General features: G+C 65.7%; 62 protein-coding genes and 1 pseudogene (1 of these 63 only partly in view). 31 read left to right on the plus strand and 32 right to left on the minus strand.

Annotated features, from left to right (window positions below):
• Positions 1-301, plus strand: the 3' portion of a protein-coding gene (locus J2S32_RS09650) for a response regulator (protein ID WP_253520560.1). 68 nt of this gene lie to the left of the window's left edge; 301 of the gene's 369 nt are visible here — the last part of the coding sequence; the start codon falls outside the window, past its left edge; it ends in the stop codon at positions 299-301.
• On the opposite strand, the gene J2S32_RS09655 is transcribed toward J2S32_RS09650, so the two are convergent.
• On the minus strand, positions 298-891 hold the full coding sequence (locus tag J2S32_RS09655) for a Pycsar system effector family protein (protein ID WP_253520562.1): 594 nt from the start codon (positions 889-891) through the stop codon (positions 298-300). The genes J2S32_RS09650 and J2S32_RS09655 overlap by 4 nt on opposite strands.
• A 161-nt stretch (positions 892-1,052) precedes the next feature.
• Between J2S32_RS09655 and J2S32_RS09660 the strand changes: the two genes are divergently transcribed.
• Genes J2S32_RS09660 through J2S32_RS09670 form a run of 3 tightly spaced genes read left to right on the plus strand, consistent with a single transcriptional unit; the run spans position 1,053 to position 3,030 of the window.
• Positions 1,053-1,295 carry an acyl carrier protein gene (locus J2S32_RS09660; protein ID WP_253520564.1) on the plus strand — a complete coding sequence of 81 codons (243 nt, stop codon included), beginning with the start codon at positions 1,053-1,055 and terminating at the stop codon, positions 1,293-1,295.
• A complete protein-coding gene (gene spt, locus J2S32_RS09665) occupies positions 1,295-2,545 on the plus strand; it encodes a serine palmitoyltransferase (RefSeq protein ID WP_253520566.1) in 1,251 nt (416 codons plus the stop codon). Before J2S32_RS09660 ends, spt begins: the two co-directional genes overlap by 1 nt.
• A 53-nt stretch (positions 2,546-2,598) precedes the next feature.
• Positions 2,599-3,030 carry an OsmC family protein gene (locus J2S32_RS09670; protein WP_253520568.1) on the plus strand — a complete coding sequence of 144 codons (432 nt, stop codon included), beginning with the start codon at positions 2,599-2,601 and terminating at the stop codon, positions 3,028-3,030.
• A gap of 12 nt (positions 3,031-3,042) precedes the next feature.
• Here the strand turns inward: J2S32_RS09670 and J2S32_RS09675 are convergent, their stop codons facing one another.
• Positions 3,043-3,696: a YqaA family protein gene (locus tag J2S32_RS09675; protein ID WP_253520571.1), complete on the minus strand. Its 654-nt coding sequence runs from the start codon at positions 3,694-3,696 to the stop codon at positions 3,043-3,045.
• Between the two features lie 237 nt (positions 3,697-3,933).
• Here J2S32_RS09675 and J2S32_RS09680 point away from each other — a divergent pair, with 237 nt between their 5' ends.
• Both J2S32_RS09680 and J2S32_RS09685 read left to right on the plus strand, forming a co-directional pair.
• Positions 3,934-4,443: a hypothetical protein gene (locus J2S32_RS09680; RefSeq protein WP_253520573.1), complete on the plus strand. Its 510-nt coding sequence runs from the start codon at positions 3,934-3,936 to the stop codon at positions 4,441-4,443.
• Positions 4,433-5,764, plus strand: a complete 1,332-nt coding sequence (locus tag J2S32_RS09685; protein ID WP_437181936.1) for a DNA-packaging protein — start codon at positions 4,433-4,435, stop codon at positions 5,762-5,764. The genes J2S32_RS09680 and J2S32_RS09685 overlap by 11 nt, the downstream gene beginning before the upstream one ends.
• Positions 5,765-5,865: 101 nt before the next feature.
• On the opposite strand, the gene J2S32_RS09690 is transcribed toward J2S32_RS09685, so the two are convergent.
• Positions 5,866-6,165, minus strand: a complete 300-nt coding sequence (locus tag J2S32_RS09690) for a GIY-YIG nuclease family protein (RefSeq protein ID WP_253520577.1) — start codon at positions 6,163-6,165, stop codon at positions 5,866-5,868.
• Between the two features lie 138 nt (positions 6,166-6,303).
• Between J2S32_RS09690 and J2S32_RS09695 the strand changes: the two genes are divergently transcribed.
• The 18 genes and pseudogenes from J2S32_RS09695 (at position 6,304) to J2S32_RS09780 (ending at position 19,907) form a co-directional block, all read left to right on the plus strand.
• On the plus strand, positions 6,304-7,461 hold the full coding sequence (locus tag J2S32_RS09695) for a phage portal protein (protein WP_253520579.1): 1,158 nt from the start codon (positions 6,304-6,306) through the stop codon (positions 7,459-7,461).
• Positions 7,458-7,766 carry a DUF6127 family protein gene (locus J2S32_RS09700; RefSeq protein WP_253520581.1) on the plus strand — a complete coding sequence of 103 codons (309 nt, stop codon included), beginning with the start codon at positions 7,458-7,460 and terminating at the stop codon, positions 7,764-7,766. Before J2S32_RS09695 ends, J2S32_RS09700 begins: the two co-directional genes overlap by 4 nt.
• A gap of 2 nt (positions 7,767-7,768) precedes the next feature.
• Positions 7,769-8,158, plus strand: a complete 390-nt coding sequence (locus J2S32_RS09705) for an HK97 family phage prohead protease (RefSeq protein ID WP_253523042.1) — start codon at positions 7,769-7,771, stop codon at positions 8,156-8,158.
• A 79-nt stretch (positions 8,159-8,237) separates the two neighbouring features.
• A pseudogene (locus J2S32_RS09710) lies at positions 8,238-9,372 on the plus strand (phage major capsid protein).
• An 85-nt stretch (positions 9,373-9,457) separates the two neighbouring features.
• Complete coding sequence (locus J2S32_RS09715; RefSeq protein ID WP_253520583.1) at positions 9,458-9,748, plus strand: head-tail connector protein; 291 nt, start codon at positions 9,458-9,460, stop codon at positions 9,746-9,748.
• Positions 9,745-9,900: a hypothetical protein gene (locus J2S32_RS09720; protein ID WP_253520586.1), complete on the plus strand. Its 156-nt coding sequence runs from the start codon at positions 9,745-9,747 to the stop codon at positions 9,898-9,900. Before J2S32_RS09715 ends, J2S32_RS09720 begins: the two co-directional genes overlap by 4 nt.
• Positions 9,901-10,293: a tail completion protein gp17 gene (gene gp17, locus J2S32_RS09725; RefSeq protein ID WP_253520588.1), complete on the plus strand. Its 393-nt coding sequence runs from the start codon at positions 9,901-9,903 to the stop codon at positions 10,291-10,293.
• A 6-nt stretch (positions 10,294-10,299) separates the two neighbouring features.
• On the plus strand, positions 10,300-10,707 hold the full coding sequence (locus J2S32_RS09730; RefSeq protein WP_253520590.1) for a phage major tail protein, TP901-1 family: 408 nt from the start codon (positions 10,300-10,302) through the stop codon (positions 10,705-10,707).
• Entirely contained in the window at positions 10,704-11,009 is a 306-nt protein-coding gene (locus J2S32_RS09735; protein ID WP_253520592.1) for a gene transfer agent family protein, read from the plus strand. The genes J2S32_RS09730 and J2S32_RS09735 overlap by 4 nt, the downstream gene beginning before the upstream one ends.
• Entirely contained in the window at positions 11,006-11,200 is a 195-nt protein-coding gene (locus tag J2S32_RS09740; RefSeq protein WP_253520595.1) for a phage tail assembly chaperone, read from the plus strand. The genes J2S32_RS09735 and J2S32_RS09740 overlap by 4 nt, the downstream gene beginning before the upstream one ends.
• Entirely contained in the window at positions 11,193-11,768 is a 576-nt protein-coding gene (locus J2S32_RS09745) for a tail tape measure protein (protein ID WP_253520597.1), read from the plus strand. The genes J2S32_RS09740 and J2S32_RS09745 overlap by 8 nt, the downstream gene beginning before the upstream one ends.
• A gap of 10 nt (positions 11,769-11,778) precedes the next feature.
• Positions 11,779-14,091, plus strand: coding sequence for a DUF2460 domain-containing protein (locus J2S32_RS09750; RefSeq protein WP_253520600.1), 2,313 nt, complete (start codon positions 11,779-11,781; stop codon positions 14,089-14,091).
• A complete protein-coding gene (locus J2S32_RS09755) occupies positions 14,088-14,903 on the plus strand; it encodes a DUF2163 domain-containing protein (RefSeq protein ID WP_253520602.1) in 816 nt (271 codons plus the stop codon). Before J2S32_RS09750 ends, J2S32_RS09755 begins: the two co-directional genes overlap by 4 nt.
• Entirely contained in the window at positions 14,900-15,331 is a 432-nt protein-coding gene (locus tag J2S32_RS09760) for an NlpC/P60 family protein (protein ID WP_253520605.1), read from the plus strand. The genes J2S32_RS09755 and J2S32_RS09760 overlap by 4 nt, the downstream gene beginning before the upstream one ends.
• The gene (locus J2S32_RS09765) at positions 15,319-17,508 is read left to right on the plus strand and encodes a GTA baseplate fiber-binding domain-containing protein (RefSeq protein WP_253520607.1); all 2,190 of its coding nucleotides are present in this window, start codon (positions 15,319-15,321) and stop codon (positions 17,506-17,508) included. The genes J2S32_RS09760 and J2S32_RS09765 overlap by 13 nt, the downstream gene beginning before the upstream one ends.
• Before the next feature lie 12 nt (positions 17,509-17,520).
• Positions 17,521-17,979 (plus strand): DUF2793 domain-containing protein, encoded by a 459-nt coding sequence (locus J2S32_RS09770; RefSeq protein WP_253520609.1) that lies wholly within the window; start codon positions 17,521-17,523, stop codon positions 17,977-17,979.
• Positions 17,980-18,169: 190 nt separating this feature from the next.
• Positions 18,170-19,282: an OmpA family protein gene (locus tag J2S32_RS09775; protein WP_320181147.1), complete on the plus strand. Its 1,113-nt coding sequence runs from the start codon at positions 18,170-18,172 to the stop codon at positions 19,280-19,282.
• 97 nt (positions 19,283-19,379) lie between these two features.
• On the plus strand, positions 19,380-19,907 hold the full coding sequence (locus J2S32_RS09780; RefSeq protein WP_253520611.1) for a superoxide dismutase family protein: 528 nt from the start codon (positions 19,380-19,382) through the stop codon (positions 19,905-19,907).
• 1 nt (position 19,908) lies between these two features.
• Here J2S32_RS09780 and J2S32_RS09785 read toward each other — a convergent pair whose 3' ends face one another.
• The 7 genes from J2S32_RS09785 to J2S32_RS15730 all read right to left on the minus strand — a co-directional run bounded on the left by J2S32_RS09785 (position 19,909) and on the right by J2S32_RS15730 (position 26,794).
• On the minus strand, positions 19,909-21,498 hold the full coding sequence (locus J2S32_RS09785) for an MFS transporter (RefSeq protein ID WP_253520613.1): 1,590 nt from the start codon (positions 21,496-21,498) through the stop codon (positions 19,909-19,911).
• A gap of 4 nt (positions 21,499-21,502) precedes the next feature.
• Positions 21,503-22,216, minus strand: coding sequence for a 7-cyano-7-deazaguanine synthase QueC (queC, locus tag J2S32_RS09790; protein WP_253520615.1), 714 nt, complete (start codon positions 22,214-22,216; stop codon positions 21,503-21,505).
• A gap of 44 nt (positions 22,217-22,260) precedes the next feature.
• On the minus strand, positions 22,261-22,662 hold the full coding sequence (locus tag J2S32_RS09795; RefSeq protein ID WP_253520617.1) for a hypothetical protein: 402 nt from the start codon (positions 22,660-22,662) through the stop codon (positions 22,261-22,263).
• A gap of 113 nt (positions 22,663-22,775) precedes the next feature.
• Positions 22,776-23,681, minus strand: coding sequence for an Hsp33 family molecular chaperone HslO (locus J2S32_RS09800; protein ID WP_253520619.1), 906 nt, complete (start codon positions 23,679-23,681; stop codon positions 22,776-22,778).
• A gap of 51 nt (positions 23,682-23,732) precedes the next feature.
• Positions 23,733-24,656 (minus strand): ornithine carbamoyltransferase, encoded by a 924-nt coding sequence (gene argF / locus J2S32_RS09805; protein ID WP_253520621.1) that lies wholly within the window; start codon positions 24,654-24,656, stop codon positions 23,733-23,735.
• A 14-nt stretch (positions 24,657-24,670) separates the two neighbouring features.
• Complete coding sequence (locus tag J2S32_RS09810; protein WP_253520623.1) at positions 24,671-25,858, minus strand: aspartate aminotransferase family protein; 1,188 nt, start codon at positions 25,856-25,858, stop codon at positions 24,671-24,673.
• Between the two features lie 141 nt (positions 25,859-25,999).
• Positions 26,000-26,794, minus strand: coding sequence for a cold-shock protein (locus tag J2S32_RS15730; RefSeq protein ID WP_301298802.1), 795 nt, complete (start codon positions 26,792-26,794; stop codon positions 26,000-26,002).
• A gap of 245 nt (positions 26,795-27,039) precedes the next feature.
• On the opposite strand from J2S32_RS15730, the gene J2S32_RS09825 reads away from it, so the two are divergent.
• Together J2S32_RS09825 and J2S32_RS09830 are read left to right on the plus strand one after the other, a co-directional pair.
• Entirely contained in the window at positions 27,040-27,852 is an 813-nt protein-coding gene (locus tag J2S32_RS09825; RefSeq protein WP_253520625.1) for a TerC family protein, read from the plus strand.
• Entirely contained in the window at positions 27,852-28,292 is a 441-nt protein-coding gene (locus J2S32_RS09830; RefSeq protein WP_253520628.1) for a TIGR01244 family sulfur transferase, read from the plus strand. The genes J2S32_RS09825 and J2S32_RS09830 overlap by 1 nt, the downstream gene beginning before the upstream one ends.
• Here J2S32_RS09830 and J2S32_RS09835 read toward each other — a convergent pair whose 3' ends face one another.
• A complete protein-coding gene (locus tag J2S32_RS09835; RefSeq protein ID WP_253520630.1) occupies positions 28,293-29,714 on the minus strand; it encodes an amidohydrolase in 1,422 nt (473 codons plus the stop codon).
• A gap of 61 nt (positions 29,715-29,775) precedes the next feature.
• On the opposite strand from J2S32_RS09835, the gene J2S32_RS09840 reads away from it, so the two are divergent.
• The 3 genes from J2S32_RS09840 to J2S32_RS09850 are packed head-to-tail and all read left to right on the plus strand — an operon-like array spanning position 29,776 to position 32,735.
• A complete protein-coding gene (locus tag J2S32_RS09840; protein WP_253520633.1) occupies positions 29,776-30,180 on the plus strand; it encodes a hypothetical protein in 405 nt (134 codons plus the stop codon).
• Positions 30,181-30,185: 5 nt separating this feature from the next.
• Complete coding sequence (locus J2S32_RS09845) at positions 30,186-31,124, plus strand: sterol desaturase family protein (protein WP_253520635.1); 939 nt, start codon at positions 30,186-30,188, stop codon at positions 31,122-31,124.
• Positions 31,125-31,148: 24 nt separating this feature from the next.
• The gene (locus J2S32_RS09850) at positions 31,149-32,735 is read left to right on the plus strand and encodes a GMC family oxidoreductase (RefSeq protein WP_253520637.1); all 1,587 of its coding nucleotides are present in this window, start codon (positions 31,149-31,151) and stop codon (positions 32,733-32,735) included.
• A gap of 229 nt (positions 32,736-32,964) precedes the next feature.
• On the opposite strand, the gene J2S32_RS09855 is transcribed toward J2S32_RS09850, so the two are convergent.
• The 19 genes from J2S32_RS09855 to glpX form a co-directional block, all read right to left on the minus strand.
• Positions 32,965-34,302 carry an ammonium transporter gene (locus tag J2S32_RS09855; protein WP_253520640.1) on the minus strand — a complete coding sequence of 446 codons (1,338 nt, stop codon included), beginning with the start codon at positions 34,300-34,302 and terminating at the stop codon, positions 32,965-32,967.
• Between the two features lie 14 nt (positions 34,303-34,316).
• On the minus strand, positions 34,317-34,655 hold the full coding sequence (locus J2S32_RS09860; RefSeq protein WP_253520642.1) for a P-II family nitrogen regulator: 339 nt from the start codon (positions 34,653-34,655) through the stop codon (positions 34,317-34,319).
• 141 nt (positions 34,656-34,796) lie between these two features.
• Positions 34,797-35,498, minus strand: a complete 702-nt coding sequence (locus J2S32_RS09865) for an endonuclease/exonuclease/phosphatase family protein (protein WP_253520644.1) — start codon at positions 35,496-35,498, stop codon at positions 34,797-34,799.
• A gap of 6 nt (positions 35,499-35,504) precedes the next feature.
• Positions 35,505-36,062: a pyridoxamine 5'-phosphate oxidase family protein gene (locus J2S32_RS09870; RefSeq protein WP_253520647.1), complete on the minus strand. Its 558-nt coding sequence runs from the start codon at positions 36,060-36,062 to the stop codon at positions 35,505-35,507.
• Positions 36,062-36,934: an alpha/beta fold hydrolase gene (locus J2S32_RS09875; RefSeq protein WP_253520649.1), complete on the minus strand. Its 873-nt coding sequence runs from the start codon at positions 36,932-36,934 to the stop codon at positions 36,062-36,064. Before J2S32_RS09875 ends, J2S32_RS09870 begins: the two co-directional genes overlap by 1 nt.
• A gap of 37 nt (positions 36,935-36,971) precedes the next feature.
• Positions 36,972-38,492 (minus strand): peptide chain release factor 3, encoded by a 1,521-nt coding sequence (locus tag J2S32_RS09880; RefSeq protein ID WP_253520651.1) that lies wholly within the window; start codon positions 38,490-38,492, stop codon positions 36,972-36,974.
• A 97-nt stretch (positions 38,493-38,589) separates the two neighbouring features.
• The gene (locus J2S32_RS09885) at positions 38,590-39,342 is read right to left on the minus strand and encodes an SDR family NAD(P)-dependent oxidoreductase (protein ID WP_253520654.1); all 753 of its coding nucleotides are present in this window, start codon (positions 39,340-39,342) and stop codon (positions 38,590-38,592) included.
• Positions 39,339-41,729, minus strand: a complete 2,391-nt coding sequence (gene pheT, locus J2S32_RS09890; RefSeq protein WP_253520657.1) for a phenylalanine--tRNA ligase subunit beta — start codon at positions 41,727-41,729, stop codon at positions 39,339-39,341. The genes J2S32_RS09885 and pheT overlap by 4 nt, the downstream gene beginning before the upstream one ends.
• Positions 41,726-42,844 (minus strand): phenylalanine--tRNA ligase subunit alpha, encoded by a 1,119-nt coding sequence (pheS, locus tag J2S32_RS09895; protein ID WP_253523048.1) that lies wholly within the window; start codon positions 42,842-42,844, stop codon positions 41,726-41,728. Before pheS ends, pheT begins: the two co-directional genes overlap by 4 nt.
• 62 nt (positions 42,845-42,906) lie before the next feature.
• Positions 42,907-43,830, minus strand: coding sequence for a helix-turn-helix domain-containing protein (locus J2S32_RS09900; protein WP_253520659.1), 924 nt, complete (start codon positions 43,828-43,830; stop codon positions 42,907-42,909).
• Between the two features lie 114 nt (positions 43,831-43,944).
• Positions 43,945-44,745: a helix-turn-helix domain-containing protein gene (locus tag J2S32_RS09905; RefSeq protein ID WP_253520661.1), complete on the minus strand. Its 801-nt coding sequence runs from the start codon at positions 44,743-44,745 to the stop codon at positions 43,945-43,947.
• Between the two features lie 178 nt (positions 44,746-44,923).
• Positions 44,924-45,796: a helix-turn-helix domain-containing protein gene (locus J2S32_RS09910; protein WP_253520664.1), complete on the minus strand. Its 873-nt coding sequence runs from the start codon at positions 45,794-45,796 to the stop codon at positions 44,924-44,926.
• Positions 45,797-45,916: 120 nt separating this feature from the next.
• Positions 45,917-46,276 (minus strand): 50S ribosomal protein L20, encoded by a 360-nt coding sequence (rplT, locus tag J2S32_RS09915; protein ID WP_006834668.1) that lies wholly within the window; start codon positions 46,274-46,276, stop codon positions 45,917-45,919.
• A gap of 23 nt (positions 46,277-46,299) precedes the next feature.
• Positions 46,300-46,503 (minus strand): 50S ribosomal protein L35, encoded by a 204-nt coding sequence (rpmI, locus tag J2S32_RS09920; protein ID WP_253520667.1) that lies wholly within the window; start codon positions 46,501-46,503, stop codon positions 46,300-46,302.
• Positions 46,504-46,622: 119 nt separating this feature from the next.
• A complete protein-coding gene (locus J2S32_RS09925) occupies positions 46,623-47,369 on the minus strand; it encodes an SDR family oxidoreductase (RefSeq protein WP_253520669.1) in 747 nt (248 codons plus the stop codon).
• Between the two features lies 1 nt (position 47,370).
• Entirely contained in the window at positions 47,371-48,126 is a 756-nt protein-coding gene (locus J2S32_RS09930) for an SDR family NAD(P)-dependent oxidoreductase (RefSeq protein ID WP_253520672.1), read from the minus strand.
• Between the two features lie 26 nt (positions 48,127-48,152).
• A complete protein-coding gene (gene hisN / locus J2S32_RS09935; protein WP_253520674.1) occupies positions 48,153-48,953 on the minus strand; it encodes a histidinol-phosphatase in 801 nt (266 codons plus the stop codon).
• Between the two features lie 2 nt (positions 48,954-48,955).
• Positions 48,956-49,891 carry a ribose-phosphate pyrophosphokinase gene (locus J2S32_RS09940; RefSeq protein WP_253520676.1) on the minus strand — a complete coding sequence of 312 codons (936 nt, stop codon included), beginning with the start codon at positions 49,889-49,891 and terminating at the stop codon, positions 48,956-48,958.
• A 96-nt stretch (positions 49,892-49,987) separates the two neighbouring features.
• Positions 49,988-50,962: a class II fructose-bisphosphatase gene (gene glpX, locus J2S32_RS09945; protein WP_253520678.1), complete on the minus strand. Its 975-nt coding sequence runs from the start codon at positions 50,960-50,962 to the stop codon at positions 49,988-49,990.
• 86 nt (positions 50,963-51,048) lie between these two features.
• Here glpX and J2S32_RS09950 point away from each other — a divergent pair, with 86 nt between their 5' ends.
• Positions 51,049-51,573 (plus strand): hypothetical protein, encoded by a 525-nt coding sequence (locus J2S32_RS09950; RefSeq protein ID WP_253520681.1) that lies wholly within the window; start codon positions 51,049-51,051, stop codon positions 51,571-51,573.
• On the opposite strand, the gene J2S32_RS09955 is transcribed toward J2S32_RS09950, so the two are convergent.
• Together J2S32_RS09955 and J2S32_RS09960 are read right to left on the minus strand one after the other, a co-directional pair.
• On the minus strand, positions 51,527-52,834 hold the full coding sequence (locus J2S32_RS09955) for a homoserine dehydrogenase (protein ID WP_253520683.1): 1,308 nt from the start codon (positions 52,832-52,834) through the stop codon (positions 51,527-51,529). The genes J2S32_RS09950 and J2S32_RS09955 overlap by 47 nt on opposite strands.
• Positions 52,835-52,903: 69 nt before the next feature.
• Entirely contained in the window at positions 52,904-53,746 is an 843-nt protein-coding gene (locus tag J2S32_RS09960; protein ID WP_253520685.1) for a hypothetical protein, read from the minus strand.
• 362 nt (positions 53,747-54,108) lie between these two features.
• On the opposite strand from J2S32_RS09960, the gene J2S32_RS09965 reads away from it, so the two are divergent.
• Positions 54,109-54,765 (plus strand): energy transducer TonB, encoded by a 657-nt coding sequence (locus J2S32_RS09965; RefSeq protein WP_253520687.1) that lies wholly within the window; start codon positions 54,109-54,111, stop codon positions 54,763-54,765.
• Positions 54,766-54,823 lie beyond the last annotated feature (58 nt).

A 54,823-nucleotide genomic window follows, 5' to 3' on the forward strand; every position in this document is an offset into this window, starting at 1 on the left:
GGCCAACGGCTACGAGGTGGTGCCCGTGTCCGATGGACAGAACGTGCTCGCCACCGCCAAGCGCTTCGGGCCCGATCTGGTGATCATGGACATCCAGCTACCCAATATCAGCGGGATCGACCTGATCGCGCAGCTCAAGCGGGAAAGCACGCTCGCTGAAGTGCCGGTGCTCGCGGTGACAGCCTATGCCGGCAAGGGTGACGAGGAGCGGATCCGCGACGCGGGCGCGGCGGACTATCTCGCCAAGCCGGTGTCGATCGGCCCCTTCATGACCGCTGTCCGCGCGCTGCTGCCCGACTAGCTGATCGCCATTTCGATACCGAACACCGCCAGCGTCACGAACAGTCCGGTCATGAACACCTTGTAGGCCAGCGCGAGGAAGCGGTATTTCTTCCCCGCCAGCACCTGGCCGTTCTGGTACATGTCATGCGCCATCGTCTCGAACACGGTGCGGTCGGTTTCGAGCCGGGCGAGCAATTCCTCGGTCCATTCATCCTCGTCCATCCAGGTGTAGTGGCCGAAGAAGATCAGATTGCGGTTCTTCACGGGACCATCGGGCCGCCCGACCTTGGGCAGCACCGCCATCACCGCGCACAGCGAACTGGCAAAGCTGAAGCTGGCCAGGATCATCAGCGAGACCGGCATCTCCCCGGTCAGCGCGCGGCTCACCGAAAGCGAGAAGACGAGGAAGGTCGCGCCGAGCAGGATCGAGGCCTTCTGGTCGGCCATTTGCGACAGCTTGAGCGTGCTCATCTGCGCGGTGCGCATCAGGTGGATCGCATGGTTGGAATAGGTCGTCTCGCGCTTCGCCCGGACCGAATCCGGCGGGCGGCCATCTTCCACGGCGGGACCTTCCGCCGGTGCCGGTTTTGCGCTTGCTGTATCGCTCATCCGTTTTCCCCTGTTCGAACAGACGATTGCGACTTTTTCCCAAGCTTGCCATTGCGGCCTGCGCTTGACAAGGACCGCCACAAGCCGCTTTGCCCGCGGCAATCATTCGCGCGCTGCCCTGGTAGCGGGTGCGCGCACCACAAGGATTGGAAACCCCCGCCATGGACCGAGCCACAGTCGACGCCAAGATCCGCGAACTGGCCGAACCCTTCAACAAGAAGGGTGTGGAGATTACCGAAGCGACCACTTTCGCCACCGATCTGGAATTCGACAGCCTGACCGTGATGGATTTCGTCGCCGCCATTGAGGACGAGTTCGACATCATCATCTCGATGAACCAGCAGGCCGAGATCGAGACCTACGGCCAGCTGGTCGATACCGTCACCCGGTTGCAGGCCGACTGATGAGCGAGGGCATTTCGCAACCCGACAAGCCGCAGGCGCTCGAGGGAGAGGGCAAGGACCTCTTCTCCAAGTTCGACGACATCATCGCGCTGCGCGAGGGGCTGTTGGCGGCCGGACAGGAAGATCCGTTCAACCTGGTGATGGAGAAGGTGCTCTCGCCGACTCGCGCGATCTGCAACGGGCGCGAGACGATTCTGCTCGGCACGTACAACTACATGGGCATGACCTTCGACCCGGACGTGGTCGAGGCGGGCAAGCAGGCGCTCGCCGATTTCGGCAGCGGGACCACCGGCAGCCGCGTTCTGAATGGGACGTACCAAGGTCACAAGGAAGTCGAGCAAGCGCTCATGGACTTCTATGCCATGGATCACGCGATGGTCTTCTCGACCGGCTACCAGGCCAATCTCGGGATCATCTCGACGATCGCCGGCAAGGGCGATTACATCATCCTCGACATCGACAGCCACGCCAGCATCTGGGACGGCTGCGCGATGGGCAATGCCGAAGTGGTGCCGTTCAAGCACAACGATATCGAGGCGATGGAAAAGCGCCTGCGCCGCGTTCCCGAAGGCGCGGGCAAGCTGGTGGTGCTGGAAGGCGTCTATTCGATGCTTGGCGATATCGCCCCGCTCAAGGAAATGGTCGCGGTCGCCAAGAAGTACGGCGCCATGGTGCTGGTCGACGAGGCGCATTCGATGGGCTTCATCGGCGAGAACGGGCGCGGCGTGGTCGAACAGGCGGGCGTGCTCGACGATGTCGATTTCGTCATCGGCACGTTTTCCAAGAGCGTCGGCACGGTGGGCGGCTTCTGCGTTTCCAACCACCCCAAGTTCGAAATCATGCGGCTGGTCTGCCGGCCCTATGTCTTCACCGCTTCGCTCCCGCCGAGCGTGGTGGCGACCGCCTGCGTCTCGATCCGCAAGCTGATGCACGGATCGAACAAACGCGCGCATCTGTGGGAAAACTCCAAGACGCTGCACAAGGGGCTCAAGGATCTCGGTTTCCAACTCGGCACCGAGGAACCGCAAAGCGCGATCATCGCGGTGATCATGCCCGACCTCGAAAAGGGCGCGGCGATGTGGGAGGCGCTGATCAAGGGCGGTCTCTATGTCAATCTCGCCCGTCCCCCCGCAACCCCGGCGAACATGACCCTGCTGCGCTGCTCGCTGTGTGCCGAGCATAGCGAAGCCGAGGTCAGCGAGATCCTCTCGATCTTCGAAGCCGCGGGCAAGCAGGTCGGGATCATCTGATCCGGAACGAACTGACCCGATGAGGCGTCCCATGGTGGAAAGGAGATTCCACCATGAAGACGACCAATTCAGGCAGCGCGCGCTACGAGGGGCTGGGCAAGGACGGCAAGGGGCATGTCAGCACGCAATCGGGCGCGCTGAAGGACCAGCCCTATGGCTTCCAGACCCGGTTCGAGGATGCGGCGGGTACCAATCCCGAAGAGCTGATCGCGGCGGCGCATGCCAGCTGCTTTACCATGGCGCTGTCGTTCAAGCTGGCCGAGGCCGGCCATACTGACGGTTCGGTCGAAACCGAGGCCAAGGTGACGCTGGAAAAGGGCGATGATGGTTTCGCCGTCACCCGCTCCGCCCTGTCGACCAAGGCCAAGGTCCCCGGGCTCGACCAGGCGAAATTCGAGGAACTGGCGGCCGATGCCAAGGCCAACTGCCCGATCTCGAAGCTGCTCAAGGCAGACATTACGCTGGAAACCGCCTTCGAAGGCTGACCGGTAGAGTGCTCAGGCGGCCGGGACCACCTCGGTCGCCTGCGTGCACGGCCCGCCGTCTTCGCCTTCGCTGCCACCCAGCTGCGTCAGCGCGATGACCCCGCCGACCACCAGCAGCACGAAAACCGTCGTGACCGTGCCGAGATATTCGTCGATCACGCGCTTGATCGGCGCGCCGAACACGCGGAACAGAATGCCTACGGTCATGAAAATCAGCGCGCGGGCGAACAGGCTGGCGAGCACGAAGGTGACGAGGTTCATGCCGATGAAGCCGGCAGTGATCGTCAACAGCTTGAACGGTACGGGCGTCGCGCCCGCAATCAGGATCGCTTCGAAATCATATTCGCGCAAATGGCAGGCGGCGATCGGGAACGCCTCGGTCAGCCCCAGCGCGCCGATCAGCCAGACGCCCACCGTGTCGTACAGCCCCCAGCCGATCGCATAGCCGAGCAGCGCGCCCGCGACCGATGCCAGCGTGCAGACCAGCGCGAACTTCACCGCCTTTTTCGGTTCAGCGAGGCACATCAGCCCGAGCAGCGGGTGCGGCGGGATCGGGAAAAAGGACGATTCGACGAAGCTGAACAGCGCCAGCCACCACACCGCATGCGGGTGCGAGGCCTTGGCCATGGTCCAATTGTACAACCCGCGCAGCGGTTTCATGATCATGGTATTGGGGGAATCCCTGGCATCGCGTGATGCGGCGGGATTAGGCGAGCCCCGCAGCGTAGGCAAGCGCGACCGAATAACCTATTTGGTTATTTTCTATTGACATCGTCACGCTGTTTGGGTACATATAAGGAACATCGCGATAGTGTGATTCACCGGCCAGCGGGCCGGAACGGGGCGGCCTTCGACGGGCCGCCCCTTGTCGTTTTGCGCTGCGCCCAATCGGAGGAACTCATCATGCCGAAGGCGGCCAAGGCCCGCACCAAGCGGACCAAGATCGCCGCCGCCTATCGGCGCGGCGAAAAGGGCAAGCTCGACCGCCACTGGCGCGGTTTCTTTCTCGACCATCTGGCCGAGACGTCCAATGTGACCGCCGCCGCGCATTTTGCCGGGGTGAACCCCGCCCGCGCCTACAAGGTGCGTCGCGAGGATGCTGCATTCGCGCGCAAATGGTATGCCGCGCTGCTCGAAGGATATGAGCATCTCGAACTCGAAACGCTGCAGCGCCTGCGCGAGGGCGTGCCTGCCGACGGGCCCAAATTCGACATCGCCAATGCGCTGCGCCTGCTGACGCTGCACCGCGAGACGGTGGCGCGCGAGCGGACCCAGCTCGAAAATTCGGACGAGGCCAGCGTGCTCGCCTCGCTCAACGCCAAGCTGGAGGCCATGCGCCAGAACGAAATGGCGTTGCAGGCGGCGCTGGCCGAGGACGAAACCGATCCGGTTGATCCTGCCGATGCTGGGTGACGGGTTCCTCGACTGGCTGCGCAAACAGGACGACCGGACCAAGACCGGGCTGATCGCGCAGCTGGAGGAGCGCGAACGTGCGCTGATCCGGCACGACTGGCCGCTCTGGCGGCGCGAGGCGCAGTCCCCGCCGCGCGGCGCCTGGAATTGCTGGGTGATCTGCGCCGGGCGCGGCTTCGGCAAGACCCGCACCGGGGCCGAATGGGTGCGCGAATCCGCCATCCTCGATCCCGATGCGCGGATCGCGCTGGTTGCCGCCTCGCTTGGCGAAGCGCGCAGCGTGATGGTTGAAGGCGAAAGCGGGGTGCTGGCGATCTGTCCGCCGAACTACCGGCCGTTCTACGAGCCCTCGCTCAAGCGGCTGACCTGGCCGAACGGGGCGATGGCCTTTCTCTATTCGGCCGCCGAGCCCGAAAGCCTGCGCGGCCCGCAGCACAGCCATGCCTGGTGCGACGAGATCGGCAAATGGCCGGGGGTATCGGGCAAGGCCGAAGCGGCATGGGACAATCTGGCGATGGGGCTGCGGCTGGGGCTGCACCCCAAGGTGGTCGCCACCACCACCCCGCGCGCCACCGCTCTGGTACGGCGGCTGGTGGGCGAGGAAACCCGCGGGTTGGCGCATATCAGCCGCGGGACGACCTATGAAAACGCCGCCAATCTGCCGCCGCGTTTCGTCGCCACGATCCGTGAGCGATATGGCCAAACCGCGCTCGGGCGGCAGGAGCTCGATGGCGTGCTACTCGAGGAGATCGAGGGCGCGCTGTGGACGCGGTCGCTGCTGGAGAGCTGCCGGCACGAAGGGTCGACCGATCCGCTTCGCCGTGTGGTGGTCGGGGTCGATCCGCCCGCCAGCGACCGCGGCGACGAATGCGGCATTGTGGTCTGCGCACTTGGCGCAAGCGGCATCGCGCAAGTGCTGGCGGATTGCTCGGTCGCGAAGGCCAGCCCCGAACGCTGGGCGCGCGCGGTGGCCGAAGCCGCACGCGGTTGGAATGCCGACCGCGTGGTGGCCGAGGCCAACCAGGGCGGCCAGATGGTCGCCAGCGTGCTGCGCGCCGCCGATATCGCGCTACCGCTCAAGCTGGTCCACGCCTCCAGAGGCAAAGTTGCGCGCGCCGAACCCGTCGCCGCGCTCTACGAAGCGGGCCGCGTGCGCCATGCCGGGATGTTCGCGGAGCTCGAGGACCAGCTCTGCGGGTTGGTTGCCGGTGGACCGTACGAAGGACCCGGCAGGTCGCCTGACCGCGCCTATGCGCTGGTGTGGGCGCTGAGCGAATTGATGCTGGGTCGGCGTCAGGAGCCGCGGGTTTGGCAGATATGAGAAGCAGCACTCGCCCGGATCAAGTCCGGGCCGACGAGTGACGGGATGGGTACCCCCTCGCCGTCGCCCCGGACCTGACCCGGGGCTGGTGCTTCTCATCGTCAAAGAATGACGTCGTAGAGGTCGTCCCAACACGGATTCGCCTTTTCGATCAGGGCGAATTTCCATTCCCGGCGCCAGCGCTTCAGGCGCTTTTCATGCGCGATGCAGTCATCGATCGTGTCGCCGCGTTCGGCCCAGACCAGACGCGTCAGACCGCGCCGCGAGCAATAATCGGAACCTGTTCCTTCACGGTGCTGGGTGACGCGCGCGGCGAGTGAACTCGTCACGCCGACATAGAGTGCGCCGCGATAGCGGTTGGCCATGATGTAAACCCAGCCGCCAAGTCTTCCGCGATCCATGTAGCCATTCAAGAAGGCAGCACCGGCCCGGGTCAAGCCCGGGCCGACGAATAGAAGAACAGGTTCCTGAGTTGCCGTCGCCCCGGACCCGGATCCGGGGCTGGTGCTCGACTTAAAAAACCTAATCCGGAGACTTCCATGTCCTTCCTCACCAGTCTCGTCTCCGCCTTCAAGGGTGGGGGCGGATCGCGCGTGCCTGTTGCGCGCGGCTTCGTCAGCCCCTGGGCGTCCAGCTTCGACGGCGGGCCGCTGCAGCGCGCGCCCTTCGATTACAATCGCGAGGTGGCCGAGGCCTATCTTGCCAATCCGGTCGCGCAGCGATCCGTGCGGATCGTCGCCGAGGGGGTCGGCAGTGCGCCGGTCGCCTGCGATGATGCGCGGCTGGCGAAACTGCTTGCCAAATCCTGCGGGTCGCAGCCGCTGCTCGAAGTGCTCGCCGCGCAGCTGGCGCTGCATGGCAATGCCTATGTCCAGCTGATCCGCGATGGCGCGGGCGTGCCGGTCGAGCTGTATCCGCTACGGCCCGAACGCGTGCAGGTGGTCGCGGGCGAGGATGGCTGGCCGACCGCCTATCGCTATGTGCTCGCCGATCGCACGCTGACGATCGCGCTGGAGGACGAGCACGGCTGGCCCAACATCATCCACCTGCGCGGCTTCCACCCGACCGACGACCATTATGGCGCGGGCTGTCTGGCCGCTGCCGCCCCCGCGGTGGCGGTGCACAATGCGGCGAGCGAATGGAACCGCGCGCTGCTCGCCAATGCGGCGCGGCCCAGCGGCGCGCTGGTCTATGCCGGCGAGGACGGCGGCGCGCTGAGCGCCGAACAGTTCGAGCGGCTCAAGGCCGAATTGCAGGCGGCCTTCCAGGGGCATGGCAATGCGGGGCGGCCGATGCTGCTCGAGGGCGGGCTCGACTGGAAGGCGATGAGCCTCAGCCCCGCCGATATGGATTTCGCCACGCTGAAGGCGGCGGCCGCGCGCGACATCGCGCTGGCCTTTGGCGTACCGCCGATGCTGCTCGGCCTGCCGGGCGACAACACCTATGCCAATTACCGCGAGGCCAATCGCGCGCTGTGGCGCCTCACGCTGCTGCCGCTGGCGGGCAAGATCCTGGCCGGGCTGCACGCCGGGCTGACCGACTGGTTCGCCGAGGCACCGCAGATCGATGTCGACCGCGTCCCCGCGCTGGCCGAGGACCGCGAGAAGCTGTGGGCGCAGGTCAGCAGCGCCGATTTCCTGAGCGACGCGGAGAAACGCGCAATGCTCGGCCTGTCCCCAATGGAGATGTCCGCATGACCAGGGAAGACATGCTCGCGCGGCTGATCGCGCAGGCCCGCACCGAGGGGGGCGAGCTGATCACCCTGCGCGCGGTGGTCGAGGAAGCGAGCGAGCTGGGCGCGAGCCGCGTGCTCGACCGGCTCGGCCTCGCCGACCCCAGCGCGCAGGACGACCTGGACGAATTGCGCGAACTGCTCTCGGCCTGGCGCGATGCCAAGGCGAGCGCGTGGAAGGCGGCCATCGAGTGGCTGGTGCGCGGGGTGCTCGCGCTGCTGCTGGTCGGCATCGCGGTCCGGCTTGGCGCCGCGGACATGCTCTCGTGAGCCTGCGCATCGCGGGCTATGCCGCGCTGTTCGACCTACCCGATGGCGCGCGCGACACGATCCGCCGCGGTGCCTTCACGCGCACCCTCGATGAGCGCGATGACCCCTACCCGCTCTATTGGCAGCACCGCAGCGACCAGCGCATCGGCTGGGTCGAGACCGCGGCAGAGGATGCGCGCGGACTGCGGATCATCGCCCGGATCGACCAGCCGCAGGGCCGCGCCGCCACGCTGCTGCGAACGCATGCGGTGAGCGGACTCAGCTTCGGGTACCGTGCGCGCCGCTTTCGCCAGACGCCGGGTGGCCGCGAGCTGGCCGAGATCGACCTGTTCGAAGTCAGCGTGGTCACGCACCCGCTGCAGCCGCAGGCGAGGATCCACCTCACCGCCTGACCAGCCCCGACGCTCAAGCCCACACCCCTCGCCGCCTTCCGGGCGGCTTTTTTGTGCCCTGAAGAAAGAGGACCCTTCTATGGAAACGACCACCCCCACCGATCCCGCCGAAGCCAGCTTCGATATCGTCGCGCGACAGGACAAGACCGAGGCCGAGGTCGCCTCGGTGCGCAGCGATGTCGACGAGGTGAAAGCGCGCGTCGACAAGATCGGCCGCGCCGCGGCGCGCCCGGCGATCGGCTCCACCGATGAGCCCGCACCCGAGGTGAAAGGCTTTGTCGATGGCTATCTGCGGCGCGGAGCGACCACCGAGATCAAATCGCTCACGACCGGCGTCCCCGCCGACGGCGGCTATGCCGTGCCGCGCCAGATCGACGCAGCGATCGCCCGCGAACTGACCGCGATCAGCCCGATCCGCGCCATTGCGCAGGTCGTGCAGACGGGCAGCGCGCTATCGCAAGCTGGTGACCACCGGCGGCACCGCCAGCGGCTGGGTCAGCGAAACCGCCGCACGGCCCGAAACCGACACGCCCGAATTCGTCGAGATCGCGCCGCCGACGGGCGAACTCTATGCCAACCCGGCGGCCAGCCAGGCGATGCTCGACGATGCCGGCTTCGACCTCGAGAACTGGCTCGCCAGCGAAATCGCGCTGGAATTCGCCCGCGCCGAGGGGGCCGCCTTCATCGGCGGTTCGGGCACCAACCAGCCCCGGGGCTTCCTTGCCGCCCCCACCGCGACCACGGCGGATGGTGCGCGTGCCTTCGGGACGCTGCAATATCTGGGCTCGGGCGCACCCGACGGGCTGGGCAGCGCGGCGGATACGCGGCTGATCGACCTGGTCCATACGCTCAAGGCGGGCCACCGGCAGGGGGCGAGCTTCGTGATGAATTCGGCGACGCTGGCCGAAGTGCGCAAGCTCAAGACCTCCGACGGCGCCTTCGTCTGGCAGCCGGGGCTGGCCGCGGGCCAGCCCGACCGCCTGCTCGGCTATCCGGTGGTCGAGGCCGAAGACATGCCCGACATCGGCGCGGGCACTTTCCCGATCGCCTTCGGCAATTTCCGCCACGGCTATCTGATCGCCGAACGCAGCGCGACGCAGGTGCTGCGCGATCCCTTCACCAACAAGCCCTTCGTCCACTTCTACGCCACCAAGCGCGTCGGCGGCCAGGTGCTCGATGGCAATGCGATCAAGCTGCTGAAGATCGAAGACTAGCAGCTGGCAGGCGGGGCTTCCCCCTGGCCCCGCCTGCCTTTCGTTTCCCCCAAGGCTTCCGCCCGACGCCAGAGAAGGACCCCCCATGCCGACAGACCCGTCCGGCCAGCCGCTGGCCGAGCTCAAGCAGTGGCTGGCGATCAGCACCGCGGGCGAGGATGCGCTGCTGCTCCGCCTGCTCGAAAGCGCGTGGCAAGTGTGCATCCAGTTCACCGGCAGCGAGGCGGCGGATTGGGCCGAGCTCGACCCCGCGCTGCGCCATGGCATCGTGCGCTTCGCCGCGCATCAATATCGCGAGCGGGACGAAGGCCCTGCAGAGCGGTTGCCAAGCGCGATCGCCGCGCTGTGGCGCCCCTATCGCATGGTGCGGCTGTGAGCTTCGCCGCGCTGGCGCAGCGCCTGACCGAACGCGCCGCCCTGCTCGCCGCGGCCCACGCCGAAGCGCGTCTCCATGCCCGCCGCGGCATTGGCGGCCAATGGCACCGCGCGCATCTGCTGTGGCCGCTGTTCGGCCGGGGAGAGCGCTAGATGGAAATCGCCTTTCGCGCCGCGCTCGTCGCCTGGCTCCGCGCCGATCCCCTCCTTGCCGACATGCTCAATTCGATCGAGGAGGACGGCCCGGTCGCCGCCAGCCCGCCGCATCTCGCGCTGGTCGCCAGCGCCACCACCGACTGGTCGACCAAGACCGCGCGGGGCCGCGAAATCCGCCTCGCGCTCGAGCTGGTCGGACGCAGCGACGATCCCGCGCAGACCGCGGCCCTCGCGCTGCGGGTAGAACAGCGCATCGCCACGCTCGCCCCGCAGCAGGGGGGGTACCGGATCGTCGTCACCCAGTTCCTGCGCAGCCGCGTCGAACGCCGCCGCCGCGCCTTGCGCGCGGTGCTGCTCGAATATCGCTTCTCGCTTCTCGAAACGGAGTAACCCGACATGACCGCCCAAAAAGGTGCCGCCTTCCTCCTCAAGATCGGCGATGGCAATTCGCCCATCGCCTATGAAACCGTCGCCGGCCTGCGGACCACGCAGATGACCGTCAATGGCGATACGGTGGTGGTGACGCACAAGCAGAGCGGCGGCTGGCGTGACCTGCTGTCGGGCGCGGGAACGCGCTCGGTCTCGGTCTCGGCCTCGGGCATCTTCCTCGGATCCGATGCCGAGGGCAGCGTACGCGGCCATGCGCTTGCAGGCACGCTCGCCAATTACGAGCTGAGCTTCGAGGACGGCGCCAAGATGCGGGGCCAGTTTCTTGTCCAGCGGCTCGACTATGCCGGGGATTTCAATGGCGAGCGGACCTATGCGCTGCAGCTCGAAAGCTCGGGCGAGGTGGTCCCCGCATGAGCAATCCGGTTCGCGGCGAAGCCACGCTGACCATCGCCGGCGAGGCGCATTTGCTGCGCCCGAGCTTCGACGCGCTGGTGCGCGCCGAGGAGGAGCTGGGTTCGCTGTTCGCACTGGTCGACCGCGCGGGCGAAGGGCAGCTGCGGCTGGCCGAGATCGCCGGCCTGTTCTGGCATTGCCTTGCCGATCGCGGCGAGCTGACCCGCGCCGAAGTGGGGCAGGCAGTACTCGACCGGGGCCTCGCCGCTTCGGCCGCGCCGCTGCGCGCGCTCCTCGGCGAAATCCTCAAGGGGTCGGGATGAGCACGACATTCGCAGCGCAGGCCGTCCGGCTGGCAGCGCTGGCGGCGGCGCATATGCGCTGGACGCCGCCGGTGTTCTGGGCCGCGACGCCCTCCGAACTCGCCGCCAGCCTTGCCCCACCCCTTTCCGCCGACACCCCGCCCACGCGCGCCGAAATCGCGGCGCTGATCGAACGAGATGCCCATGGATGACGAAATCGACGAGCTGATCGTCGCAGTGCGCGCCGATACGCAGGGTTTTGCCGCCGACATGCGCGCGATGCGCAGCGAGTTCGACACCACTGTGCTGGGCGGGTTCGAACGCGCGGGCAAGGTACTCGAACGCGGGCTGCTTTCGGCAATCCGCCAAGGCAGTCTTGGCTTCGACGACCTGCAACGCGTCGCCGCCGGCGTGCTCGACCAGATCGCGGCGCAGGCGCTCCGCCTCGGGCTCGATTCGCTGTTCGGCGGAAGCGGCGGCGGCGACGGACTTGGCAATCTGGTCGGCGGGGCGCTGGGCGCCTTGTTCGGCCTGCCCGGCCGCGCCACCGGCGGGCTGGTCGCGCCCGAGCGGCCCTATCTCGTCGGCGAACGCGGCCCCGAACTGTTCGTCCCGACCAGCGCCGGCCGGGTGGAAGCCAGCGTTCCACACGGCCAGGCCCGGCCCGACGTTCGCGTCGCGATCAACCTGGCCGCCCCGCGTGGCACTGCCGCCCCCGTCGCGCTCCAGCGCTCCTCGCGCCAGGTCGCGAGCGCGGTGCGGCGCGCGCTCTCGGTCTAGGAGACCCGCCATGTCATTCTGGCTTGCCCGCGACCGCAAGGGGCAGCATTCCGACTATATCCAGCGCTTCGACCCGCGCTTCTGGACGATCAATTTCCCGCGCCCGATGATGGCCAGCGTGGTCACCACCGCGCCCGATGCGCTGCGCGTGGATTGCACATTCTTCCACGAAGGCGAACTGGCGGGATTGATCTGGGAGAGCGAAGACCGGCTCGACCACCCGCTGCTCGGCTATGAAACGCAGCGCGACTACGCCCACTGCGTACTGCGCTTTCGCTGGCGCAGCGGCGGGGTCCTGGCGCTCGACGTGCCGCATGGGCCGACGCTGACGATCGAAGGCCGCGATGCCGCAGGTCAGACACGCGCCTGGTATGTCCGCCTGTGGAACTATGCCAGCGGCACACCGAGCGATGCGCAGATCGAGCTGCCCTTTTCCGCGCTGCAATCGGGCTATGGCCTGCCCGGCGAGGCAGTTCATCCCGCCGATATCGACCGCATGTTCATCAGCCTTGTCCCGCAAGGCTATATCGAGGGCAGCGAGGCGGTGCTTTCCGCACCGATCGATGGCTGGGCGGAGCTGACCGCGCTCTCCTGCGAGGGAGAGAATGCCTCGCTCGAAATCGGCGATGTCCTGATCCCTGCGCATGGCGAGCAGATCGCCACCGCCTATGATGACAGCTTCAACCAGACGCCCGCGCGCCTGCTGCGCAATATCGAGGGCCTCGGCTATCGCGGGCGGATCGTCCACTATGTCGGGATGAGCCATTATTTCCGGCTCGAGCCGCTGGGCGGCGCGCATTACGTCAGCCTTGCCGGCGGTGTGCTCAACGCCCCTTGCGAGGCTTGGCACCGCGCCTATGCCGCCGCCGCGCGCGAGCACGGTTTCGACCTGATCTGGTCGCTATCCTACGAATTGTTCGATGCGCATTGCTGGAACGACTGGAAGCAGCGCGCGCCCGATGGATCGCCAGCCCTGACCGGCTGGGTGCCGTCTTCGACACTGCTGTCGCCCGCGCATGGCGGCGCGATGGCCTATCTGCAGCAGGTCGCGCGCGCCTTCGTCACCATCGCGCAGGACGCGGCATTGCCGGTGCTGTTCCAGATCGGCGAGCCATGGTGGTGGACCGTTCCCGCGACCGGTGCCCCCTGTCTCTACGACGCCAGCGCGAAGGCTGCGCTGGGGGGCGACCCGGTGACGATCGTGTTCTTGCGCGGCCCGCTCGACCCGGCGCAGGTCGCGCTGCTCGATGCGGCGGGACAAGTGCTGGCGGATTCGACGCTGGCACTGGCCGATGCGGTGCGCGACGCGGCGGACGGGCAGGCCGAGATTCTGCTGCTGACCTTCACGCCGACCGTCCTCGATCCGGCCACCCCCGAGGCCTGGCGCGCCAATATGCCCACCGGCTGGCGATACCCCGCCTTCGACCGCCTGCAGCTGGAAGATTACGACTGGCTGACCGCAGGTGCCGAGGCAGCGCGGCGCCAGGCGCATGCCTTTGTCGACCGGCACCTGGCCTATCCGGCTGCCGCGACCGACTATTTCTCAGGTTTCGTGCTCGCTCCCGAAGATAGCGAGGAGTTCTGGTCGCTGATCGACCATGCGCTCGATGAAGCGCGGGCACGCGGTGTGTCGCAGCGCTTCGTCTGGGCGCTGCCGCAGGTCGCGCGCGATGGTTACACCCGCCTGCCTCCCGGAGATGACGAGATGATCCCCTTCGACGATGTCGCCTATCCCCTTGCACTTGGCCGCGATGCCGCGGCGAGCCCCGAGTTTTCGACCTCGGTCGCAGTGACCGCATCGGGCTATGAGCATCGCAATGCGTTGTGGTCCGATGCGCGCATGCGGTACGATGTCGGCCCCGGTATCCGCTCCGAGGCAGAGCTAGGCACGCTGATCGCCTTCTTCCGCGCGCGCTACGGCCCGGCGCGCGGGTTCCGGCTCCGCGATCCGTTCGATTTCAGCTCGAACGCGATGACCGGCATACCGGCGGCGACCGACCAATTGCTCGGCACTGGCGATGGCGCGGCCAGCCGCTTCCGCCTGGTCAAACATTACGGTGCGCAGCAACGCTCGATCACGCGCCCCGAAGACGGCAGCATCCGCGTCGCGGTCGAGGGTGTCGAAACCGCCGACTGGACCCTGGAGCACGGGGGCTGGATCGTCTTCGACACCGCCCCGCCCGATGGCGCAGCGATTACCGCCGGTTTCCTGTTCGATGTGCCGGTGCGCTTTGCCGAGGACCGGCTGGATGTCAGCGGCCTCTCCTTCGCCGCGGGAGAAGCGCCTTCGGTCCCGCTGATCGAAGTGCGCGAGGCCGCATGAACAGGATATTCTTCGCCAATGAGCTCGAAACCGCCGCGACCTGGTGGCGCGTCTATCGCCGCGACGGGGTGACGCTGGGTTTTACCGCGCATGATCGCGATCTGTGGTTTGGCGGCATCCGCCACCGCGCCGCGCCGGGCATGCTGCCCTCCGCCATCCGCCGCACCGCCGGGTTCGAGGACGATCCCGGCGATGTCGCCGGCGCGCTCAGCCATGCTTCGGTACGCGCGGAGGATCTTGCCAGCGGGCGCTTCGACGGCGCGCGCGTGGAAAGCGGGATCGTCGATTGGGAAACCTGCGCGAGCGCCACGCTCTACGTCGGCTCGATCGCGAGCGTGAGGCGCGAAGGCGCGGGTTTCAAGGCCGAGCTCGTCTCGGCCAAGGCGCGGTTGGCCGGGGATACGATCCCCCTCTCGAGCCCCTCGTGCCGGGCGCATTTCTGCGGGCCCGGCTGCGGCCTCAACCCGGTTGCCTTCGAAACTCGCGTACGGGTTGTCGCGGGCGATGCCGATACCAATTCGCTGCGCGTCGATCTGGCGGAGACGTGGCCCTATCGATACGGCGAACTGCGCTGGCTCGACGGACCCGCGACCGGTCTTTCGGCCCAGATTATCGACGCGGTGGGCGACACGCTAACGCTTGCCGAGCGCATCGAGCCGGAGCTGCCTGTGGGCCTGCGCGTCCGGCTGCGCGAGGGCTGCGACCGGACCATCGCCACCTGCACATCGCGTTTCGGCAATGCGGTCAACTTCCGCGGCGAACCCTTCCTCCCCGGCAATGACATGCTCGCGCAATATCCGGTCGCGCGGTGAGCGCGCGTGGCGACGAACTTGCCAACGCCGCCCAGGCGCTGGCGGGAGCACCGTTCCGGCTACACGGGCGCGAGCCTGTGACGGGTCTCGATTGCCTCGGTCTTGTCGGGCGGGCGCTGGAAGATTGCGGGTGGAGCGTGCGCTATCCGCAAGGTTACCGGCTTCGCAACACCGATATCGCGCCGTGGCTGGGCTTCGCCGCGCGCAATGGCCTGCGCAGTTGTGCCGGCCCCGTCCGGCGCGGCGATGTCCTGCTGATGCAGCCCGGACCCGCGCAGCATCACCTGCTGATCGCGCTCGGCGACACGCGCTTCGTCCATGCGCATGCCGGGCTGCGGCGCGTCGTCATCCAGCATTTCCCATACCCTCGACCGCCGCTGGCGCAGTGGCGGCTCGATCCCGACCCGGAGCAGATATGGCAACGCTAGTACTCGGAGCGATCGGCACGCTGGTCGGCGGACCGCTGGGCGGTGCGATCGGCGCCACGCTCGGCCGCGGGCTCGATAGCATGATCATCGGCTCGCCAAGCCGCGAAGGCCCGCGCCTGAAAGAGCTCGCCGTCAGCACCTCGAGCTACGGCCAGCCGATCCCCGCGCTCTACGGCAAGGTGCGTGCGCCCGGCACGATCATCTGGGCGACCGATCTCGAGGAACAGCACGAAAGCAGCGGGGGCGGCAAGGGCAAGCCGAAGACAACGACCTACAGCTATTCGATTTCGCTCGCCGTGGCGCTATCGAGCCGTCCGATCGACCGGATCGGGCGGATCTGGGCCGATGGCAATTTGCTGCGCGGTCGTGGCGGCGACCTCAAGACCGGCGGCACGCTGCGCGCCTATACCGGACATGGAGACCAAGTGCCCGATCCGCTGATGGCCGCGGATATCGGCCCGCAATGCCCCGCCCATCGCGGCTGTGCCTATGTCGTGTTCGAAGATCTCGCGCTCGAGGATTTCGGCAACCGCATCCCCGCGCTCAGCTTCGAAGTTTTTGCGGGCACCGCCGCGCATTTGGTCACCGAAATCGCCGGGCGGCAGGGCATGGAGAGCCGGCAGGCGGCCTTTCCCGCGCTTGAGGGCTTCGTGCACGAGGGCGGCACTCCGGCTGCGGTGTTGACGCTGGTCGACCGGCTGAACCCGCTCTCAGCGGTCTCGCGCAGCGAGCAGTTCAGCCTCGACGGGCTCGCGACGCCGGTCGGCGAAATTCCGACACTGCCGCCGGCAATCGCATGGGAGGAAGGCGACTTCGGGCAGGAGGACGGGACTGCGCTGGCGCGCAGCTCGGCAGAGGGAAACAGGCTGACGGCCTTGCGCTATTACGATCCCTCGCGCGATTACCAGCCCGGGCTGCAGCGCGCGGATGGGACGGCGACGGGAGCAGCCCGCGCGGTGCTGGAGTTCCCCGGCACCTTCTCGGCAACCAATGCCCGGTCGCTGCTGGCGCAGGCTGCAAGCCGCGAACAACAGCGCGGCGAGACGCTCGCCTGGCGGATGAGCGCAATCGATCCGGCGCTGGGCCCGGGAAGCATCGTGCGCGCTCCGGGCCTGTCCGGACTGTGGCAGATCATCGGGTGGGAATGGCGTGAGCGCGGGGTCGAGCTCGAGCTGGTTCGCTATGTCCTCCCGAACGGCGCCAACCGCACGGCCGATGCCGGGACGGCTTGGACGCCTCGCGACCGGATTGCAGTTGGCGCCAGCCTGCGCGTGTTCGAACTTCCGTGGGATGGTAACGGGGCGAGCGGGTCGATCCAGCGGTTCGCCGCGGTTGGGGCGCCGACCGGGCGCTGGTCCGGCGCCGCGCTGTATGAGCTGGCGGGCAACGCGCTCGTCCCGCTGACGGAGAGCGGCCCCGTCCGCGCCGTGAGCGGAAGCTTGCTCGTATCACTTGGCGCCAGCCCCGGGTTGCGGTTCGAGGGCTCAGCATCGATACAGGTCGCGCTGGAAGATCACGAGGCCGAACTCGAACCTGCCACGCCCAACGCTATCGCGCGCGGCGCCAACCGCCTGCTGGTAGGGAGCGAGATCGTCCAGTTCGCGCAAGCCCAACCTGTGGGCGAAGGCGTCTGGGAGCTTACCGGATTGCTGCGCGGCCGCGGCGGTACCGAGATCGAGGCGCTGGCGGGGCATGTGCCCGGCACGCTGGTCACGCTGCTCGACGATCGTCTGGTCGAACTGCCTGCCACGCTCGCCCTGGGCGAATGGAGCGAACTGGCCGCAATCGGATCCGCTGATCCCGATCCGGTGGTCGCGCCGCTCGAGAACGGGGGCAGGACCCGGCGTCCCCTGTTTCCGGTCCAACCACGAGTGCATGCGACGCCGGAAGGTGGCGTGATCCTCACCTGGACTCGCCGTGCGCGCGGCGGCTGGAGCTGGCTCGACGAAGTCGAGCAACCGCTCGTCGAACAGGCGGAAGGCTATGAGGTGGGGCTTGGCGATCCGGACAAGCCGCACCGGGTCTGGGCGAGCCCTGCGCCGCATCTGCAGCTGGCGCCCGCAGAGATCGCCGCGCTTGCCGCGCTCCATCCCGGACAGTCATTGTGGGTCCGGCAAAAGGGCAGCTTCGCGCTCTCGGCCCCGCTCCATCTCACCCCCATTCCCGCATCCAGCTGACAGGATATTGCGATGACCGAGCCCGTTGCCTTCGACACCACGACTCCGCGCCAGGCGCTCCCCATGTTGGTGGCGGGGCAGGCGCAGAAAGAATTTTTCGTCAACGAAGCTTTCGCGCGGATCGATGCACTGCTCCATCCGGTCGTCGAGGGTGTGGCCAGCACACCACCGGCCTCCCCCGCGCCTGGAGAGAGCTGGGTAGTCGCCGATCCGGCCAGCGACGAATGGGCAGGACATGCACATGCCTTGGCCAGCTGGGACGGCGCACAATGGACCTTTTGCGCCCCTTCCGAGGGCATGCAGGTCCTCGACCGCAAGCTCGGTGCGCGCCGGGTCTTTCTTGGATCATGGCAGGTTCCGACGCGGCCCACCCAACCGATGGGCGGGACCGTAATAGACACCGAGGCACGCGCAGCGGTCACCGCCATTATCGACATGCTTGCAACACTTGGGGCTATTCCGCCAGAATGACGGGAACCGCAGGCCCTCACTGTCGTTCGGCTGTCACGGAAGGGGTCCACACGACGGAACTCGTTCTCATCGTGCGGGAAAAGCGGTATTATTACCACAGTTCCCGGCGATTGTTTGCTTGCCACCTTTGGGGTAGAAAGTTAGATATGTTCCACTCGGTGGCTCCAATTCGCAAAAAGGGGAAACTATAATGCGGAAATTCGTCATAGGAATGGCGATGGCCTCTACGGCCCTTGCATCGCCTGCCCTGGCAAAAGACGACAGCTGGTATATCGGCGCCGAATTCGGCTCGATGCTTGTCGAAGATGCCGATTTCGACATCAATGATACGGCCGAAGCGCACGAAGTCAGCCATGACTTCGGCTTCGACGGCGGCGGCTACGTCGGCTACGACTTCGGCGGTTTCCGTCTGGAAGCCGAAGTCAGCTATCGCCAAGCCGATGTCGATGGCATCACAGTTGGTACGCCTGGCCTGACCTACGGTCCCGGCTCGGTTGCTCCAGCAGGCTTCTACGATGTTAGCGGTGACGTTAACGCGCTTTCGTTCATGCTCAACGGCCTGCTGGACTTCGGTCCTGATGACGGCCTGCAGGGCTATGTCGGTGGCGGTGTCGGCGTTGCCCGTACCAGCTACGAAGTGACCCCCTACTCCAACCTGGCATCGTCGATCGACGATTCGGACAGTGGTCTTGCTTGGCAGGTTCTGGCTGGCGTGCGCGCTCCGCTGACCGACAATGTCGACGTCGGCCTGCGCTATCGTTACTTCAACGCGGAAAGCGTGGAACTGGTCGATCTGGGCGGTAACTCGCTGGAAGACACTTTCACCAGCCACTCGCTGATGGGTACGTTGTCCTACAACTTCGGTGAGCCGGCTGCTCCGCCGCCGCCTCCGCCCCCGCCGCCGCCGCCGCCTCCCCCGCCGCCTCCGCCCCCGCCGCCGCCGGCGCCGGTCTGCGAGACGGGTCCGTACATTGTCTTCTTCAACTGGGACAAATCGGACATCACTCCGGAAGCAGCGACGATCCTCGACAACGCGGTTTCGGCCTACGCCAACTGCGGCACTGCCGCAGTCATGCTGGCTGGTCACACCGACCGTTCGGGTTCGACGACCTACAACATGGGTCTCGCCGAGCGTCGTAACGCTTCGGTCCGCGGTTACCTGAGCTCGCGCGGTATTCCGGATACCCGGATCACCAGCGAAGCCTTCGGTGAATCGCAGCCGCGGGTTCCGACTGCCGACGGTGTTCGCGAACTGCAGAACCGTCGCGTCGAAATCACTTACGGTCCGGGTTCGGGCATGTAAGCGAAGGCGACACGCCAAAAACACGAAAGGGGCCGGAGCAATCCGGCCCCTTTTTCGTTGGCTAGAGTAGATCGCCGTTCAATTCGAAAGGATCGCCATGTCATCCCGTCTTCTTTTGCCCTCGCTCGCCGCCCTGCTCATGGCAGGCTGCACCACGGTCGATGACCTGCCGAGCAACCGCATCGGCGAAACAACGCTGTATTTCGCCAACGGCTTGCCTGCCGGAACCGTCCAATTGTTGAGCAATGGCCAGACCGTCTCCGTGGCGATCGCCGCAGTCGGCATGTCGCAAGGCGAGCACGGGTTCCACTTGCATACGACAGGTACGTGCACTGCCCCCGACTTCACCAGCGCAGGCGGCCACCTCAACCCCGGCATGGCCACACATGGCTCGATGTCGCCCGGCGGCAACCATCTGGGCGATATGCCCAATCTGACCATTGGCGCCAATCGCGCCGGGACGGCCGAGGTCGCTCTGGACGGGAACGCCCGCGATGCGATCGATGATATTTTCGACGCCGACGGCACGGCTGTCGTCGTTCACGCAGGCGCCGACGATTACCGCACCGACCCCGCCGGCGACGCCGGTGCCCGGATTGCCTGCGGAGTGCTGAAGCCGGTCTAGCCTAGATCGGCTCGCCTGCCGCACGAGCCCGTTCGACCACGCTTGCCGCTGCCTGCGGTACCAGCTTCAGCGCTGCGATGAGCAGGACCAGACCGAACGGAGCGGCAACCAGCGTCGACAGCACGCCAAGCGACAGATCATCGCCGTTGGTCGCCGAGACATAGCCGGCCATGAATGGGCCAAGCCCCAGCCCGATAAGGGTGGTCGCGAGGAAGAAGGTCGCGGTTGCCAGCCCGCGCATACGCGGCAGCACCAGCGCCTGGCTCGATGCGGCAGCCGCCCCCAGCGCTGCGGCGCTGAGCATCTGTGCCAGGAACGCCCCGATATAGAACAGCACGACATCGTCGGTCGTATAGGCCAGCCACATGGCGGGTAGCGGCGTAACCAGCCCGAACAGGATGACCCACACGCGCCCGGCGGGACGGCGTTCGAGCAGGTAATCGGCCATACGCCCCCCGAGGATCACGCCAAGGAAGCCCGCAACTGCCGCAGGGGCGCCGAGGAACCAGCCCAGGTCGGTCTTGTTTACGCCCAGCGCGCGCTCGGCATAGGGCGCGCCCCAATAGGATGCGGCATAGGCGGTGAAGGCGACGGTCCCGTAGCCGAGAATGATGCACAGGAATGCAGGCGAGCCCCAGGTCAGCTTGAAGGTCGGCAAATCGCGCGCGCGCAGGCCCATCGCCCAGCTGAAAACAGCGTAATAACCGACGCCCAGGAACAGCCATTGTTCGAAAACGCCCGTCAGGCGCCACAGGGTCCAGGCGAGCGCCGCAAAGAAGGCCGCCCCCAGCAGGTTCAATACCAATGCCCCGGTTCCGCGCGCCGCAGCTCCGAAGATCGTGAAGGGTGGAATCACCTGAAAGAGCTCGCGGAAGAAACCGCGGAAGGGCTCGGGATCCTCGGGCGTCATCAGGCCGTCGATCGCGCCGCGCACCGGTTCGCGCAGCGTCAGCACCCAAAGTGCCAGTGCCAGCCCCGGGAGCCCAACCGAGAGGAAGGCCGCCTGCCAACCGACCAGCCCCAGCGGTCCGCCATTTGGGTACGCCGCGTTCCAGTTCTCGACCACCAGGCCGCCGATCAGCAGCGAGATGCCGCCGCCGATATAAAGGCCCGACGAATAGATCGCGAGGGCGGTGGCGCGCAGGCGTGCCGGAAACCAATCCGAGATCAGTGAATAGGCCGAAGGGCTGGCGGTTGCCTCGCCCACGCCCACGCCGATCCGCGCCACGGTCAGCGTCGTCGCGTTCTTCGCGAAGCCGGACAGCGCGGTCATGGTCGACCACAGCGCCAGGCCGATGCTCATCAGGCGGATGCGTTTCCAGCTGTCCGCGAGCCTGCCGAGCGGGATACCGAAGAGCGCGTAGAAGACCGCGAAGGCGGTACCGTAGAGAAACCCGAGATAGTCATCCTCGACACCGAGATCGGCCTTGATGTCATTGGCCAGGATCGAGAGGATCTGGCGGTCGATGAAATTCAGGACGTAGATCAGGACCAGGACGCTGAGGGCATACCAACTGTATGCCGGGACCTTGTCCGCCCCGACGCCGGTTTCTGCTTCGGTCGGCGCGGCGGCGTCGTTGGCTTGGCTCAATTCCCTACTCCGTCAGTTCAGGGGCATCCTTGGAATAGGGGGTGGTATCGACAAGGCCCGCCTCGGCAAAGCCTTTTCGCCGCAAGCGACAGGAATCGCAGGCACCGCAGGCAAGTCCCTTGGCGGTCGGGTCGTAGCAGGACCAGCTCCACGCCGGATCGAGACCCAGCCGATGGCATTCGCGCGCGATATCCGCCTTAGTCATATGCTGGAGCGGCGCATGAATTGCGAAGGGAGATCCCTCGACGCCCTGCTTGGTCCCCAGCCGCGCGGTTTCGGCAAAGCTGGCGATGAATTCGGGCCGGCAATCGGGATAGCCGGAATAGTCGAGCGCGTTCACACCGATGAAGATGTCACGCGAGGCCGCGGTTTCGGCAAAGGCGGTAGTCAGCGCGAGAAACACGAGATTGCGTGCAGGCACATAGGTCACCGGGATATCGCCGCCATCAACGCCGGTCTTGGGCACATCGATATCGTCGGTCAGCGCCGATCCGCCGAACCGGCGCAGGTCGAGCGGCAGTTCCACATGGCGGGTCACCCCGAGCCTGGCTGCGATGCCGCGGGCCGATTCCAGTTCGCGGACATGGCGCTGGCCATAGTCGATCGTCAGCACGTGCAGGGTATGGCCGCGCTCGCGGGCGATGGCGGCAGTGACCATGGAATCGAGCCCGCCTGAAAGCAGGATAACGGCGGGTCCGGGAGTGTCGGCTTTGCTCATGCCCGTCCGCTATGCGCGAACGCGGTAGCCTGCAAGTCGCGCGGTTAGTCGCAGCCACCCGTCCGGCGTGCCTCGGCGGTGAACTGGAAAGGCTTGCCGCCCGCGATGCCCTGGCTGTCGATCTGGACCAGCGTGTCGGATTCCTTGCGAATATGCGTGCGGCCATAGCCATTGCCGCGGCAGGTATATTGCACCGTCGTCTCATTCGCCGAGTTCTCGACCACGAAGCGGTTGCAGGTGCTGTCGGGGTGGCGCAGCTGAATCAGTTCACGTCCGGTACGCACGCATATCTTGCGCACCGACCCGCCATCGCGCGAGCGGACTTCCCACCCACCATGCGTGAGCGTGTCGAGCATCGTCAACGATGCCTGCGCGACGACCGGCGCGGCCAGAAGTGCAACCGGCGTAGCCAGCGCTGCGAACAGGAACGCTCGTGTGCGAGCCATAGGGAAAGTGACCTTTCGTCGGCGAGACCAGTCGCGGTCGTGATTCGGTGTCGATACGGCAGATGTAATACAGGAAATTGTCAGCGCGGCGTTGTATGGCAACGACATGCCGGTCAGATGTCGATGGCGAACTGCCTGGAACAGAATGCGCAATCGACCAGGACGATCCCGTTCTCATCGCGCATGTCGATACGCTGATCTTCGGGGAACCGCTCAAGCACGTCGCGATAATGTTCGACCGAGCAGCGGCATCCGCGCTCGATCGCGGCGCCACGCTGAATGCGGACCTCGTCCTCTTCGTGGAACAGGCGCCATGCGATCGCCTCGAGCGACAGTCCGTCATCGAGCAATTCGTCATGGCGCAGCGAACCGGCAAGGATCGCGACATGCTCCCATTCAGGATGGTCGAGCTGAGAGTGCAGGCGTTCGCGTCCTTCTTCGCCCGAGGGCAGATGCTGCACCAGCATCCCTGCCGCCCGCACGCCTGCTTCGTCCGAGCGCACTGCGCAGCGGATCAGCGTGGGCACCTGCTCGGACTGGTAGAAATAGCGCTCGCAGGCTTCGGCGAGGCTGTCCCCTTCGAGCGGGACGATACCCTGATACCGCCCCTGGTCGCCGGCAAGGTCGAAGGTGATCGCGAGATAGCCCTTGCCGAACAGCGCGAAGAGCGAGGGGTTCGCGCCCAGTTCGGCAAGCTTGGCCGGGTCGAAATCGACATAGCCGCGCAGTTCGCCGCCCTTGTAGTCGCATACCAGCAGGCTGACCGCGCCCGCCTCGGTCTGCGCCTGCATCGTGACCTGCGAGCCGTCTTCCTTGACCAGCCCGCCCATCAGCACCGCAAGCACCAGCGCTTCGGCAAGCAGATGGGTGATCGGCGGCGGATAGTCATGCGCGGCGAGGATCTGGTCCAGCGTGTGGTCGAGCCGGACCAACCGGCCGCGGGCATTGCGCGTCGGAATGGTGAAGGCCAGCAGGCGGCCCGAGTGAGTCTCTTCGGTCATGTCGGGAGTAGCGTTCATCGCCGCCATATGGGGCGCGTTCGGCAAAATGGTAGAGCGCGGGAAGCGCCGCTAGATTTTATCGAAACACCATAACAGGACCGACTTCTGCGCGTGGATCCGGTTCTCCGCCTCGTCGAATACGACCGAGCTGTCGCCCTCGAACACCTCCTCGGTCACTTCGTCGCCGACATGTGCGGGGAGGCAGTGCAGGAACTTCGCTTCCGGTTTGGCCGCGGCCATCAATTCGCGCGAAACCTGGAACGGCGCCATGGCGGCGAGCTTGTTATGAACGTGCTCCTGCCCCATGGAGACCCAAGTATCGGTGACGATGATGTCGGCCCCCGCAGCTGCTTCCTGCGCATCCTGCGTCAGCGTGACGGTGGACCCCGCCGCGCGCGCCAGTTCGACGAATTCGGCTTCGGGTTCGTAGCCTTGCGGCGTGCCGATGCGGACGTTGAACTTAATCAGCGCGGCCGCTTCGAGGATCGAATGCAGCACATTGTTGCCATCGCCAAGCCACGCGAGTTCGAGCCCGGGCAGCGCCTTGCCATGCTCGATCATGGTCAGCAGGTCGGCGACGATCTGGCATGGATGCGAGCGATCGGTCAGCCCGTTGATGACCGGCACGCTGGCGTGGCGTGCCATTTCCAGCGCCTTTTCATGGTCGTCGGTGCGCAGCATGATCGCATCGACCATCCGGCTGAGTACCCGCGCAGTATCGGCAATGCTCTCGCCGCGGCCCAGCTGGGTGGTACCCGAATCGAGAATCAGCGCCGAACCGCCCAGCTGGCGCATAGCGATATCGAAGCTGACCCGCGTCCGGGTCGAACTCTTCTCGAAAATCATACCGAGCACATGGCCCGCCAGCGGAGCATCCGCATCGGCCCTGCCCTTGGGCCAGTCCGCGCGCGCCGCCTTGCGATCCTGCGCGTCGTTGATCATGGCGGCGATCGCATCCCCGCCAGCGTCCGAAAGGTCGAGGAAATGCCGCATCGTCGCGCTCCTGATCAGTTGGCCGGATCGTAGCTCGCGGCACCCGCCGAAAGCTTGTCGAAGAACTCGTCGAACTCGGCATCGCCGGCGACCAGCGGGGGCAGGACACGCAGCGTGTTGTCGCCCGCAGCCACTGTCAGCAACTGGTGATTGTCGCGCAGGTGGACGAAGAAGGGCCGGCTTTCGACCTTCATCTTGATGCCCAGCATCAGCCCCTTGCCGCGCACCAGTTCGAACAGTTCGGGATAATTGCCGATGAACTGCTCGAGCCGCGTACGCAGCCGCTCGCCCTTCTCGGTGACCTCGGCGAGGAATTCGTCATTGGCGACAGCTTCCATCACCGCCATGCCCGCCGCCATACCGAGCGGGTTGCCGCCATAGGTCGAACCGTGCGAGCCGAAGCCCATGCCGCGCGCCGCCTTTTCGGTGGCGAGGCAGGCGCCGAGCGGGAAGCCGCCGCCGATCCCTTTGGCGCTCGCCATGATGTCGGGTTCGATACCGTAATGTTCATAGGCATAGAGCTTGCCCGTGCGCGCGACGCCGCACTGGACCTCGTCGAACACCAGCATGAGGTCATTCTCGTCGGCGAGCCGGCGCAGGCCGTGAATGAACGCATCCGAGCCCGGCCGGATGCCGCCCTCGCCCTGAATCGGTTCGACCAGGAAGCCGGCGGTCTTGTCGCTCATCAGCGACTTCGCATGGTCGAGATTGTCGAATTCGGCATATTGGAACCCGGCGAGCAGGGGGCGGAAGCCCTGGTGCATCTTCTCCTGGTTCGACGCGCTGATCGTCGCCATCGTGCGCCCGTGGAAGGCATTGGTGAAGGTGATCAGCTCGGTCCGGTTGGCAGCGCCATCCGCATGTTGGTGATAGGCGCGCGCGGTCTTGATCGCGGTCTCGACCGCCTCGGCCCCCGAATTGGTGAAGAACACCGTATCGGCAAAGGTCTTGTCGACCAGCTTCTGCGCCAGCGCTTCGCCCTGCGGGCTGCCATAGAGGTTGGAGACGTGCATCAGCGTTTCGGCCTGGCGCTGGATCGCACCGATCAGGCCGGGATGGCTGTGGCCCAGCAGATTCACCGCGATGCCGCTGGCGAAGTCGAGATAACGCGTGCCGTCTTCGTCGATCAGGTGGCAATGTTCACCCTTGACCGGGCGCACCCCGCAGCGGGGGTAGACGGGCATCAGCGGTGAAATCGACATGGGTCCTCCAGCGGCACCCCGGGCGGGTGCATTACTCGGGTGAAAGACAAATGGCGGTCCCTGAGGAACCGCCATCTGCGTGTTTGCCAGCGATCTATTGCGTCTCGCGTCCCGGGTCAAACCGGATCGCGGGGCGCGGCCTCACTCCTGAACGGGAACGAGGTTGACCGCCGAATATTTGCCGCGTCGGTCGACTTCGAGGTCGAATTCGAAGCGTTCGCCCTCGTTGATGCCGGCGAGACCGGACCGCTCGACCGCGCTGATGTGCACGAAAGCGTCGGGCTGGCCGTCATCGCGGGTAAGGAAGCCGAAGCCCTTCATCGAATTGAAAAACTTGACCGTGCCGGTGGCCTTTTCGCCGGTCAGCTCGCGGCGCGGAGCACCGCCCGCATCGCCGCCGGGAGCACCGCCACCCGACTTCACGGGGATCACGTCGCCCACGACCTGGAGGTCCTGAGCCGAAACCTTGCCGCCACGATCGATGAGATTGAATTCGAGTTCCTGGCCTTCGGCAAGACCTTCGAGCCCGGCACGTTCGACCGCGCTGATGTGCACGAACACATCTTCGCCGCCGCCATCCTGCTGGATGAAGCCGAAGCCCTTCTGGCCGTTGAAGAACTTTACGGTACCCTTGCCGGTACCGACGACCTGGGCGGGCATGCGGTTGAAACCGCCGCCACCGCCACCAGCGCCGCCACCGCCGCCGCCACGCGGGCCGCCGCCGAAGCCGCCGCCTCCACCGCCGCCGCGATTACCGCCGCCAAAGCCGCCACGGTCACCGCCGCCGCCGCCAAACCGGTCGCCGCCGCGATCGTTGCGGAACGCATCATGCGGAGCGAAATCCGCCGGAGGGCCGCCGCCGAAGCTGTCGAAACCCTCTTCCCCGAAACCGTCGCGCTTGTCCTTCCCGCGGCGGCGCCCTTTGTCGTAACCCATAACTCGAACAATACCTTGTCGTGCAGTCCGCAATCAGAAGTCACCGGGACGGAGAACTGCATCCTGTTCCGGCGCGGACGGGCACAAAACCCACCCTCAGGCAATCATCATAGCGTGAAAGATAGCTGTGCGCGAATGATTTAGCCTCAGTGGCCAGCAAAGCGCCGAATTGTGACATTTTCGCAAAGCGGATGGGACATCGATCGTGTCTTGAATGCGTCCGTCTGCTGCGGCAGGGAGTTTCCATGGAATTCATCGCCCTGCTCTCGGATCCCGCCGCCTGGCTGGCCCTGCTCACCCTGATCGCGCTCGAAGTCGTGCTCGGCGTCGACAACCTGATTTTCATCGCGATCCTGTCGAACAAATTGCCCGAACACCAGCAGCAGCGGGCCCGGCGAATCGGGCTGGCGCTGGCGCTGATCATGCGGATCGGACTGCTGATGCTGATCGGCTGGCTGGTCACGCTGCAGACACCGATCTTCGATCTGGGACTGGTCGGCACGCCCAATGCCTATGGTGAGCCGAGCTTCGAGACCGCCTTCTCGGGCCGCGACATCATCCTGCTCATCGGCGGGCTGTTCCTGCTGTGGAAGGCAACCAAGGAAATCCATCACCTGATGGAGCCCGAGGACGATTCGGGCGACTTGCTCGACAAGACCCCGGGCACCGCCGATGCGGTCAAGGCGACGTTCGGCGCGGTGATCGCCCAGATCGTCGCCATCGATATCGTCTTCTCGGTCGATTCGATCCTCACCGCGGTCGGCATGACTGACCAGATCCCGATCATGGTCACGGCGGTGGTGATCACCGTGGGCATCATGATGGTCGCCGCCGATCCGCTGGCACGCTTCATCGAGAAGAACCCGACGCTGGTGATGCTGGCGCTTGCCTTCCTCGTGATGATCGGCCTGGTGCTCATCGCCGATGGCTTCGGCTTCCACGTGCCCAAGGGTTACATCTACGCCGCGATGGGCTTCTCGATCGGGGTCGAACTGCTCAACATGACCCAGCGCAAGCGCCGCGTGACCGAGCCTGACGGCGCGAAGGAGAACGGATAATGAGCGAGTTTCGCAAGCTGTCCGACAGCTTTTACGCCAGCCCGCAGGTGACGCCGCAGGAAATCTCCGAAGCCGCGGCGATGGGCATCGCGCTGGTGGTCAACAACCGCCCCGATGACGAAGCGCCCGGCCAGCCGGCGAGCGCGGACATCGAAGCCGCGACGCGCGCGGCGGGTATGGATTATCTGGCCATTCCCGTGGGAAGTTCGGGCTTCAGCGAACCGCAGGTCGAGAAACTGCAGGACGCGCTCGCCGCGGCGCAGGGCCCGGTGCTCGGTTTCTGCCGCTCGGGCACGCGTTCGACACTGCTGTGGGCGCTCGCGCAAGCCCGCACCGGCGAGGATCCCGAGACCATCGGCGCAGCAGCGGCCGACGCCGGCTACGACGTCGCCCCGGTACGCCCCGCGATGGATATGTTCGCCGCCCGCGCGCGTAATTGATCAGCGGCGATAGTCGAGCGGCGGAGCGCGATCGCCGAGCAGCGATTCGTAGACGTAGTCCTCGCCCCGTGCGGCGATAAACTCTGCCTTGGCCTCCTCGCGCAGCTGCGGGTTGGTATAGAGTTCCACGGCCGCCAGCATCATAGCCTTGGCTGCATGCTGCGTGCCCTTGGTGCCGTAGCTGTGCCCGCTCGCGGCGACCGCCTGCCAGCTATGCGCGGCAGTCCCCGGTACCCAGGTGGCGGCGCGCACGCTGACCGTCGGGACCGCGCGGCTGACATCGCCGACATCGGTCGAGCCATAGCCGGTCAGGACGGCGTAATCCTCTACCTCGCGCGACTGCGCCTGATCGGGTGCATCGTCGCCGAAGCTTTCGCGGATCGTCTCGGCCCAGGCCAGTTCCGCCGCCGTGTATTCGATCGGCTCAAGCTGGCGCAGCTTGGCATCCATCATCGTCTGCAGCGATTCGAGCGGCAGCGTGGGATTGTTGCCGTGGATGATTTCCCAGTCGACCTCGGTCCCCGTCCCCATCGCGGCGCCCCTCGCCGCGGCTTCGAGCCGCGGCCACAGCGCGCGCACCTCGTCGGCATCCGAATGGCGGACGTAATAGAAGACCTCGGCGAAGTCGGGGACGACATTGGGCGCCGAGCCGCCGCTGGTGATGACGTAATGGATGCGCGTATCCATCGTGGTGTGTTCGCGCATCATGTTGACCATCATGTTCATCGCTTCGACCCCGTCGAGCGCGCTGCGCCCGCGTTCGGGCGCCCCCGCCGCATGCGCCGAGACCCCGCGAAACCGGAACTTGCCCGAGCGATTGGCGAGACTCATCCGCGAGGCAGCGGAATTGCGATCCGCCGGATGCCAGTCGATGACGAAATCGGCATCATCGAACAGGCCCGCGCGCGCCATATAGACCTTGCCCGAGCCGCCTTCTTCGGCCGGGGTGCCGTACAGCCGCACCCGTCCAGGGGTGCCGGTCGCTTCAAGCCAGTTACGGATCGCGATCGCCGCGCTGAGCGAACCCGCGCCGAACAAATTGTGCCCGCAGGCGTGCCCCGCATGCTTGTCTTCGACCGGGTCGCGCGTCGGCGCGGCCGACTGGGTAATGCCCGGAAGCGCGTCGAACTCGGCGAGCAGGCCGATCACCGGCCCCCCTGTCCCCCATTCGGCGACGAAGGCGGTCGGGATCTCGGCGACACCCGAACGGATGACAAAGCCCTCGCGCTGCAATTCATCCACCAGCAGGCCGCTCGATTGCGTCTCGAGATAACCGAGTTCGGCGAACTGCCAGATCTGCTGCGCGACACGCTGGGTCCGGTCCTTCTGCGCTTCGACCTGTGCGATCGGATTGGCGTCCTGCGCAGCGGCGGGCACGGCAAGCAGTGCGGCTCCGGCGGCGAGAATGGCTAGCGATTTCATGTGCGTCTCCCTGTTGCAGCCTGCTTGCCGCAAAGCGGCTCCCGTGCCAATCGCCTTGCGCATGGATGTTCCGCCCGCCCTGCTCCAATTTCTCGGATCGCTCGTCGCCATCCTTGCGCTGGCCGGACTGGCCTATTGGCTCAAGCTCGGTCCCGCGCCGCGATTGACCGACGAAGCCGCCGCGCGCCGCGCTGCGGACGATGCAGTCAGCGGATACGAGCCGGTCGCGATTGGGCTGGATCGTGATGGCCGAGCAGCCGTGATGCGCGATGCTGCGGGCCGTATCCTCCTGCTCCGCCCGCATGGTGTGCATTTTGCCGGACGCATCCTCACGGCTGCAGCGCGGGTACATCGCACCGACACGGAACTGGTGATCGACACGGCCGAGAAGCGCTATGGTTCGGTGCGGCTCGTGCTCGACGATCCGGCGGCTTGGGTTCGCGCGATAGAGGCGATACAAAGGTAACTGCCATGCCCGATTTCTCGCCTACCGAATATGCCGTGCCCGGCTTCGTCGCGCTGGTCCTGATCGAGATGGTCTGGGCCTGGCGCAAGCGCCCCGATGCGTATGAACCCAGGGATACGCTCACCAGTCTCGCCTTCGGCTTGGGCTCCACGGTCTCGGGGCTGCTGTTCGGCGGGTTCTTCTTCGCGCTCTTCCTGTGGCTGTGGCAGTTCCGTCTGTTCGATATATCCTGGACATGGTGGGCCTTCGCGCTGTGCTTCGTGCTCGACGACCTCAAATATTACTGGGTTCACCGTTTCGGTCACCGGGTGCGTTGGTTCTGGGCGAGCCATGTGAACCACCATTCGAGCCAGCACTACAACCTGTCCACCGCGCTGCGGCAGACCTGGACCGGTTTCCTGACGCTGAGTTTCGTCTTCGCGCTGCCGCTGGTCCTGCTCGGCTTTCACCCGGGGATGATTGCGATCTGCGGCGGGTTCAACCTGATCTACCAGTTCTGGATCCATACCGAAGCGATCGACCGGATGCCGCGCTGGTTCGAGGCGGTGATGAACACGCCCAGCCACCACCGCGTCCACCATGCCACCAACCCGCGTTATCTGGACCGCAATTATGCCGGGGTCTTTATCGTGTGGGACAAGCTGTTCGGCACTTTCGAACCCGAAGTCAGGGACGAGAAGATCCGTTATGGCATCGTGAAGCAGCTGGGCAGCTTCAACCTGCTGTGGTCGGTGTTCCACGAGTGGGTCGGTATCGCGCAGGACATGTGGCGCGCACCGTGGAAGCACAAACTGTCCTACCTGCTGCGCGAACCCGGCTGGACTCATGACGGGAGCCGCGAGACCTCCGACCAGATCCGCAGCCGCTGGATCGAAAGGGCCGGTGGGGAAGAAAAATCGGTTTCATCTGAAAACCGGATTGCGGGCGAGGCCGAGGCTGCCTAACCTCTCGATTCGAGAGGAGATATCATGGACGAATTCGATGTCATCGTAATCGGTGGCGGCAGCGCGGGGAGCGCTGTTTCCGGGCGGCTGGCCGAGGCGGGGAAAAGCGTTTGCCTGCTGGAGGCCGGCCCGCGCAACGACACAATGCTGGTCAAGACACCCGGGCTCATGCCCTTCCTGCGCGCAGGTTCGAACTATCGCTTCGAGACCGTCCCGCAAAAGGGGCTGAACGGAAGGACCGGTTACCAGCCGCGCGGACGCGGTTTGGGCGGGTCCTCGGCGATCAATGCCATGATCTATATTCGCGGCAATCACTGGGATTACGACCAGTGGGCCGAGCTTGGCTGCACCGGCTGGAGCCATGACGATGTGCTGCCCTATTTCAAGCGCGCCGAACACAATGTGCGCGGCGCCGACGATCATCACGGGGCTTCGGGTCCGCTGTGGGTGTCGGACCAGAAATGGCCCAACCCGGGCAGTGTCGCCTTCGTCGAGGCCGCCGCGCAGCTGCAATTGCCGCGCAATGCCGACTTCAACGGCGCGCAGCAGGAGGGCTTCGGGCTTTACCAGGTGACGCAGAAGGACGGCGAACGCTGGTCCGCGGCGCGCGCCTATGTCGAACCCAAGCGCGGGTCGAAGAATCTCGACGTGCGGATCGGGGTCAGCGTCCAGCGGCTCGACATCACCGATGGCCGGGTGACCGGCGTGACCTATACCGTCGGCGATCAGGAGCGCAGCATCAAGGCGCGCGGCGCGGTGGTGCTGTCGGCGGGCGCATTCAATTCGCCGCAGATCCTGATGCTGTCGGGCATCGGTCCTGCCGCGCATCTCAAGGAACACGGGATCGACGTCGCGGTCGACCGGCCCGCGGTGGGCAGCGATCTGCAGGACCATATAGACTATGTGTCGAGCTGGCAGACCGAGAGCAAGGATCTGGTCGGCGATAGCCTCGCCGGCACCGTCCGGATGGTCAAGGCGATCATCGAGCACCGCCGCAAGCGCACCGGGATCATGACCACTCCCTATGCCGAGGCGGGCGGGTTCTGGACCGTCATGCCCGACGCGCCCGCGCCCGATATCCAGTGGCACTTCGTCCCGGCAATGCTCGAGGATCACGGCCGGACCAAGGTGAAGGGGCACGGGTTCTCGCTTCACGCCTGCGTACTGCGGCCCGAAAGCCGGGGCACGGTACGGCTCGACGGGCGCGACGCACGGCTCGCCCCGCGGATCGATCCCAATTTCCTCGACGACGAGCGCGATATCGCGACCTTGCGCGAAGGTGTGCGCCTGTCGCACCGCATCGTATCCTCGCCGAGCCTGGCGAAATACGACCCGCAGGATCGCTACCCGATCGATCTGGACGACGACGCCCAGCTCGATGCGCTGATCCGCGACCGCGCCGACACTGTCTATCACCCCGTCGGCACCTGCCGCATGGGCGGGGACAAGGATGCGGTGGTCGATCCGACGCTCAAGGCAAACGGGATCGAAGGGCTCTATGTCGCCGATGCCAGCGTCATGCCGCGGCTGGTCTCTGGCAACACCAATGCGCCGAGCATCATGATCGGCGAACGCTGCGCGGATTTCGTCAAGGATGCGCTCGCGGCCTAAGAGCCTTGTCGCAGACAGAAAAGCGGGCCGGGGATCGTCTCCCCGGCCCGCTTTTTTCGTGCCTATCCCGCGCCCGCCGCAGCAAAAACATCACAGTGCGCATCGAGCATAAAAAAGGGGCCGGAGAGGTAATCTCCGGCCCAATACAGTCGGTGTTCGCAGGAGGAACATGGGTAGGCGGGGGCGCCCGAGGAGAGGAGAGAGAACGGCGCCCCCGCCGAACTGGTAATCAGTTGGCCCGGGCAAATTCCGGATAGGCTTCGATCCCGGTTTCGCCGAGGTCGAGACCTGCCATCTCTTCTTCTTCGCTGGGACGCACGCCGATCGTCGACTTGAGTGCGAACCACACGATGCCCGAGGTCACGCAGACGAACACGCCGGTCGCAACCACACCCGTCAGCTGCGCCACGAAGGGCACGCCGGTGTTGGTCAGCGGCACGGCGAGCGTGCCCCAGATACCGGCCACGAGGTGGACCGGGATTGCGCCGACGACATCGTCGATCTTCAGCTTGTCGAGCAGCGGGACGAAGATCACGGGCAGTGCGCCGCCGATCCCGCCGATGATGATCGCCATGCCGACATTGGGCGTGAGCGGTTCGGCGGTGATGGCAACGAGGCCGGCCAGTGCGCCGTTGAGCGCCATGGTGGTATCCGCCTTGCCGTAGCGCAGCTGCGTCAGGATGATCGCCACGACCACGCCGGCCGCAGCGGCCATGTTGGTGTTGACGAAGATCTTCGACACGTCGGAGACATCGCCGATGGTGCCCATGGCAAGCTGCGAAGCGCCGTTGAAGCCGAACCAGCCGAGCCACAGGATGAAGGTCCCCAGCGTCGCGAGCGGAATGCTCGAACCCGGGAAGACCGTCACGCCCTTGTCGGTATAGCGGCCCAGACGCGGCCCGATGATCAGCGCACCCATCAGAGCGGCCCAGCCACCGGTCGAGTGGACCAGCGTCGAACCGGCAAAGTCCGAGAAGCCCATCGCGTCGAGCCAGCCAGCGCCCCATTCCCAGCTGACGATGACCGGATAGATGAAGCCGGTCAGCAGCGTGACGAAGATGAAGAACGGAACGATCTTGATCCGCTCGGCCACGGTGCCCGAAACGATCGAGGCGGTGGTGGCGCAGAAGACCATCTGGAAGAACCAGTCGGACGCGATCGAATAGCCGGTGTCGGTATCGGCTTCACCCACGCCCTGCATCCAATAGGGGAAATCGGCGATGCCGAAGAAGCCCCCTTCGAAGCCGGGATAGGCGATCGAATAGCCGATCACCCAGAACATGAGCCCCGCGATCGAATAGAGACCGATGTTCTTGAGACATTGCACCGAGACGTTCTTGGAACGCACGAGGCCGGCTTCGAGCATGGCGAAGCCGGCGGCCATCCACATGACGAGGAAGCCGCCGATCAGGAACAGCAGCGTGTTGAAGATGTAAGCGGTGCCGCCGGAGACCGCGCCCGCGGCTTCGAGCGCCTCGGCGCTGACGGCGTCCTGCGCGAAGGCAGGTTCGGAAAGAAGCAACCCGGCCACGGCCAGGGGTGCTGCATGGAGAAATTTTCTGGTCATTTGCGGAAGCCCCCTCAAAGCGCGGTGTCGCCGGTCTCGCCGGTGCGAATGCGCGTCGCGCTGGCAAGGTCGAACACGAAGATCTTGCCGTCGCCGATTGCCTCGGTGCTGGCGGTTTGCTGGATCGTCTCGACCACCTGATCGGCGAGGTCGTCGGCAGCGGCGATCTCGAGCTTCACCTTGGGCAGCATGTTGGTCGAGTATTCGGCGCCGCGGTAGATTTCGGTCTGGCCTTTCTGGCGGCCGAAACCCTTGACTTCGGTAACGGTCATTCCCGCCACTCCAATGCCGCCAAGCGCTTCGCGCACTTCGTCGAGCTTGAATGGCTTGATGACTGCGATGATGAATTTCACGCCTTCACCCCCTGTGTGATCCACCGGCCAAGCACCGGCGGGTCACAGTCAGCAATGTGCGTGCCAAACGCGATTACGGTAAGAATCAGGCGCAACCGCAGGCGTCGCGCTTCTATTATTGCCCACAGATTAGGCTTGTGCCTATTTTTTGATCAGGTCGAGTGTGGCCATAATGGGCAAATGATCCGAAGCCACCGCCGACAGGCCGGTGTGGTGGACCTCGGCGTCGACGAGGGTCCAGTGCCTGCTCGCCACGATGCGGTCGAGCGTGGCCACCGGCTGGCGGCTGGGGTAGCTGCGACCGGGGGTGATGATGCGCCAGCCATCGGTGAATTCGCGCATGGCCCCCGTCCTGCGGCCCCATTGGTTGAAATCGCCCATGATGACGGTGGGCAGGTCGCCGGCGCATTCAGCGACAAAGGTCAACAGCGAACGGATCTGGTCGCGGCGGCGCAGGCCGGACAGATCGAGATGCGTGCCGATGACGCGCAGGCGCTCGCCCTCGATCATGATTTCGCCACAGGCGGCGCCGCGCGGCTCGAGCGTGGGCAGGTCGAGCGCCTCGCCCGAGACGACCTCCAGATCGCGCCGCACCAGCAGGGCATTGCCATGCCAGCCGATGCTGCGCGGGCGCTTGGCCACCTCGATCACCCGCCAGCGCGTGTCGTCGATCTCGGCGCGCGGGAGCACGCTTGCGCGTTCGCCGATGCGCCGGTCGGCTTCCTGCAGCGCAATGATGTCCGCATCGATCTCGTTCAGAACCGACAGGATGCGCTCGGGATCGCGCTTGCGATCGAGCCCGACGGCCTTGTGGATGTTGTAGCTGGCGAAGGTAAGCTGCACGCGGGGCTACTCGCCCTTGAAATAGCGGTCGGTCGGCCGGGTCGGAAGACCATCGATACTGATGGTGCGTCCCTGCGTCTTGGCGACCCACTCATCGGGATCGGCCTGGCCATGCGCCTTCTTGAGCGTGTGCCGTTCCTCGCGATAATCCATGAAGGGCACACCCCAGCCGCAGCTGGTCTGCACACTCTCGACCGCGATGTCGAATATCTGCCGCGTGCCGGGCAGCAGATCGAATTGACCGGCCAATGCGTCCCATTCCGCATCCTGCGGCAGGACGGGCCGGCCGCGGCCATAGATTCGCAGGATCAGCGCGGGCCGGTCGAAATTGCAGAACATCACCGTGATGCGCCCGTCGGCCGCGAGATGGGCGTGCGTCTCGTTGCCCGACCCGCCAAGATCGAGATAGGCGACGCGGGCCGGCGATAGGACGCGAAACGCGTCATAGCCCTTGGGGCTGAGATTGATGCGCGCATCGTCGGCGGCAGTGGCGACGAAAAAGACCGGCTGCCTGCCGATCATGGCCATGTGCTTCTCATCCAGCCGATCGAAGAATTCGGCCACTAAAGAAAGTCCCTCAGCGTCGCCATAAAGCGGTCGAACTGATCGTGATGGAGCCAGTGGCCCGCATTCTCGAACTCGATCACTTCGGCATTGGCAAAGTGGTCAAGCCGGCCGTCGCCCTCGGGGTTGGAGGCCCAGCTGTCGGCGCCGTAGAGCAGCAGTGTCGGCGCGCTGATCGCGGCCCAGGTCTGGTAGAGGAATTCATCGGCCACATCCTCGACCGCCCAGACATTGAGATGGGGGTCGAACTTCCAGCTGTAGGTGCCGTCTTCATTGCGGTTGACCCCGTGGACCGTCAGGTGACGCGCCTGTTCCTCGGTGAGGTAGCTGTTCTCTTCGATCATGCGCGCGAACGCCGCTTCGATGCTGTCGTATTTGCGCGGACTGCGGCCCGAGGCGGCGCGTTTCTTGCCGATCCATTCGTTGAGGCGCTGCGGATAGGGATCGGCGCGCATTTCCGCCTGCCGCTTGGGGCTTGGCCCCAGCCCTTCGATCGCGACGATCTTGGTGACCATCTCGGGAAACGTCCCGGCATAGCGCAGCGAGACATTGCCCCCCATCGAATGGCTGACGATCGTCACCGGGCCGACGCCCAGTTGGTGGATCAACTGCGCAAGGTCGTAGACCATATCGTTCGACGAGTAATTGCCATCGCTGACCCAGTCGGAATCGCCATGGCCGCGGTGATCGAGCGCCACCACATGCCAGTCGTCGCGCAATTGCTCGGCCACCCAGTCCCAGCTGCGCGCATGGTCGCGTCCGCCATGCACCAGCACCAGCGGCGGTTTCCCGCGATTACCCCAGTCGAGATAATGGAGCCGCAGGCGCTGCGAAATGAAGGTCTGCGAGGTCGGTCCGGCATGTAGCGTCATGCGGTTTCCATGCCGCGTCGCCGCCGTGCTCGCAAGCCTACCGCTCCTTCGTCGCCGAGAAGATGAGGTCGGGGTTCTTTTCCTGCTGGTAGTTCACGTCCCACGGGCTCTTGGCCATGAACACCAGATCGCCGTCGCGATCCTTGGCCAGCGTCGACAGGTTGAATTTCTCGAACTCCGCCAGCGCCTTCGCATCCCCCCTGACCCAGCGCGCAGTGGCAAAGGGCGACGCCTCGAGTTTGGCTTCGACCTTATATTCGGCCGAGAGGCGGCTGATCAGCACTTCGAGCTGGAGCTGACCGACGACGCCGATGATCCACTGCCCACCAAGCTCGGGATAGAACACCTGGATCACGCCCTCTTCGGAGAGGTCATCGAGCGCTTTGCGCAATTGCTTGGTCTTGGTCGGATCGACCAGCGCGACACGGCGCAGGATCTCAGGTGCGAAATTGGGCAGGCCGGTGAAGCGGATTACGTTCTTTTCGGACAGCGTATCGCCCACCCGCAGCGTGCCGTGGTTGGGAATGCCGATGATGTCGCCCGGTTCGGCGGTATCGGCCACCTCGCGGTCCTGCGCGAAGAACAGGATGGGCGAATGGATCGCCACCGGTTTGCCAAGGCCCGACGGCGTCAGCTTCATGCCGCGTTTGAAGGTGCCCGAGACCTGCCGCATGAACGCGATCCGGTCGCGGTGGTTGGGGTCCATGTTCGCCTGGACCTTGAAGATGAAGCCAGTGACCTCGTCGCGGGTCGGCGGGATCTGCTCTTCCCCCGCGGGCTGCGGACGCGGCGGCGGGGCGTATTGTGCAATCGCCTCGATCAGCTCGGTGACGCCGAAGTTTTTCAGTGCGGAGCCGAAATAGACCGGGGTCAGATCGCCATTGCGATAGGCTTCCAGATCGAACTCGGGATAGCCGATCTGCGCCAGCTCGATGTTCTCGGCGAAGCGTTCGGGGATTTCCGCATCGCAATCGCGCTTGCCGAGGAATTCCTTGCTCGGTCCCTCCGGCCGCGCGACGCAGCCGCTGGCGAAATCGAGCACGCCTTCGAACTCGCCGCCCATGCCGACCGGATAGGCCTGCGGGCTGACATCGAGCGCGAGCATGTCCGCGATCTCGTCGAGCAGCTCGAATACGGGGCGGCCCTCGCGGTCGACCTTGTTGACGAAGGTGATGATCGGCACGCTGCGCAGGCGGCAGACCTCGAACAGCTTGCGCGTCTGCGGCTCGATCCCCTTGGCGGCATCGATCACCATGATCGCGCTGTCGACCGCGGTCAGCGTGCGATAGGTGTCTTCGGAGAAGTCTTCGTGCCCCGGCGTGTCGAGCAGGTTGAAGGTGATGCCCTCGCGTTCGAAGGTCATGACCGAGCTGGTCACCGAAATGCCGCGCTGCTGCTCGATCTTCATCCAGTCAGACCGCGCGCGCCGCGCCTGTCCGCGCGCCTTGACCTCGCCCGCGAGATGGATCGCGCCGCCGGTCAGCAGCAGCTTTTCGGTGAGCGTGGTCTTGCCCGCGTCGGGGTGCGAAATGATCGCGAAGGTACGGCGGTTCGACATTTCAACTTTCCTCGTCATTCCCGCGCAGGCGGAAATCCAGATAACATATCAACGGGCGGAAAGGTCGGCTGGACCCCCGCCGTCGCGGGGGTGACGGTCAGTGGTGCTCTCTCGCCACCCGAAAGCCGGCGAAATCCTGGTTCACCGGCATCGGTTCGAGCCGGTTAATGTTGAGATGCGGAGGCAATTCGGCGACCCATTTGATCATGTCGGCGATATCCTGTCCGGTCATTGGGTTCGCGCCGCGGTAGAGATCGTCACTGGCATCCTGGCTGCCGGTGCGCACTAGCGTGAATTCGGTCTCGACCATCCCCGGCTCGATGCTCGTCACGCGTACGCCGGTGCCATGGAGGTCGGCGCGCAGCGCGAGCGTGAAGTGGTTCGCGAAGGCCTTGGAGCCTGCATAGACGTTGCCGCCCGGGTAGACATAATTGCCCGCCACCGAACCGATCGCAATGATCGCGCCCTTGCGCTCGATCAGCGTTGGCAGGAGCTTGCGGGTAAGCACCACCATTGCCGTGACATTGGTGTCGATCATAGTCTGCCAGTCGTCCAGGCTCGCTTCCTGCGCAGGTGCCAGCCCGCGGGCGAGGCCGGCATTGTTCACCAGCAGGTCGATTCCGGCAAAGTTCTCGGGCAAGTCTGCGAGCGCGGCTTCCAACGCCTCGGCATCGCGCACATCGAAAACCGCCGGATGAACCTTGTCGGCGCCCAGTTCGTCGACCAGCGCATCGAGGCGTTCCTTGCGGCGACCGGTCGCAATACAGCGCCAGCCGCTTGCTACCAGCGTGCGGACGGTGGCCTCGCCAATGCCCGCTGTGGCACCGGTCACGAAAGCAGTCTTGGTCATCCGCGTAACTCCGCGCCCTGTTTGGCTGCCGCGGCGACGACCTTGTCGGCGGTCGCCTTGATCTCGGCATCGGTGAAACTCTTGTCCCCCGGCTGCAGCACTACTTCGACCGCGACCGACTTGCGTCCCTCGGGCACGCCCTGGCCCGCGAACACGTCGAACACTCGCGCCTCGACGATGGCCTGCTTGTCCGCGCCCCTGACTGCGCGCACGAGGGCATTCGCGGGAAGGTCCGCGGGGACGAGGAAGGCGAAATCGCGCGTGACCGCCTGCAGCGCCGGCGGCGCAAAGGGAAGACGGGCAAAGCTGCCGCCGCCCTTTTTCGCGGGGATGGCGTGGAGGAAAATCTCGACCGCCATCACCGGACCACCGATATCGAAGGTCCTGAGCGTTTTGGGGTGCAGCGCGCCAAAGCGGGCGAGCACATTCTTGGGGCCGAGCCGCAAGGTCCCCGACTGGCCGGGGTGGAACTGGTCACCCGCTTCGCCCATGACCATCAGATTATCGACCGGCGCGCCAGCAGCGGCGAGCAGCGCTTCCGCCTCGGCCTTGGCGTCGTACGCGTCGAACTGCACGGCCTTGCCCTGCGCCCAGCCACGCGGCGTCTTGTCGCCCGCGAGCACCAGACCCAGCGTCGGCTTCTCTTCGCTTGCGCCCTCCTTGCCGCGGAAATACCGCCGCCCGAGCTCGAACAGCCGCGAGCCATCGGCGCCGCGATCGGCGTCGCGCTTGGCAGCGCTCAGCAGGCCGGGAATCAGCGAGGGGCGCATCGCCTTCATGTCTTCGCTGATCGGATTGTCGAGCACCCATAGCGCGGTACCATCGGCGAAATGCTCGGCTTCGGCGGTGGGGAGGAAGGACCAGGTCACCGCTTCGTTGAGCCCGCGTCCAGCGGCAGCCCGGCGCAGCTTGCGCTCAAGCTGCTGCTGCGGGGACGTGGTCGCCTTCGCTACGCCTTCGGCCCGCGGAAGCGCGACGCTGGCGACGTGATCGAGGCCGTAAATGCGGACCACTTCCTCGACCAGATCGGCGGCACCTTCGATATCGTGACGGCGCGGCGGGCAGGTGACCTGCCAGTCGGCCCCGACGGTGAAATCAAGCGCTTCGAGGATTCGGCGCTGTTCGTCTTCGCCGATTTCGACACCGCCCAGACGCGCGGTCAGGGCGGGATCGAATGCCACGAACTTGGCTTGGGCAGGCGGTTCGCCCACCCGCACCACTTCGGTGGGCTGGCCGCCGCAGGTCTGGACGATCAGGTCGGTCAGCAGCGCCAGGCCGTCGTCGAGAAACACCGGGTCAACGCCGCGCTCGAAGCGCGTACGTGCATCGGAAGCGAGACCCAGCTTGCGCCCGGTCACGCCGATGCGCTCGGGATCGAAATAGGCGATCTCGAGCAGGACATCGCAAGTGTCGTCCGATGCGCCCGAATGCGCCCCACCCATGATCCCGCCGATATCATGGACGCCGCTATCGTCGGCAATCACGGTCATCGTCTCGTCGAGTGTGTAGGTCTTCTCGTTCAACGCCTCGACGCTCTCACCAGTCGCAGCGCGGCGGGCGACCATCGCACCGGTCAGCTTGGCAAGATCGTAGACATGCGCCGGGCGACCGGTCGCGAACATCAGGTAGTTGGTGCAATCGACCAGCGCGCTGATCGGGCGTTGGCCTACAGCCTTGAGCCGGCGCTGCATCCAGTCGGGCGACGGGCCGTTGCGAACGCCGCGGATCACCCGGGCGAAATAGGCCGGGACGCCTTCCGTGTCCTCGATCTTCACTTCGACCGGGCACGCGCCGTCACCCGCGATGGCCGGCACGTCGACCGGTTTGAACGTCCCCAGCCCCGCTGCGGCCAGATCGCGCGCAATGCCCATCACGCCCATGCAATCGGGCCGGTCGGGAGTAATCGCGACGTCGAACACCGGCGAGGCATCGCTGTATTCGGCAAAGCTGGTGCCGACCGGCGCGTCCTCGGGCAGTTCGATAATGCCGTCGTGTTCATCGCCCAGTTCGAGCTCGCGCACCGAACACATCATGCCGTTCGATTCGATCCCGCGGATCGCGCTCTTGCGCAGTTCCATGCCATTGGCCGGAACCACCGCGCCGGGCAGGCCCAGCACGCCCTTCATGCCCGCACGCGCATTGGGCGCGCCGCAAACGACCTGCAGCGGATCGCCCTCGCCCGTGTCGACGCTCAGCACCTGCAGCTTGTCGGCATCGGGATGCTTGGCGGCGGTCAACACCTTGGCGACGCGGAACCCTGCGAGCCTTTCCGCCGGGTCCTCGATGCCTTCGACCTCGTGGCCGATGCGGTTGAGCGCGGCTGCGATTTCCGCCACCGAAGCATCGGTGTCGAGGAAGTGTTTGAGCCATTCGAGCGAGAACTTCATGCCTTCGCTCCTACGCCTGCGGAAAGGGTCGGCTGGTCGAACGGGCTGAAGCCGTAATGATCGAGCCAGCGTCCGTCGCCGTCGAAGAAGGCCCGCAAATCGTCCATCCCGTATTTGAGCATGGCGAGGCGGTCGACGCCCACGCCGAAGGCGAAGCCCTGCCATTCGTCGGCATCGAGCCCGGCGAACTCGAGCACGCGGCGGTTGACCATGCCGCTGCCCAGCAGTTCCATCCAGCCATGCCCAGGCGCGTCACCGTCCCCGCCGAGCACGCGGCGGCCCTTCACATCCTGCCAGCCGACATCGACCTCGACCGACGGCTCGGTGAAGGGGAAATAGGACGGGCGCAGGCGCAGCACGATGTCGTCGCGTTCGAAGAAGGCCTTGAGAAAGGTCTCCAGCGTCCACTTGAGATGGCCCAGGTGAATATCGCGATCGATCACCAGCCCTTCGACCTGGTGGAACATCGGCGTGTGCGTCGCATCGCTGTCGCTGCGATAGACGCGGCCCGGGGCGATGATCCGGATCGGCGCGCCCCCTGCATCCTTCGAAGCAACCTCGACCATCGAGCGGATCTGCACCGGCGAAGTATGCGTGCGCAGCAGCATGCGGTGCCCGTCGCTATCGTGGTCGGGGAAATAGAAGGTATCGTGCATCGCCCGCGCAGGATGCGTTTCGGCCATGTTGAGCGCGGTGAAATTGTGCCAGTCGTCCTCGATCTCCGGACCGGTGGCGACCGAGAAGCCGAGATCGGCAAAGATCTCCGCCAGCTCGTCCATCACCTGGCTGACCGGGTGGACCGAACCCCTGGGGGCAGCCGGTGCGGGCAACGTGAGGTCGAGGCTTTCGGTGGCAAGGCGCGCTTCGAGCTCCGCATCCTCGAGCACGGCCTTGCGCGCGGCAATAGCATCGGCGGCCGCGCTGCGCAGGTCATTGAGCAAGGGCCCCTGCACCTGCCGGTCTTCGGGCGACATCTTGCCGAGTGTTTTCATCAAGCCCGAGATCGATCCCTGCTTGCCGAGGAATTCGATCCGCAGCGCTTCGAGCGCAGCCGCGTCGGGAGCATTTTCGATCCGCGTCAGCGCATCGGTCTTGAGTTGGTCGAGGTCGGTCATCATGTCTGCTTGGAATTATCGGGACTCTGTGCACCGCGCCCCTAGCCCGATGTGGCGAAATGCTAAAGCCCAGTTTCGGGTCGGGCGAGCCGTTCGGGGTGGTAGAGCGCCTGCATCGCCACGCCGCCGTTCATGTTCGACACACTCACCGCAGCCTTGCTTACCGGATGGGGCAGCGCAGCGAACTCGCTCGGCGTCATGTTCATCGTGGCGCGGAAGTCGCGGATGAAATGCGCCTGGTCCCAATAGTGCATGTCGAGCGACCCGATCCAGCGCATCGACGGATCGAGCATATATTCGCCAAGACTGCGCAGGAAGCGCTGCCGCCGCAGCAGGGTGCGCGGGGCAAACCCGAAATGCCGCTTGCAGAAGCGTTCGAAGGTCCGCGCATTCAGGCCGATCTGCGCGGACATCGCCCGCACGGAGGTGCTTTCGAGTGCCAATACCCCGCGGTGGACCGCCTGCACGGTCGCTTCGGCCTCGGGCTGCTCGCCGAGCAGGGCGCGGAAGGTCCGGTTGATCAGCGTCGCCGCGGCGGCAAGATCGTCACCGTCACTGCGCAGCTGGTCGAGCATGGTCTGAAGCGATCCGTCGGTCGCCGTCTGGCCCATAGCGCAAAACCTGTTGGCCATATCGCTGGCGGGTGTTCCGATGAACCGCGTCCAGCCGGCCGGGGTCAGACCAATGCCCCAGAACTTGCCTCCAACGATCCGCACGCGCGTGACCCGGTCGGTGGGACCGGAGAGGACCGCCGCGGGCACGGGGGCGAGCGGACCTTCGCCGATTACCGCCGTGTAGACCGATGCCTCGCCGGTGCGCAGGTTCGCCTCTTCGGGAGGAAGCCAATCCTCGACCACCAAGCCGGCGTCCAATTCGGTCCGGTAATAGGCGGAGAGATAGGGCGCGAGGTCGGGCGGCGGCCGCACGAGCCGCAACCGCAAACCGTCCGAATAGTATTCGGATACCCTCAACGACGATGTCATCATCGTGCTCCCCTGCGCGGGGCCTAACGGTTAATTTCGCGGAAATGCAAGAGTTTTGCCCCGTCGGTCATGCGCGGCGGAGCCCGGTTGGCCGCGCATGACCGCTTCCGGCGCAAGCTAGTCGATCGAGCGCCGATGGAGCACTTGCGACGCCTGGCCCGCAACCGCCATGCGCGCATGCGCGGCGGCGATCAGCACGGGGTGCGGACGCTTGGCATAGGCACTGGGCGACATGGTCATGAACCGCTTGAAGTCGCGCACGAAGTGGGCCTGGTCGTGATAATGGCTGTCGAGCGTGTCGATCCACCTGAGCGAAGGGTCGAGCATGAATTTGGCGAGACTGCGCATGAAACGCTGGCGGCGCAGGAGCAATTGCGGGGCAAAGCCGAACACGCGGCTGGAGAACCGCTCCATGGTCCGCGTGCTCATGCCGAGCTCCTCGGCCAGTTCGGCGACGGTGCCGAAGCGCGGATCGGCCAGCGCCTCCTCGACCCGCAGGATATCCTTCTCGCGTGCTACGGGGCGGGCCAGCAGCCGTTTCAGCTCGCGGAGCAAAGCGGTCTTTTCGGCGGCCAGATCGCCGCTGCCCGCGGGCACACAGGCACCCAGCGGTTGCAGACGGGCAAACGCCGGATCCACCGCGATATCGGCATAGTCGTCGGCATAGCTGCTGGCGGGGGCAGCGGTCAGGCGCGCCCAGCCCAAGGGCAGCAGTCCGATCCCCCACGAGCGACCGTTGCAGGCCCGGAAATGGGTCGCCACGCTGGTCGGGCCGACGACCACCGCGCGGGGTATCCGCTGGAGCGGCTTGCCGCCGATCCCGGCAGCGACGGTCCGGTCGGGAATGATCCGCAGATTGGCCCATTCGGGATGCAGCCAGTCTTCGATCGGCTGCGGATCGGCGCCGGAGATCTCCATGTGATAAAGCGTCGACACAAACGGCCGCAGGCTGGGGGGCGGAAGGAAGAACCGCAGGGCCACGCCAGCCTGGGCATGCCCGGTGTTCATCGCCGCCCTGCCCTGTCGGCATTCGGCCACTCAACCAGAAAGTTCATCCACCCCATCGCTGCATAGTCGATAGCCACGCCGGCCTCCGTCATTCCGGCGTGTCGAGCGTTTGCGCGGGCGATCCCCAGATACGCTTGCGCTCGGCCATGAAGGCACCGAGCACGGGATGCGGCTGCGCGGCGAATTCGCTGGGCGTGCAGCGCATGAAGGCGTGGAACTCATGCACGAAATGCGACTGGTCGTGATAATGGCGGTCGATCACGGCGGACCAGCTGGACCGGGGTTCGAGCATGAAGGCGGCGAGGCTGCGCATCAGCCGTTGGCGGCGCAGCAACAGGCGGGGCGAGAACCCGAAATGGCGTGCGCAAATGCGTTCGAGCGTGCGCTTTGACATCCCGCTGCGCCGTGCGAATTCCTCGACCAGCAAGAGCTGCGGATCGACCATCACTCCGTGGATTTTCTGGATTCGCCGCTGTTCGCGGGGCGGGTCCGCCAGCTGGCGGAAGAAGTCGGTCAGGAAGCCGAACTGTTCCTCGTCCGAATAGTCGCGGGTGCACAGTTTTTCGCACAGGGGCGCGAACCGTTCGAAGATCGGGGATTGCTCGCCATCGACGATGGTGTTGCTGTGATCGCTCGCCGAGGTCCCGATAAAACGCGCCCAGCCCAGCGGGAACAGGCCGATGCCCCACATGCGCGTGCGCCCGATGGTGAAATGCGTGGGGCATGAACTCGGCCCCGTCGCCTGGAAGCGTGCACCGCTGACGCGCGGCCCGTCGGGGAACTCGGCCGTGGGTGGATTGTCGGAGAAGAATCGCAGATTGGCCCATTCGGGCTGCAGCCAATCCTCGAGCGTCCCGCCCGCAGGCAGGTTCACCTCGAGCCGGTAGAAAGTCGTGAAGCAGGGGGCCAGATCGGCAGGCGGCGCAAAGAAACGCACATCGATACTGTCCAAACCGGTCAACCGCGCCCTCCGACTTGCGAACCCGGATCATACACAGTTGTCGATGGGCGACAAGTTCCACCCATGCAAAAAGGGCGCCCCTTGCGGAGCGCCCTTTGAAAGTTCCTGAAAAACAGGAGCCTAGGCGGGAAGTGCCTTTTTGGCCTGATCGATGATCGCCTTGAAGGCAGCGCCTTCATTCATCGCCAGATCGGCCATGACCTTGCGATCGAGCTCGATGCCGGCAAGCTTGGTGCCGTGCATGAACTGCGAATAGGTCAGGCCTTCGGCGCGGACCGCAGCGTTGATGCGCTGGATCCACAGGGCGCGGAAGTTGCGCTTTTTGACCTTGCGGTCGCGATAGGCGTACTGGCCGGCCTTTTCGACGGCCTGGCGAGCGACACGGATCGTGTTCTTGCGACGGCCGCGATAGCCCTTCGCCTGATCCAATAGCCGCTTGTGCTTCTGGCGCGTGGTGACGCCGCGTTTAATGCGAGGCATTTCGTATTCTCCTTAATTCGCGCTCAGTCGAGGCCGTAGGGCGCCCACTTTTTCACCGTTCTGCTGTCGGCATCCGACAGGACAGTGGTGCCGCGGTTCTGGCGAATATACTTCGCATTGTGGCTCATCAGGCGGTGGCGCTTGCCGGCGACACCATGCTTGACCTTGCCGGTTGCAGTGATCTTGAAGCGTTTCTTCACACCGCTCTTGGTCTTAAGCTTGGGCATTTTCATCTCCTTGACAGAGACACGTCCAACCAGCCCTGGCAGCCCTTACGGCCAGACCGGCAGATGAATCACGTGTCGGTGAAGGGCGCGCTGATAGCGATTCTGCGCGGTAAAGCAAGTCAGAAGTGGGTCAGATAGCCGCCATCGACCGCCAGCGTGTGCCCGGTGATATAGCTTGCCTCGGGCGAAGCGAGGAAAGCGACCGCCCCCGCGATCTCGCCCGGTTCGCCCCAGCGGCCCAGCGAGGTCCGCCGCGCGAGGTGGCGGGTGATCTCCGGATCGGCGGTCATCTCTCCATTCGCTTCGGTGGCGAAATAGCCCGGGGCGACCGCGTTGACCGTGATCCCGGTGACGCCGAGTTCGGCGGCCAGCGCACGGGTCAGCGCGGCCAGCCCGCCCTTGCTGGCGGTATAGAGCACATCGCCCCGCGCGATATCGGCGGCGATCGAGGTGATGTTTATGATCCGTCCGTATTTGCGCGCCTGCATCAGCGGGACCGCGCGGCGCGCGAGATCGAAGGGTGCGACGAGGTTGGTCGCCAGCATCGCCGCCATGTCGTCGCGCTGCAATTGATCCAGCGGCCGCCGGTCGCGCTGTCCGACATTGTTGACGAGGATATCGAGGCCGCCCTCGGCGAGCAGCGCGAAAGCTGCCGCGCTCGCCCGGTCGTCGCCAATGTCGAAGGGGAGCACCTGCGCGTGCGCGCCGATACGCGCGGCGGCGGTGTCGAGCGCATCAACATCGCGCCCGTTGAGCCATACGGTAGCGCCCCGCTCGGCCAGCCGCTGCGCGATCTCGAAGCCGAGCCCGCGCGCCGCACCGGTTACCAGCGCAATGCGTCCTGCAAGTGATCCCTCCGCCGTCATGTCAGTGCTCGTAGATCATCTTCGCGGTCATGCCACCGTCGACATTGAGGTGCTGGCCGCTCACGAAACCCGCTTCGTGCAGATAGGCGACCGCTTCGGCGATATCTTCGGGGCGCCCGATACGGCCGACCGGATGTTGCTCGCGGTCTTTGGGGCGGTGATCGGGATCGCTGCGGCTGTCTTTCTTCTGCCACGGCGCGGTTTCGATCCAGCCGGGCCGGATCGCGTTCGCGCGGATCGTCGGGCCGAGCGAAACCGCCAGCGAATGCGTCAGGGCATCGAGCCCGCCCTTGGCCGCGGCATAGGCGAATGTGTCGGGCTCGCTCATCACCGAACGGGTGGAGGAGATATTGGCGATGCTCGCACTGGCACTACGGCGGAGGAACGGCACCGCGGCGCGGGTCACGAGAAAAGCGGCAGTCAGGCTGGCATCGATCCACCCCTGCCAGTCCGCCAGATCGAGGTCTTCGAGCGGACCCGCATAGGGATCGGCGATCCCGGCATTGTTGACGAGACAATCGAGCGCCGCCTCACCCAACCACTCGGCGATGCGGGCAAATGCCTCACCGACCGCGCCTTCGCGTCCGACGTCGCAAGTGAGGAACAGCGCATTTTCACGGGGTAACGCAGCGCGCAATTCGGCCAGTGCTTCGGCGTCCTTGTCCAGCCCGATCACGCGCCAGCCAAGAGCGTGGAAATGCATGGTGATGGCGCGCCCGATCCCATTGCCCGCGCCGGTTGTCAAAATGGTCTGCATGGCAGGGGAAACGGGTGCGCGGACGATCAGTGCCCGTGCGCGGGAATCGCCGAACCGCCCATGGCCTCGAGCACATCCTCGAGCCGCGCGGCATCGCCCAGCGCGATCACCCGCCCGTCGCTGCCGGCATCGAGCGGATTGCCCTGCCAGTCGCTCATCACGCCGCCCGCGCCTTCGACCACCGGGACGAGTGCTGCGAAATCATACAGCTTGAGACCCGCCTCCACCACGATGTCGACATGGCCGGAGGCGACGAGCCCGTAATTGTAGCAATCGCCGCCATAAATGATCTTGCGCTCGGCCACCGCTTTGGCAACGCCCATGAAGGCTTCGACATCGTCGCCGGAGAACTGGTGCGGTGTGGTCGTACCGAGAACCGCATCGGACAGCTCCTTGCACGCCACCGCGCGCACCGGGTTGCCGTTGAAGGTGGTGCCCTCGCCGATCCGCCCGACCCAGCGTTCACGCGCGATCGGCTGGTCGATCACGCCAAGCACCGGCCAGCCATCCTGCATCAGCGCGATCAGCGTGCCGAAAATGGGGCGACCGGCGATGAAGCTGGTGGTGCCGTCGATCGGATCGAGCACCCATTGCCGCCCTGCACCCTCGTTGCGTGTGCCGTATTCCTCACCGATGATGCCGTCATCGGCGCGCTCGCTCTCGAGGATCGCGCGCATCGCGGCTTCGGCAGCGCGGTCGGCCTCGGTGACGAAGCTGCGGTCCGCCTTCTGTTCCTGCGACCATTCGCCGCGGAACAGCGGACGGATCGCTTCGCCCGCCGCTTCGGCAAGGCGATTGGCAAGCGCGAGGTCGGAAGCGGTCGCCATGCTCAGTCGAAGAGCGAGCTGACCGAGCTTTCGTCGGCAATGCGGCGCACTGCCTCGCCGATCAGCGGGGCGATGGTGAGGATGCGGATACGGTCGGAATCCTTGGCATCGTCGGTCGGGCGGATCGAATCGGTGATCACCAGTTCCTTGAGCGCCGAGCCATCGACCCGCGCGACGGCCCCGCCCGACAGCACGCCATGGGTGATGTAAGCCGCGACCGAGGCCGCGCCCTGGTCGAGCAGCGCCTGCGCGGCGTTGCATAGCGTCCCGCCCGAATCGACGATATCGTCGATCAGGATGCAATGGCGACCCGAGACCTCACCGATGATATTCATCACTTCGCTTTCGCCGGGGCGGTCGCGGCGCTTGTCGACGATTGCGAGCGGGGCGTTGTCGAGGCGCTTGGCCAGGGCCCGCGCGCGGACCACGCCGCCGACGTCGGGGCTGACCACCATCAGATCCTGGTCGCCATAACGCGCCTGGATATCCGCTGCCATGACGGGCGCGGCGAAGAGGTTGTCGGTCGGGATATCGAAGAAGCCCTGGATTTGCCCGGCGTGGAGATCGACCGCGAGCACGCGATCGGCGCCCGCCTTGGTGATCAAATCGGCCACCAGCTTGGCCGAAATCGGCGTCCGCGGGCCGGGTTTGCGGTCCTGGCGGGCATAACCGAAATATGGCACCACCGCCGTGATCCGCCGCGCCGATGCACGCTTGAGCGCATCGATGCAGATCAGTAGTTCCATGAGATTGTCGTTCGCCGGATAGCTGGTCGACTGGACGACGAACACGTCTTCGCCGCGCACGTTCTCGTGGATCTCGACGAAAATTTCCTCGTCGGCGAAGCGCCGCACCTGCGCATCGACAAGCGGCATTTCGAGATAACCTGCGATGGCCCGCGCGAGCGGCAGGTTCGAGTTGGCGGCCATGATCTTCATGCGGAGAATCCCCGGGCAAACTGGATGTGCGCCCCGCCTAGCCGAGCGTCACGGATATGCAACATCGGACGGAGGCGTTTCCCCGCCGCGACGTGCCTAATCTCCGCGATGCTCACCCTTGATCCAGCGAACCGTGCCGCTGCTGGCGCGCATGACCACGCTTTCGGTCGTCATCCGCCCGTCGCGCAGATATTTCACCCCGTCGAGCAGCGACCCTGCGGTGACCCCGGTCGCAGCAAAGATACAATCGCCCTTCACCAGATCGTCGCGGGTGTAGATGCGGTCGAGATCGTCGATCCCCCACTTGGCGGCGCGGGCCCGCTCGTCATCGTTGCGGAAGACGAGGCGGCCGTTGAACTGCCCGCCGACGCAGCGCAGCGCCGCAGCAGCCAGCACGCCTTCGGGGGCGCCGCCCTGGCCCATATACATGTCGATCGTGGTGTCTTCGTCGGTCACCGCGATCACGCCGGCGACATCGCCATCGCCGATCAGCACGACACCGCAGCCCAGCCCGCGCAGTTCGGCGATCAGATCGGCATGCCGCGGACGATCGAGGACGCAGACGATGATATCTGCGGGCGCGACACCCTTGGCCTTGGCGACCGCCTCGACGTTCTCGGTCGGGGTCTTGGCGAGGTCGATGATGCCGTCGGGATAACCCGGGCCGACCGCCAGCTTGTCCATATAGACGTCGGGCGCGTTGAGCAGGCAGCCCTCGGCCGCAGCAGCCAGCACAGCCAGCGCATTGGGGCCTGCCTTGGCAGTGATTGTGGTGCCCTCGAGCGGGTCGAGCGCGATATCGATCTTGGGACCCTTGCCCGGCGCGCCGCCGACCTTTTCGCCGATGAACAGCATCGGCGCCTCGTCGCGTTCGCCTTCACCGATGACCACCGTGCCATCCATATACAGCGTATCGAAGGCCTTGCGCATGGCTTCGACCGCAGCGGCATCGGCGGCCTTTTCATCGCCGCGACCGATCAGCTTCGAGGCGGCGACCGCCGCAGCTTCGGTCACGCGGACCATTTCGAGCACGAGGACGCGGTCGAGCGGGTTTTCGGCAGACGAGTTCATAATGGGTTCAGTCCCTCCCATGAGTTTGTGCGGCGAAGGCTGGCACAAAGATTTTCAGGCCCGCCGGATAGACAGGGAGCATTGCATTGTCGAGACGCTGGTGGGTGACAGGCGCGGCGATCGGCATGATCGCGATCCCACCGCCGCTGGCGGCGCAGGACGCACAGGCGCCCGGCGAACAGATCGATATATTGGCGCCGCAGGAGGATTATCTCGGCCCGCTGGAGGATTGCAGCGCCGAACAGGAAGCGGCGAGCATTTCGGGCGAAATCGTCGTCTGCCGCCGACGGCGCGACAACGGCGCATTCGCGGTCGACGAAGATGGGGCGCAGCAGCGCTATGCCGAGGAAACCATGAACAGGGGCGATCCGCGCACTCCCGACGTGTTCGGGATTCCCAACCACGGCGTGGTCGTAGCACGCGGCTGCTTTATCGGCCCCTGCCCGCCGCCCAAGGCCTTGATGATCGATATCGAGGCACTGCCCGAGGCGCCGCCCGGATCGGACGCGGACAGGATCGCCCGTGGTCTCGCGCCGAACGGCAGCGCCGCCGAAGACGAGGCCGTTAGTCCTTCAGAATCGGCATCACCAGCGGCGGAGCCGTCAGGCTAGGCGACCCGTCGAGCAGCTCGAGTGCCTTGGTCACGCAGCGCTCGGGTCCTTCATGCGTAACCATCGCCACCAGTACCTCGCCGCCAGCATGGTCGCGCCCGCGCTGGATCAGGCTTTCGATCGATACCTCGGCATCGCGCATCGCGGCAGTGATTTCGGCCAGCACGCCGGGACGATCGTTGACGGTAAAGCGGATGTAATCGCGCCCCACCCGGTTGCCCGCATCGGCCGGTGCGAAGGGTTCCAGCTCCTCCACCGGCACCGAAAACGGCGCGCCGAGATCGCCGCGCGCAATATCGATCAGGTCCGCGACGACCGCGCTGGCCGTCGGCCCGGCGCCCGCGCCAGCGCCCTGGAACAGCAGGCGGCCGGAGAAATTCCCTTCCGCCACGACTGCATTGGTCGGACCCGTGACCGCCGCCAGCGGATGGCCGCGCGCTACGAGACAGGGGCGCACACGCTGGAGCAACCGCTCACCGCCGTCGCTCTCGTCGAGCGACGCGATGCCGACGAGGCGGATGACATAATCCAGCGCGCCGGCCTGGGTGATATCGGCCGCGCGCACCTCGCGGATACCGGTCGCCGCGACAGCGTCGAAATCGACCCGCGCCCCGAAGCCGATCGCCGCAAGGATGGCGAGCTTGTGCGCCGCGTCGATGCCGTCGATATCGAAGGTCGGATCGGCTTCGGCATAGCCCTTGTCCTGCGCGGCCTGAAGCATCTCGCCGAAATCGGCGCCTGTGCGCTCCATTTCGGAGAGGATGTAATTGCAGGTCCCGTTGAGAATGCCGTAAATGCGCTCGATCCGGTTGGCCGCCGCCCCTTCGCGCAGTCCCTTGACCACGGGGATACCGCCCGCAACTGCCGCCTCGAACTTGAGCGGGGCGCCGCGCAAGGCCGCCTGTTCGGCGAGCGCCAGGCCGTGGTGCGCGATCATCGCCTTGTTCGCGGTGACGAAACCCTTGCCCGCATCGAGCGCGGCGCGTGCCAGCGTCAGCGCCGGGCCGTCCGACCCGCCAACGAGTTCGAGCACGACATCGACATCGGCCCGCTGCGCCATCGCCTGCATATCGTCAACCCAGGCATAGGGTGTGAGATCGACCCCGCGATCGCGCGCACGGTCGCGGGCATTTACCGCGACGATCTCGATCGCGCGGCCAGCGCGGCCTTCGATCAGCGAGCGGTTGGTTTCGAGCAGCTCGATCACGCCGGTGCCGACGGTGCCGAGCCCGGCGAGGGCAATGCGAAGAGGTTCAGCCATGGCAGCCGCCTAGCGCAGCCATCCCCCCGGTTGGAACCAGTTTGTCTTGGCCGAGGTGAAGCGGGGCCTTTATTCGCGCGTGCGGCTGCAGGGTCCGAGCGCTTCGCGCACCAGCGCATAGTCCGCCGTGGCGAGCGCCCTTTCCCGCGGATCGCGCGACAGGTTTGCACTTGCCGGCAGCGTGGCCGGCAGCGAGCAGGCCAGCCGGTACCATGCGAGCGTATTATGATGCGGCGCGCGCGCCGACTGATCGACGATCTCGGTCCAGGACACACCCCAGCGCGGCGTCTGGCCGGGGCGGCGAACGATCGTCAGCGAGACCGGCCCGTCATTGGCGGTATCGAGGAAAAGCTGGGTTTCCGACTCGCCGACCAGCGTGCCCTCGACCGCCAGCGCATCGCGGATACCGGTCACGCGCGGCGGAGCGTCGGCGGCCAGCAATTCGGACAGGACCGGGCGCAGCCGCGCTTCGAACTGTTCGCTATAGGGAAACTGCGCCTGCGGATCGACCAGCTGCAGCTGGTCCGGGTGCCCCGATACAGGCCGGGCGAACAGGATCACCTCCTGCTTCTTGAGCTTGGGCGCCTTGCCCTTCGCATCGAGCGGGACGTCGACCAGATAGCGCAGCGCTTCCCCGACGGGAGCATTGCCCGCGATCAGCGCCGTGGTACGCGCCTCGACATAGAGCCGCACGAAACCGGGAGCGAGGCCGGGGGAGCGTTCGCGCTCGACAGTCGCCTGCTGGCGGATCTGCGCGCGCAGGACCAGTGGCGCACTATCGGCAAGATCGACGATGTCGGCATAGGTCATGGCCGGGGGACTGACGGGCTCCTGCGCGATGGCCGCAGCCGGGGCGCATATCAGCGCGGCGCTGAGGAGCAGGAGCTTCGCGGGATGGCGTTGGATCGACATGGGAGGTGATTCTTTTTGCAGGGGAAATGGGAGGCTCGAATCGGTGAACCCATGGGCATTGTCCACGGTTCCTCGGGCCAGGTCACTGAATCCGCGCTTAACCGATAAAGGGTTTGCGGTGGCAGGGCATCGTAGCTAAAGGGTCGAGCCGGACCCGAGCGCATGACACAATATTGCTTGGGGAGAGGTGTCCGGGTTCTTATCGAGAACTTTGGATTGCCTTCGTCGCTTGGACTTTTGAATAAAGCCAAGGGGCGCGACTGCGTTAATGATGCCCCATGTCACGCCAGCCTGGCGGGTCGCAAAATGGGCATCCAGATACCCCGGACTTTCCGGGGTGACCGATGGAGTGATGCAACCGAATGGCTTATGCTGACCAACAGATGAGCGGCAATCGCGTTGTCGCGATCATCATTGTTGCCCTCATCCATATTGCTCTCGGCTATGCTCTCATCACCGGCCTCGCATATGATGCGGTCCAGCAGGTGGTCGAGCGCGTGACGACGATCGATATCGATGAACCCCCGCCGCCTGAAGAAGAGCCGCCGCCGCCGCCGGAGAACGTGCCCGACACGCCGCCGCCGCCGGTAGCACCGCCGCCGCCGATCAATATCGCCCCGGCGCCGCCGCCAATTCGGACGCAAACGACGATCCCGCCCCCGGCCCCGCCGCGGCTGGTCATCCCGCCGCCCGCACCGCCCGCTCCGCCGCCGCCGCCCTCGCAGGCGCGTGGTGCCACGGCGAAGGGCCAGAACGGCTGGGCTCGCCGGATTCAGAGCAATTATCCCCGCCGCGCAGAACGCGAAGGCATCGAAGGCAATGTCGGTGTGACCATCACCGTCGGAACCGATGGTCGCGTCGCCTCCTGCCGGGTCAGCAATTCCAGCGGATCGAGCGATCTCGATGCGGCGGCTTGCGACGGGATGACACGCTATGCGCGGTACGATCCGGCCCTGGATGCCGCAGGCAATCCAATCCAGGACACCGTTTCGACCACCATCGTTTATCGGCTCAATTAAACTCATCCCTGCTTAGGGGTCGGCTGGCCCGGCAGGGAACGACGCATCAAAAGGACTA

It is taken from the genome of Qipengyuania citrea (assembly GCF_024171405.1).
Taxonomy (GTDB): Bacteria; Pseudomonadota; Alphaproteobacteria; order Sphingomonadales; family Sphingomonadaceae; genus Qipengyuania; species Qipengyuania profunda.

Bases quoted from the DNA above. Each gene is read 5' to 3' on its own strand.
- J2S32_RS09835 (WP_253520630.1), bottom strand. From the start codon at position 29,714: ATGAAATCGCTAGCCATTCTCGCCGCCGGAGCCGCACTGCTTGCCGTG.
- J2S32_RS09715 (WP_253520583.1), top strand. From the start codon at position 9,458: ATGCCGACAGACCCGTCCGGCCAGCCGCTGGCCGAGCTCAAGCAGTGG.
- J2S32_RS09900 (WP_253520659.1), bottom strand. From the start codon at position 43,830: ATGATGACATCGTCGTTGAGGGTATCCGAATACTATTCGGACGGTTTG.
- J2S32_RS09850 (WP_253520637.1), top strand. From the start codon at position 31,149: ATGGACGAATTCGATGTCATCGTAATCGGTGGCGGCAGCGCGGGGAGC.
- J2S32_RS09940 (WP_253520676.1), bottom strand. From the start codon at position 49,891: ATGAAGATCATGGCCGCCAACTCGAACCTGCCGCTCGCGCGGGCCATC.
- J2S32_RS09885 (WP_253520654.1), bottom strand. From the start codon at position 39,342: ATGACCAAGACTGCTTTCGTGACCGGTGCCACAGCGGGCATTGGCGAG.
- J2S32_RS09685 (WP_437181936.1), top strand. From the start codon at position 4,433: ATGCTGGGTGACGGGTTCCTCGACTGGCTGCGCAAACAGGACGACCGG.
- J2S32_RS09735 (WP_253520592.1), top strand. From the start codon at position 10,704: ATGAGCAATCCGGTTCGCGGCGAAGCCACGCTGACCATCGCCGGCGAG.
- J2S32_RS09905 (WP_253520661.1), bottom strand. From the start codon at position 44,745: ATGGAGATCTCCGGCGCCGATCCGCAGCCGATCGAAGACTGGCTGCAT.
- J2S32_RS09830 (WP_253520628.1), top strand. From the start codon at position 27,852: ATGAGCGAGTTTCGCAAGCTGTCCGACAGCTTTTACGCCAGCCCGCAG.
- J2S32_RS09770 (WP_253520609.1), top strand. From the start codon at position 17,521: ATGACCGAGCCCGTTGCCTTCGACACCACGACTCCGCGCCAGGCGCTC.
- J2S32_RS09690 (WP_253520577.1), bottom strand. From the start codon at position 6,165: ATGGATCGCGGAAGACTTGGCGGCTGGGTTTACATCATGGCCAACCGC.
- spt (WP_253520566.1), top strand. From the start codon at position 1,295: ATGAGCGAGGGCATTTCGCAACCCGACAAGCCGCAGGCGCTCGAGGGA.
- J2S32_RS09880 (WP_253520651.1), bottom strand. From the start codon at position 38,492: ATGTCGAACCGCCGTACCTTCGCGATCATTTCGCACCCCGACGCGGGC.
- J2S32_RS15730 (WP_301298802.1), bottom strand. From the start codon at position 26,794: ATGGGTTACGACAAAGGGCGCCGCCGCGGGAAGGACAAGCGCGACGGT.
- J2S32_RS09795 (WP_253520617.1), bottom strand. From the start codon at position 22,662: ATGGCTCGCACACGAGCGTTCCTGTTCGCAGCGCTGGCTACGCCGGTT.
- hisN (WP_253520674.1), bottom strand. From the start codon at position 48,953: ATGGCGACCGCTTCCGACCTCGCGCTTGCCAATCGCCTTGCCGAAGCG.
- J2S32_RS09775 (WP_320181147.1), top strand. From the start codon at position 18,170: ATGCGGAAATTCGTCATAGGAATGGCGATGGCCTCTACGGCCCTTGCA.
- J2S32_RS09930 (WP_253520672.1), bottom strand. From the start codon at position 48,126: ATGCAGACCATTTTGACAACCGGCGCGGGCAATGGGATCGGGCGCGCC.
- J2S32_RS09800 (WP_253520619.1), bottom strand. From the start codon at position 23,681: ATGAACGCTACTCCCGACATGACCGAAGAGACTCACTCGGGCCGCCTG.
- J2S32_RS09655 (WP_253520562.1), bottom strand. From the start codon at position 891: ATGAGCGATACAGCAAGCGCAAAACCGGCACCGGCGGAAGGTCCCGCC.
- J2S32_RS09840 (WP_253520633.1), top strand. From the start codon at position 29,776: ATGGATGTTCCGCCCGCCCTGCTCCAATTTCTCGGATCGCTCGTCGCC.
- J2S32_RS09925 (WP_253520669.1), bottom strand. From the start codon at position 47,369: ATGACGGCGGAGGGATCACTTGCAGGACGCATTGCGCTGGTAACCGGT.
- J2S32_RS09965 (WP_253520687.1), top strand. From the start codon at position 54,109: ATGGCTTATGCTGACCAACAGATGAGCGGCAATCGCGTTGTCGCGATC.
- J2S32_RS09670 (WP_253520568.1), top strand. From the start codon at position 2,599: ATGAAGACGACCAATTCAGGCAGCGCGCGCTACGAGGGGCTGGGCAAG.
- J2S32_RS09960 (WP_253520685.1), bottom strand. From the start codon at position 53,746: ATGTCGATCCAACGCCATCCCGCGAAGCTCCTGCTCCTCAGCGCCGCG.
- rplT (WP_006834668.1), bottom strand. From the start codon at position 46,276: ATGCCTCGCATTAAACGCGGCGTCACCACGCGCCAGAAGCACAAGCGG.
- J2S32_RS09855 (WP_253520640.1), bottom strand. From the start codon at position 34,302: ATGACCAGAAAATTTCTCCATGCAGCACCCCTGGCCGTGGCCGGGTTG.
- J2S32_RS09845 (WP_253520635.1), top strand. From the start codon at position 30,186: ATGCCCGATTTCTCGCCTACCGAATATGCCGTGCCCGGCTTCGTCGCG.
- pheT (WP_253520657.1), bottom strand. From the start codon at position 41,729: ATGAAGTTCTCGCTCGAATGGCTCAAACACTTCCTCGACACCGATGCT.
- J2S32_RS09660 (WP_253520564.1), top strand. From the start codon at position 1,053: ATGGACCGAGCCACAGTCGACGCCAAGATCCGCGAACTGGCCGAACCC.
- J2S32_RS09740 (WP_253520595.1), top strand. From the start codon at position 11,006: ATGAGCACGACATTCGCAGCGCAGGCCGTCCGGCTGGCAGCGCTGGCG.
- J2S32_RS09810 (WP_253520623.1), bottom strand. From the start codon at position 25,858: ATGTCGATTTCACCGCTGATGCCCGTCTACCCCCGCTGCGGGGTGCGC.
- argF (WP_253520621.1), bottom strand. From the start codon at position 24,656: ATGCGGCATTTCCTCGACCTTTCGGACGCTGGCGGGGATGCGATCGCC.
- J2S32_RS09825 (WP_253520625.1), top strand. From the start codon at position 27,040: ATGGAATTCATCGCCCTGCTCTCGGATCCCGCCGCCTGGCTGGCCCTG.
- queC (WP_253520615.1), bottom strand. From the start codon at position 22,216: ATGAGCAAAGCCGACACTCCCGGACCCGCCGTTATCCTGCTTTCAGGC.
- J2S32_RS09730 (WP_253520590.1), top strand. From the start codon at position 10,300: ATGACCGCCCAAAAAGGTGCCGCCTTCCTCCTCAAGATCGGCGATGGC.
- J2S32_RS09750 (WP_253520600.1), top strand. From the start codon at position 11,779: ATGTCATTCTGGCTTGCCCGCGACCGCAAGGGGCAGCATTCCGACTAT.
- J2S32_RS09875 (WP_253520649.1), bottom strand. From the start codon at position 36,934: ATGACGCTACATGCCGGACCGACCTCGCAGACCTTCATTTCGCAGCGC.
- glpX (WP_253520678.1), bottom strand. From the start codon at position 50,962: ATGAACTCGTCTGCCGAAAACCCGCTCGACCGCGTCCTCGTGCTCGAA.
- J2S32_RS09680 (WP_253520573.1), top strand. From the start codon at position 3,934: ATGCCGAAGGCGGCCAAGGCCCGCACCAAGCGGACCAAGATCGCCGCC.
- pheS (WP_253523048.1), bottom strand. From the start codon at position 42,844: ATGACCGACCTCGACCAACTCAAGACCGATGCGCTGACGCGGATCGAA.
- J2S32_RS09765 (WP_253520607.1), top strand. From the start codon at position 15,319: ATGGCAACGCTAGTACTCGGAGCGATCGGCACGCTGGTCGGCGGACCG.
- J2S32_RS09745 (WP_253520597.1), top strand. From the start codon at position 11,193: ATGGATGACGAAATCGACGAGCTGATCGTCGCAGTGCGCGCCGATACG.
- J2S32_RS09700 (WP_253520581.1), top strand. From the start codon at position 7,458: ATGACCAGGGAAGACATGCTCGCGCGGCTGATCGCGCAGGCCCGCACC.
- J2S32_RS09780 (WP_253520611.1), top strand. From the start codon at position 19,380: ATGTCATCCCGTCTTCTTTTGCCCTCGCTCGCCGCCCTGCTCATGGCA.
- J2S32_RS09695 (WP_253520579.1), top strand. From the start codon at position 6,304: ATGTCCTTCCTCACCAGTCTCGTCTCCGCCTTCAAGGGTGGGGGCGGA.
- J2S32_RS09755 (WP_253520602.1), top strand. From the start codon at position 14,088: ATGAACAGGATATTCTTCGCCAATGAGCTCGAAACCGCCGCGACCTGG.
- J2S32_RS09955 (WP_253520683.1), bottom strand. From the start codon at position 52,834: ATGGCTGAACCTCTTCGCATTGCCCTCGCCGGGCTCGGCACCGTCGGC.
- gp17 (WP_253520588.1), top strand. From the start codon at position 9,901: ATGGAAATCGCCTTTCGCGCCGCGCTCGTCGCCTGGCTCCGCGCCGAT.
- rpmI (WP_253520667.1), bottom strand. From the start codon at position 46,503: ATGCCCAAGCTTAAGACCAAGAGCGGTGTGAAGAAACGCTTCAAGATC.
- J2S32_RS09675 (WP_253520571.1), bottom strand. From the start codon at position 3,696: ATGATCATGAAACCGCTGCGCGGGTTGTACAATTGGACCATGGCCAAG.